Genomic DNA, 57,671 nt, shown 5'->3' on the forward strand with positions numbered 1-57,671 from the left:
CATAGTGTTTCGGTGGTCATAGCGGTTGGGGAACACCCGGTCCCATTCCGAACCCGGTAGTTAAGCCTTCCAGCGCCGATGGTACTGCACTCGTGAGGGTGTGGGAGAGTAGGACGCCGCCGAACATTCTTCCCTGAAAGGGCTTGTGGTGGGGGCACAGTGATATGTGCTCCAAACCGCAAGCCCTTTCGGCGTGTCCACAGTAGGAGGAGTTAGTGTCCAGGTTCGGGGATCGACCCGGCGACCGTCAGCGTGGCCAGGGAGACCGACCGCGCCGATCCGACGACGGTGGCCGTGCCCAGGGAAGCCGCAAGCCGAGCAGTGGTGGCCGTGACGCCCGAGGAACGGGTGAACGGTCGAGCGGCGGCTATCCGCGCCGGGACGACCGGCCGAGCTACGACAAGCCTCGTGGCGCTGACCGGCGTGACGACAGCCGAGGCGAGCGTCCCCGCTACGACAAGCCCCGTGACGACCGTGGCGCGGCGCCACGGCGGGATGACAGCCGAAGTGGTGGTTTCCGCCGGGATTCCGGCGACCGCCCCAGCTACCCCCGCCGCGACGACCGCGGTGGCGCACCTCGTCGCGACGACCGCACCGGTGACCGGGGCGGGTTCCGGCGCGACGACAACAGGCGTGACGACAGCCGCGGTGAGCGTCCCCGCTACGACCGTCGGGATGACCGCGGGTCCGACCGGGGCGGCGAGCGCAGCAGCTACCCGCGTCGTGATGACCGGCCGAGCGGCGACCGTGGCGGCTACCAGCGGCGCGATGACCGGCCCGGTGGCGACCGGCCGAGCTACCCCCGTCGGGATGACCGGCCCAGTGGCGACCGTGGCGGGTACCAGCGGCGCGACGATCGACCGAGCGGTGACCGTGGTGGGTACCAGCGGCGGGATGACCGGCCCAGCGGGGATCGCGGTGGCTATCAGCGTCGTGATGATCGCCCGAGCGGGGATCGCGGCGGTTACCAGCGTCGGGACGACCGTTCCGGCAGTGACCGCGGTGGGTACCAGAGGCGTGACGATCGGCCCAGCTACCCGCGACGCGACGACCGGGGTGGCAGCGACCGCGGCGGTTACCAGCGCAGGGACGATCGGCCGAGCGGCGACCGTGGTGGGTACCAGCGGCGGGATGACCGGCCCAGCGGTGACCGTGGCGGCTATCAGCGGCGCGATGACCGGCCCGGTGGCGACCGTGGCGGTTACCCGCGTCGTGATGACCGGCCCAGTGGTGACCGTGGCGGCTATCAGCGGCGCGACGATCGACCGAGCGGTGACCGGCCGAGCTACCCCCGTCGGGATGACCGGCCCAGTGGTGATCGCGGTGGGTACCAGCGGCGGGACGAGCGGCCCGGTGGGGACCGTCGTGGCGGTGACCGTGGCGGTTACCAGCGCAGGGACGACCGGCCGCAGTACGACAAGCCTCGGTACGAGAAGCCTGGGAACGATCGGCGCGACGAGCGCAGTCGGGAACGGGCCGCGCGGTTCCAGGAGCGGGTTGCCCAGGGCGATGAGCAGCCGGTCGTCGAGGACGCCACGGCTGACGTCGACGCGACCGACGTCGAAGTGGACGCGGTCGAAGTCGACGCCGTCGAGGTCGAAATCGAGCTTGCGGTCGAGCCGGTGGTCGCCGAGGAGTCGGTGACGGCCGAGACCGAAGAGCAGGATGACGAGCCCGAAGCTGTCGAGCCCGAAGCTGTCGAGTCCGGAGCTGCTGTCGAGTCCGAAGCCGTCGAGGCTGAGGCGGAAGAGCCCGCGGAGGCCGTCGAGGGTGAGTCGGACGAGCGGGTGTTCGTGCGGGCCCGCACGCCCGAGCTGCCCGAGGACGCCGACATCTCCATCCTCGACCCCGAGGTGAAGCAGGAGCTGCGCGGGCTGCCCAAGGGGCTGGCCGAGATCGTCGGCAGGCACCTGGCGGCGGCGGGCATGCTGATCGACAGCGAGCCGGAGCTGGCGCTGGAGCACGCGCGGTACGCGCGGTCGAAGGCGGCACGGGTCGCGGTGGTCCGGGAGGCCGCCGGGCTGGCTGCCTACCACGCCGGTGAGTGGGCCGAGGCGTTGTCCGAGCTGCGGGCCGCCCGGCGCATGTCGCACGGCACCGGGCACATCGCGGTGATGGCGGACTGCGAGCGGGCGCTGGGGCGTCCCGAGCGGGCCATCGAGCTGGCACGCGAGGCGCAGGTGTCGCAGCTGTCCCCGGACGAGGCGGTGGAGCTGCGGATCGTGGCGGCCGGTGCCCGGCGGGACATGGGGCAGCTGGACGCGGCCGTGGTGGCGTTGCAGGGCGACGACCTGGACGCCAAGCGGCGCGACCCGTGGAGCGCCCGCCTGTTCTACGCCTACGCCGACAACCTGGAGGCCGCCGGCCGCACCGAGGAAGCCGTGAAGTGGTTCCTCAACGCCGCCCAGGCCGACGACGACAACGAGACCGACGCCGCCGAGCGCGCGTTCGACCTCAGCCCGCAGGACTGAGCGGCACGGACCGAAGTCACACCTGAAGGCTCGGCACCACCCGGTGCCGAGCCTTCAGACTGTTCCCAGCCGGACCACCCTGAACGGAGAAGCCTGTGCTGCTCGACCGTTACGACGCCCTGCTGCTGGACCTCGACGGCACGGTCTACCGTGGCCAGGAGGTCGTGCCCGGTGCCGTGGAGGCGGTCGCCGCCGCCCGCGAGCACGGGACCGGCATCCGGTTCGTCACCAACAACGCGTCCCGGTCGCCGGAAACGGTCGCCGAGCACCTGACCGAGTTGGGCTTCCACGCCGCCCTGGACGAGGTCAGCACCAGCGCCCAGGCGGGCGCGGCGATGCTGCTGGACCTCGTGCCGCCGGGCGAGCACGTCCTGGTCCTCGGCACGGACGCGCTGGCCGAGCAGGTGCGGCTGCGCGGCTACCGGCCGACCCGTGACGCCGAGCACGCCCGCGCGGTCGTCCAGGGACTGTCGCAGGAGCTGGGCTGGCGCGAGCTGGCCGAGGCGTGCGTCGCGATCCGCCAGGGCGGCGCGCACTGGATCGCCTGCAACGTCGACGCCACCCTGCCCACCGAACGGGGCCTGCTGCCCGGCAACGGCGCGTTGGTCGCGGCGCTGCGCACGGCGACCGGCGTGGAACCTCTGGTGGCGGGCAAGCCGGCCACGCCGCTGCTGGAGCAGGCGGCGAAGTCGGCGGGCGCGCAACGGCCGCTGGTCGTGGGGGACCGGCTGGACACCGACATCGCGGGCGCGGTGAACGCGGGCATGGACTCGTTGCTGGTGCTCACCGGCGTGTCCACGGAGGCCGAGGCGAACGAGCTGCCCGAGGACCGCAGGCCGACCTACGTGGCTGCCGACCTGTCCGTGCTGCATCGGCTACCTTGAATCCTGTGAGCTTCGAGGTTCCCCTCCCCGGCCCGCCCCGCGACCCCGTGACCGGGATCGACGACGCCCTGGCCGGTTTCGACGGGCTGGACGGGCTGGACGTGGTCGAGCACGTGGCCCGGTTCGACGACGCGCACACCGCGTTGACGGCCGCGCTCTCCAGCATCGACAAGGTCTGACCGGTGCCTCGCAGGGCTCGGCTGGACGCCGAACTGGTCCGCCGCGGGCTGGCCAGGTCACGGGAGCACGCGAGCCAACTCGTCGCCGAGGGCCGGGTGACCGTGCGCGGCACCGTGGCCACGAAACCCGCCACCGCCGTCGAGCTGGACACCGCGTTGCTGGTCCGCGACACCGACGACCCGAACTACGCCTCACGGGGCGCGCACAAGCTCGTCGGCGCGCTGGAGGCGTTCGACGGGGTGGTGGTCGAGGGCAGGCGGTGCCTGGACGCGGGCGCGTCCACCGGTGGGTTCACCGACGTGCTGCTGCGCGCGGGCGCGCGGCAGGTCGTGGCGGCCGACGTCGGCCGGGGCCTGCTGGACTGGCGGCTGCGCACCGACGACCGGGTCGTGGTCAAGGACAAGACGAACGTGCGGTCGTTGACCCCGGAAGACATCGGCGGCCCGGTCGACCTGGTCGTGGCCGACCTGTCGTTCATCTCGTTGAGGCTCGTGCTGCCGGCGTTGGCCGCGTGCCTGGACGAGGGCGGCGACTTGGTGCCGATGGTGAAACCGCAGTTCGAGGTCGGGAAGGAACGCCTCGGCTCGGGTGGTGTGGTGCGCGACCCGCAGTTGCGGGCCGAGGCGGTGCTGGACGTCGTCGCGTCCGCCGCCGGGCTCGGCCTGCGCCTGCACGGCGCCACCGCCAGCCCGCTGCCCGGTCCGTCGGGCAACGTCGAGTTCTTCGTCTGGCTGCGCCGGGGCGAGCCCCTGGACGCGGCGGACGCCGCCGCGCTCGTGCGCGCCGCCGTGGCGCAAGGCCCCCAGTGAGGACGGGTCACGTGACGAGGGAGATCCTGCTGGTAGTCCACACCGGACGGCGCAGCAACGTGCTGGTGGCCCAGGAGGTCGCGGCCCGGTTCGCGGCCGGCGGGGTGAAGCTGCGGGTGCTGGAGGACGAAGCGCCCGACCTGGACCCGTCGTGCTTCACGCAGTGCGTGCCTGCCGACGAGAAGGCCGCCGAGGGCACGGAGCTGGTGTTCGTGCTCGGCGGCGACGGCACCCTGCTGCGGGCCGCCGAGCTGGCGCGGGCGGCGGGCGTGCCGGTGCTGGGGGTGAACCTGGGCCGGGTCGGGTTCCTGGCCGAGGCCGACTCCGACGCGCTGTACGAGGCGATCAGGCACGTCGTCGACCGGGACTACGACGTCGAGGAGCGGATGACGCTCGACATCACCGCGTCCATGGACGGCGAGGTGCTGGAGGGCACGTGGGCGCTCAACGAGGCCAGCGTGGAGAAGAGCACCCGCGAGCGGATCCTGGACGTCGTGGTGGAGGTGGACGGGCGGCCGGTGTCGGCGTTCGGCTGCGACGGCGTGCTGGTGGCCACCCCGACCGGGTCGACGGCGTACGCGTTCTCCGCGGGCGGGCCGGTGGTGTGGCCGGACGTGCAGGCGCTGCTGGTGGTGCCGAGCAACGCGCACGCCCTGTTCGCGCGGCCGCTGGTGGTGTCGCCCGCGTCGGTGGTGGCGCTGGAGGTCGACCCGGAGGGCCACCCGGCGGTGCTGTGCGCCGACGGTCGCCGCACGGTGAACCTGCCGCCGGGCGCGCGGGTCGAGGTGGTCGGCGGCAGCACGCCGTTGCGGCTGGTGCGGTTGCGGCCCGGTCCGTTCACCGATCGGCTGGTGGAGAAGTTCGGGCTGCCGGTGCAGGGGTGGCGCGGCCCGTGGGCCTGATGGGCGTGTGATCAACAGGGGGACACCCTCCCCCGAACACACGCTTTGTCCGCGTCGCCCAGTAGTGTTCCGTGCGTGCTGGCCGAGATGCGCATCCAGGGCCTCGGTGTGATCGACGAGGCCACCCTTGAGCTCGACGCCGGTTTCACCGTGGTGACGGGTGAGACCGGTGCGGGCAAGACCATGGTCGTGACCGGGCTCCACCTGCTGGGTGGTGGCCGGGCCGAGGCGTCCCGCGTGCGCAACGGCGCGGACAAGGCGGTGGTCGAAGGGCGGTTCGTCGCGCCCGCGGGCAGCCCGGCGGCGAAGGTCGCCGAGGAGGTGGGTGGCGAACCCGACGACGACGGCAGCGTGATCGCGATCCGCACCGTCGGCGCGGACGGGCGGTCGCGGGCGCACCTGGGCGGCCGGTCCGTGCCGGTGGGCGTGCTGTCCGAGCTGGCCGAGCAGTTGCTCGCGGTGCACGGGCAGAACGACCAGCTGCGGCTGCTGCGGCCCGCCGAGCAGCGGTCGGTGCTCGACAGGTTCGCCGGTGACGAGGTCGCCGAGCCGTTGCGCGCGTACCGGAAGATCCGCGACGAGTGGCTGCGGGTGGCGACGGAGCTGTCCGAGCGCACCGCCCGGTCGCACGAGCTGGCCCGCGAGGCCGAGCTGCTGCGGCACGGGCTGGCCGAGATCTCCGCGGTCGACCCGAAGCCCGGCGAGGACGAGGAGCTGGTCGCCGAGGCGCGCCGGCTGGCCGACGCCGACCAGTTGCGCGAGGCCGCGTCCGGCGCGCAGTACGCGGTGTCGGGCTCGCCCGACGGCGACCCGGACGTGCCCGGCGCGCTGGGGTTGATCGGCGAGGCGCGGCGGCGGCTGACCGCGTCGGACGACCCGAAGCTGCGCGAGCTGGAGCCCCGGCTGGTGGAGGCGGAGACGCTGCTGGCGGACGTGGGCGCGGAGATCGCGTCGTACCTGGAGCACCTCGACGCGGACCCGGCGCGGCTGGAGCAGGTGCTCGCCCGCCAGGCCGAGCTGAAGTCGTTGACCCGCAAGTACGCCGCCGACGTGGACGGCGTGATCGCGTGGGCGCAGGACGCGTCGTCCCGGCTGGCCGGGCTCGACACGTCCGACGAGGCGTTGGCGGCGCTGGCGGCCCGGCGCGACGAGCTGGCCGCGGAGCTGGCCACGTACGCGCAGCAGGTGACCGCCGAGCGGACCGCCGCGGCCGAGGAGCTGGGCCGGGCGGTGTCGGACGAGCTGACCGGCCTGGCCATGCCGCACGCCACGGTGGAGGTCGCGGTGCGGCCGAGGGTGGCCGAGGCGGGCGACCCGCAGGCGTTGCGGGTGGGCGGGCAGTTGCTGCACGCGGGCGCGAGCGGTGTGGACGACGTGGAGCTGCGGCTGATCGCGCACCCCGGCGCGCCCGCGCTGCCGGTGCACAAGGGCGCGTCCGGTGGCGAGCTGTCGCGGGTGATGCTGGCGTTGGAGGTCGTGCTGTCGCACTCCGACCCGGTGCCCACGCTGGTGTTCGACGAGGTCGACGCGGGCGTCGGCGGCCGGGCCGCGGTCGAGGTGGGCCGCAGGCTGGCCCGGTTGGCCCGCAGCCACCAGGTCATCGTGGTCACGCACCTGCCGCAGGTCGCCGCGTTCGCCGACCGGCACCTGGTGGTGGACAAGACCGCGGACGGCGTGCTGACCCGCAGCGGCGTGCGGAAGCTGGACGAGTCGCAGCGCGTGGTCGAGCTGGCGCGGATGCTCGCGGGCATGGACTCCACCGACACCGGGCGGGCGCACGCCGAGGAGCTGCTGGCGGCGGCGAAGGCCGACAAGGAGAGCGTGCCCGTGGTGCGGCGCAAGGCGAAGAAGAAGTGAGCAGACGGCTGCTCGGTGCGGCCATGCTCGTGGGGGCCGGGGTGACGGCCGTGGTGGGGACGTTCCTGCCGCTGTACGCGGAGGGCCCCGCGCGCGAGGACAGGTTGCCGTCGATCACCGTCACCTCGTGGGAGTACGTGTTCTCGAACCTGCCCGCGGGCATGGAGTTCGCCCCCGTGCGCAGCCCCCAGTACGGGGTGCCGATCGTGGTGTCGGCGGTGCTGCTGGCGGTCGCGGCGGCGCTGGTGTTCCTGCCGGAGTCGCAGCGCCTGGCTGCCCGGTACCTGGCGATCGGCGGGACGGGCGTGCTGGTGGGCTCGGTGTGGGCGGTGGTCGCGGTCGTCGTGTCGATGGTCGGCAACGCCGCGCGGCCGGAGGTGGGCGGCTTCGCCGTGCACGTCGGGGAAGGCGTCTCGGTGTTGGGCGCGTCGGTGCTGCTCGCGGTGGCCGGCGTCGTGCTGGTGCACGCCCGGCGGCGCGAGCCGCGGCCCGAAGGTCCCGTGGTCTACCGGGTGGACGGCGACGAGGTCGACGACGACACCGATACCCCGCCGTTCGGCATCCCCGTGGTCGAGGTGGCGCAACTGCCGGACTCGGGGTACGAGCGCCGCGCCGACGGCTCCTGAACGCGCCGACGCCCGAAACGGCACCCGGTCGGCCGATGGCGCGACCGCGCGGTGCGGCTTTGCTGGTGGTGACGCCGGTTCGCGGCACGTCACCGAGCAGTGAGGAGATCGCCACATGACCCGGCGCACGATCGCCGTCCTCACCATCGGCGCGGGTGCGCTCGTGGTGGTGTTGGGCTCGTTGTTCACCCTGTACGGGGTGGAGACCGAGTTGCGGCCGAGGCCGAACGGGGTGCCGCAGGAAATACCGCGCCTGGTCGCGCTCACCGGGTGGGAGTACGTGCAGGAACCCGCGCCGCCCGGCCGAACGGCCGGGGTCGCGTTCAACTACCCCGTCTACGGGTATGGCCTGGTCTTCGGCGCGGTCCTGGCCGCGGTCGGCGGGCTGCTGCAACTGCGATCGCCGCGGCTCGCGGCGATCGGCCGGTTCGGGGTGCTGGCCGCGTTCGGCGTGGTCGTCGGCGCGCTGTGGTCGGCGTTGGAGACGTTGCGGACGTTGTTCGGCGACGGCGACGTGCCCCCTTCGATCGGGACGTCGGAGGCGTTCTTCGGCGCGGGGACGTGGCTGGTCGGCGCGGGGGCGGTGGCGCTGCTCGCCGGCGCGGCGGTGGCGCACGACTGGCCGGCGCGCGTGCCGCGGCCCACCGGGGTGTCGGTGTACCAGGTGGACGACGACGACACGCCGCCGTTCGGCATCGCGATGCCCGTGTCCGAGCTGGACGTGCCGTCCGCCGGTCCGGTGGCCGAGCTGCCCGGTTCGCCGGCCGACGAACGACGTCACCCTACCGGGGGTAATGCGTCCACTGTGGATCAGTGACGTCACTGACCAGCCGAGATCGCCTCGGCGTGTTGGCGACCGGTCGCGCGCGAGGTGAGTCACCATCGGTTCATGAAGCTCTCCGGGTTGCTCGGCCGCACGCACCAGGAACTGCCGGGCGTCACCGGTGTGGCACGGGTCGATCGCCGCTCGGGTGACCTGCTGCGCCGGCTCGGCCCCGGTGACGTCGCCGTCCTCGACCACGTCGACATCGACCGCCGCACCGCCGAAGCCCTGGTCCACGCCGAGGTGGCGGGCGTGGTCAACGCCTCGCCGTCCATCTCCGGCCGGTTCCCCAACCTGGGCCCGGAGCTGCTCGTCGAGGCGGGCGTCCCGCTGGTCGACGGCGTCGGCACGGCGGCCCTGCGCGGGATCAGGGACGGCATGAAGCTGAGGCTGCACGAAGGCGGCGTGTTCGTCGGCGAGAAGGAGGTCGCGCGCGGCGTCCAGCAGACCGCCGAGTCGATCGCCGACGCGATGATCGAGGCCAAGGCGGGCATGGCCGCGCAGCTCGAGGCGTTCTCCGCGAACACCATCGAGTTCCTGCGCCGGGAACGGGCCCTGCTGCTCGACGGCGTCGGCGTGCCCGAGCTGCTCGTGCCGATCCGCGACCGGCAGGTGCTCGTCGTCGCGGGCGGGCCCCGGCACGCCGAGGAGCTGCGCAAGCTGCGCAAGTACATCCGCGAGCACCGGCCCGTGCTGATCGGCGTGGACGCGGGCGCGGACACCCTGCACCGAGCCGGGTTCGCCCCGGACGTCATCGTCGGCGACCCGGACGGCATCGGCACCGAGACGTTGCGCTCGGGCTCGGAGGTCGTGGTGCCCGCGCAGGTCGACGGCCACGCGCCCGGGCTGGAGCGCATCCAGGACCTGGGCATCGGCGCGGTGACGTTCCCCGCGACCGGCAACGCCGAGGACCTGGCGCTGCTGCTGGCCGAGGCGCACGGCGCGACCCTGGTGGTGACCGTGGGGTTGCAGGCCGGGCTGCGCGAGTTCCTGGACCGCGGCAACTCCGGTTCCACCCCGTCGACGTTCCTGACCAGGCTCAAGCTCGGCAACAAGCTCGTGGACGGCCACGCCGTCGCCACCCTGCACCGCGGCCGGGTGTCGCTGGGCCTGATCACGCTGCTGGTGCTGGCCGCGGTGGCGGCGATGACGGCGGCCCTCGCGGTGTCCGGGGTCGGCCAGGTCTACGTCGACCTCGCCGCCGACGCGTTCCGATCCGTCGTCGACTGGTTCAAGGGGTTGTTCGCGTGATCTCGCTGCGCTACCACGTCGTCTCCATCACCGCGGTGTTCCTGGCGCTGGCCGTCGGGGTGGTGCTCGGCTCGACCGCGATCAGCGGCCGGCTGCTGTCCGGGCTCAACGAGGACAACGGCGCGCTGGGCCGGGAGGTCGCCGCGCTGCAAGCCGAGCGCAACGGCCTGGACGCGCGGCTCGCCGACGCCGACCGGTTCGCGGCCTCCGTCGGCCCGCTGGCGGTGAAGGGGCAGTTGGCCGACCGGACCGTCGTGCTGGTCACCACCGCCGACGCCGCGCCGGACGACCGGGACGCGGTCACCGCGCTGCTGCGCTCGGCGGGCGCGACGGTCACCGGCGAGCTCCAGCTCACTGAGTCGTTCACCGACCCGGACAAGGCCGACCAACTGCTCGACCTGGTCGCCCGGTTGCAGCCCGCGGGCACCCGGCTGCCCACCGGGGCCGACCCCGGCACCAGGGCGGGCGGCCTGTTCGGCTCGGTGCTGCTGGTCGACAAGGACACCAACCAGCCGCGCGCCACGCCCGACGAGCTGGCGGCCGCGCTGGGCGGGCTGTCCAGCTCGGGTTTCGTCAAGCCGGGCCAGGGGTTGCGGCCGGCCCAGCTCGCGGTGGTGCTGACCGGCGGCGCGTCGACCGGTGACGCGGCGGCCGACCGGGCGGCGGTGGTGGCGCGGTTCGCCACCCAGCTCGACCGGTCCGGCGCGGGCGCGGTGCTGGCGGGCGGCTCCGGGTCGGCCGACGGCACGGGACCGATCGGCGTCGTGCGGGCGGACACGGCGGCGACGTCCGTGCTGTCCACCGTGGACCACGCGGGCACGGCCGCCGGGCGCGTGGTGGTGGTGCTCGCGCTGCGTGAGCAGTTGGACGGCAAGGCGGGCCGGTACGGGGTGGCGGGCAACGCCGAAGCTCCCGCGCCCGGCGCGGAGGGCTGACCAGCGGCTCCGGTGCCGTCCGGCGGGCGTGGCAGGCGACGGTGAACCGGGCGTTCCCGGGGTGTTCGCGGGTCGTTCGCGGGCCGGCGGTCGCCTGTTCGAACCGGCCTAGGCCATCCGAGTGATGTGCTCGGGTGCCCGCCGGCGCGCTGGGTGACCACCGGCGTGTTAGCGTTAGGGCCCGTGGACAGGGCGCTGAGCTGTGCGGGACCACCGCGGCCTGCCCCTAGCGGACATCCAGACCACGGGGAGCCTCCTTGGTGCAGCAGGCACGTACGACCAAGCACGTTTTCGTCACCGGGGGTGTGGCGTCGTCCCTCGGCAAGGGGTTGACCGCGTCGAGCCTCGGTCAGCTGCTCACCTCTCGTGGTCTCCGGGTGACCATGCAGAAGCTCGACCCCTACCTCAACGTCGACCCGGGCACGATGAACCCGTTCCAGCACGGCGAGGTGTTCGTCACCGACGACGGCGCGGAGACCGACCTCGACATCGGCCACTACGAGCGGTTCCTCGCCCGTGACCTGTCCGGTGACGCCAACGTCACCACCGGGCAGGTGTACTCCGAGGTCATCGCCAAGGAGCGGCGCGGCGAGTACCTGGGCGACACCGTCCAGGTGATCCCGCACATCACCGACGAGATCAAGCGCCGTATCCGGGCCATGGCCGAGCCGGGGCCGGACGGCGTCGTCCCGGACGTGGTGATCACCGAGGTCGGCGGCACGGTCGGCGACATCGAGTCGCTGCCGTTCCTGGAGGCGTGCCGGCAGGTGCGCCACGACGTGGGCCGCGACAACGTGTTCTTCCTGCACGTGTCGCTGGTGCCCTACCTCGCGCCGTCCGGCGAGCTGAAGACCAAGCCGACGCAGCACTCCGTGGCCGCGCTGCGCAACATCGGCATCCAGCCCGACGCCATCGTGTGCCGGGCCGACCGGGAGATCCCGGACGCGTTGAAGCGCAAGATCGGGCTGATGTGCGACGTGGACACCGAGGCCGTGGTGGCGGCGGTGGACGCGCGGTCCATCTACGACATCCCGAAGGTGCTGCACGGCGAGGGTCTGGACGCGTACGTGGTGCGGCGGCTGGACCTGCCGTTCCGCGACGTCGACTGGACCGTGTGGGGCGACCTGCTCGACCGGGTGCACAACCCGTCCGAGAAGGTCCGCATCGGGTTGGTCGGCAAGTACGTCGACCTGCCCGACGCGTACCTGTCGGTGACCGAGGCGCTGCGCGCGGGCGGGTTCGCGCACCGCACCAAGGTCGAGATCGTGTGGGTGCCCTCCGACGAGTGCCAGACGCCGTCCGGCGCGGCGCACGCCCTGGCCGGGCTCGACGCGATCCTCATCCCCGGCGGGTTCGGGGTGCGCGGCATCGAGGGCAAGATCGGCGCGATCACCTACGCGCGGACCCGCGGCATCCCGCTGCTGGGCCTGTGCCTGGGGTTGCAGTGCCTGGTCATCGAGGCGGCGCGGAACCTGGCGGGCATCGCCGACGCGAACTCCGCGGAGTTCGAGGACACCGGGTCGCCGGTGATCAGCACCATGGCCGACCAGGAGGACGTCGTCTCCGGGCAGCGCGACATGGGCGGCACGATGCGGCTCGGCGCGTACCCGGCGTCGCTGCTGCCGGGCTCGCAGGTGGCGGCGGCCTACGGGTCGCTGGAGGTGTCCGAGCGGCACCGGCACCGGTACGAGGTCAACAACGCCTACCGGGAGCGGTTGGCCTCGGCCGGGTTGGTGTTCTCCGGGACGTCGCCGGACGGGCGGCTGGTGGAGTTCGTCGAGCTGCCGGCCGACGTGCACCCGTTCTTCGTGGCCACGCAGGCGCACCCGGAGCTGAAGTCCCGTCCGACCCGCCCGCACCCGCTGTTCGCGGCGTTCGTGAAGGCGGCGTTGGACTACCGGCTGGCCGACCGGCTGCCGCTGCCCGAGCCCGCGGGGGCCGCGCAGTGACCGCCCGGCACGAGTTCGGAACTGTTTCGTCGCGGGACGTGCACGTCGGGCGCGTCGTCGCGTTGCGGGTGGACGAGGTCGCCATGCCTGGTGGCGGTACGGCGTCGCGCGAGGTGGTGGAACACCTCGGTGCGGTGGCGGTGGTGGCCTTGGACGATGCCGGTGCGGTGGTGCTCATCCACCAGTACCGGCACCCGCTCGGCAGGCGGCTCTGGGAGCTGCCCGCCGGGCTGTTGGACTCCGGTGACGAGACACCGCTGGACGCCGCGAAGCGGGAGCTGGCCGAAGAGGTCGGGCTGGCGGCGTCGGAGTGGACGACGTTGGTGGACGTCGCCGTGTCACCGGGGTTCACCGACGAGGTGGTGCGGGTGTTCCTGGCACGCGGGCTCACCGAGGTGGACCGCGACGTGCAAGGCGAGGAGGAGGCCGACCTGGAGGCGAAGCGCTTCCCGTTGGCCGAGGCGGTGGACAGGGCGCTGGCCGGGGAGATCGTCAACGGCCCCGCCGTGTCCGGGCTGCTCGCCGCGCACGTCGTGGTCACCGGCGGCGGGACGGGGCGCCCCTCCAACGCCCCGTTCGCCGACCGCCCGACCCGCTTCGCGGCCCGTTCGACCTGATCCGGGCGTTCAACTCACCGGTCCTGGACGTAGGACTCTCGCGACCTGAACGTAGGACTCTCGCGACCTGAACGTAGGACTCTCGCGCGAGTCCTACGTTCGGGACGGGTGTGTCCTACGTTCGGGACGGGTGAGTCGTACGTTCGGGACGGGTGAGTCCGGCGTTTGGGGCGCGTGGGTTCTGCGCAGACGGATAATGGGGGCGTGGGTGTGCGTGGGCCGTTGGCGGTGGTTGTGGCGGCGGTTGGTGGGTGTGGGGTGTTGTTGTTCGTGGACCCCAACCAGCCCGGGTCGCTGTTGCCGCCCTGTCCGCTCTACGCGTTGACCGGCATCCAGTGCCCCGCCTGCGGGTCGACGCGGATGGTGCACGCCCTGCTGCACGGAGACCTGGTCGGCGCGTGGCACTTCAACGCGGTGATGCTCGTGGCCGGGTTGCCGGTGCTGGCCTGGCTGTGGCTGAGGTGGTTCCGGGCGGCCAGGGACGGGCGGCCGACGCCTCCGGTGTCGCGGAAGGTCGGCGTGCCCGTGGTGGCCCTCGCCGTGACGTGGATGCTCGTGCGGAACCTAGTCGCGTAGCTTGCGGCCCTGGCCGTCGGTGCCGCCGTTCACCAGCAGGATGATCCCGTCGATCAACGACCAGATGCCGCACCCGCCGCACGTGAGCAACTGGGCGATGCCGATCGCCGTGTCACCGATGTAGAACCGGCCGATCCCGAACGGCAGCACGAGCTGGAGCACGCCCGCCGCGATGCGCGACTTGTCCGACAGCGGCTGGCCGGTCAGCGGGTCGACGCCGTACGGCGCGTTCGGGGAGAAGCCGGGCGGGTAGCCGTAGGCCGGGCCGTAGCCCTGGGACGGGTCCGCGTAGCCGGGTGGCGGGTAGCCGGGAGCGCCCTGACCGGGGTAGTCCTGGCCGGGGAAGCCTTGACCGGGGAAGCCTTGACCGGGAGTGCCCTGACCGGGAGTGCCGGGGAAGCCCTGGCCCGGGGTCGCGGTGTACCCGGGTGGGGGCGGGTAGGCGGCGGTCGGCGGGTAGCCGGGCGGCAGGAACACCGGGTGCGGCTGCGGCAGGTCGTGGAAGAGGGCGGCCAGCTCCTGCGCCGACTGGGCCGCGGACGCGTAGCCGACGCGCTGCTCGTACTCGCCGATCTCCAGGCGACCGGCCGCGAAGTGGTCGTTCAGGGCGCTGATCGCCTCTTCGCGCTGCTGGTCGCCGATGCGCACCTGGTGTGGTTCCGACACAGCGCAAACGCTAACAGCCCGTGGCCGTCGCGCCGGCCGGAACCCGCAGGTCGGCCGAGAGGTCAAAAGATCACAAGCTGTCCTCGCCGGACGGGCAGATCAGCAGGATGATCCCAACCGCCCATGGATGTTCCGGTTGGGTGGGTGGTCCGGGTTTCGTGTCATCCCACCGACCTCCACAAGGGCTACCACACGTATCAAGGGAGGCGCCCGCAGTGGACGTGTCAGGCAGAGGTGGACTACGCCCCCCTTGACACGTGCGGTAGGGCTGCGCCAGGTCGGCGGGATGACACGAAGCCCTGCTTTTGAGGCAAAGACGGCCAGTGGAGGGGATCGGGGGTCGCCGGCGGGTCCGGGGTTGGGTCGCGTCCGGCGCGGTGCGGCTGCGATGCCCTTCCTTGACAGGGGAGGGGGTCGTGTCATCCCGCCGACCTGGCTTTGCCCTACCGCACGTGTCAAGGGGGCGTAGTCCACTGCGGGCTACGGTGTTGACCGATGGCGCGGTAGCCCGGAGGGAGGTCGGTGGGATGACACGAGACCCGGCCCACGACGCAACAGGAGATGCAGGACATGAGCGTGGGACCCCGTCATCCTGCTGATCTGCCCGTCCGGCGAGGACATGTCCTGGACGCCACGCCCTTGGCGGGGACGCCGGCGGGACGTGCCATGAGGGCCTACCTGGACCACCTCGCCGTGGAACGGGGGACGGCTCGCAACACGCTCGACTCCTACGGCCGTGACCTGCGCCGTTACGCCGAGCACCTGGCGGGCAAGGGGGTCGACGACCTGGCTGGCGTCACCGAGGCGTTGGTCGGGGACTTCCTCGCCGCCTTGCGCGAGTCCGGGCTGGCGGCTTCCTCCGCCGCGCGCACGCTGGTCGCCGTGCGCGGCCTGCACCGGTTCGCGCACCTCGAAGGCATCACGGCGGACGACCCGGCCCGCGCGGTCCAGCCGCCGGTGCCGCCCCGGCGGTTGCCGAAGGCGCTGCCGGTGGACGACGTGCTGAAACTGCTCGACGGGCCGGCTGACACGCCCGCGCAGCTGCGTGACCGGGCCCTGCTGGAACTGCTGTACTCCACCGGCGCGCGGATCTCCGAGGTGGTCGGGTTGGACGTGGACGACGTGGACGCGGGCGAGCGGACCGCGTTGCTGGACGGCAAGGGCGGCAAGCAGCGGGTCGTGCCTGTCGGGCGGCCGGCGTTGCAGGCGTTGGAGGCGTACCTGGTGCGGGCTCGTCCGGTGTTGGCCAAGCGGGGTACGCCGGCCTTGTTCCTCAACGCGCGGGGTGGGAGGTTGTCGCGGCAGACGGCGTGGCACGTGCTGAAGGCGGCGGCCGAGCGGGCGGGGGTGGGGGGCGAGGTGTCGCCGCACACCCTGCGGCACTCGTTCGCGACCCACCTGCTCGAAGGTGGCGCGGACGTGCGCGTGGTGCAGGAGCTGCTCGGGCACGCCTCCGTGACGACGACGCAGGTGTACACGTTGGTCACCGTCAACACCTTGCGCGAGGTCTACGCGACCGCTCATCCTCGCGCAACGGGTGGAACGTGAGCGGCCCACGGGTACCGTGAGCGCTCGCCCGACCGCGTGACCACCCACGTTTCGACGAGCCGACGAGCTGGAGGTGCCGACCCGGTGCCGAACTTGGACGAGCCCGAGCGCGCCGCGATCGAGCTGGGCGCGGTGCTGCACGCGTTGAGCGACCCGACCCGGCTGGCGGTGGTGCGGCAGATCGACGCCGACGGCGAGCGCCTGTGCGGCGCGCTGATGGTGGACGTCGCCAAGTCCACGTTGTCGCAGCACCTGCGGGTGCTCCGGGAGGCGGGCATCACCCGCACCAGGGCGCGCGGCAACCAGCGGTGGGTGTCGCTGCGGCGGGACGACCTCGACGAGCTGTTCCCCGGCCTGCTCGACGTCGTGCTCGTCGCGGCCGAGCGGCACTGCCGCAAGACCGGTGACCCGGCCGCCTCCGGAACGCGCTGAGAACGATCGGTCGCGCTTCGGCGGGGCGCGTTGCTGGTGGACCTCGCTGTGCCTAGGCTGCGCCCAGGCAGAGGACTAGGAATCGGGAAGGGCGATGTCGACACCGGAGCACGCGGGCCACCCGTGGGGCGCACCCCCACCCCCGCCACCGTCCGGTGTGCCGCGCGCCTCGGTCGAGCTGAGCCTCGCCCCGCACGCCGCACCCGCGGACGAAGACGCGACCGAGCAGGTCGAGGGCGACATCGGGCCGACCGGCCGCCCCCTGCGCTACGTCGCCGAGCCGCCGCTGATCGCCCGGCACGGCCCGGCGAAGATCCTCGCGGTCTGCAACCAGAAGGGCGGGGTCGGCAAGACGACGTCCACGATCAACCTGGGCGCGGCCCTGACCGAGTACGGCAGGCGGGTACTGCTGGTCGACTTCGACCCGCAGGGCGCGCTGTCGGTGGGCCTCGGCGTGCACCCGCACCAGCTCGACCAGACGATCTACAACGTGATCATGGAGCGCGACGTCGGCGTCGACGACGTGATCATGCGCACCCCGGTCGAGGGCATGGACCTGCTGCCCAGCAACATCGACCTGTCGGCCGCGGAGATCCAGTTGGTGTCGGAGGTGGGCCGCGAGCACACGCTGGTCCGCACGTTGCGCCCGGTCATCGAGCACTACGACTACGTGCTGGTGGACTGCCAGCCCTCGCTCGGCCTGCTCACGGTCAACGCCCTCGCGGCGGCCGACGGCGTCCTCATCCCGCTGGAGTGCGAGTTCTTCAGCCTGCGCGGGGTCGCCCTGCTGATAGACACCATCGAGAAGGTCAGGGAGCGGTTGAACCCGAAGCTCGAGATCACCGGCATCCTCGCCACCATGTACGACCCGCGCACCCTGCACTCCCGCGAGGTGATGGCGCGCGTGGTCGAGGCGTTCGGCGACGTCGTGTTCGACACGGTGATCAACCGCACCGTCCGGTTCCCGGAGACGACGGTCGCCGGCGAGCCGATCACCCGCTGGGCGCCGCGCTCGGCGGGCGCGAAGGCCTACCGCGCGTTGGCGCGCGAGGTGATCGCCCGGTGACCCGACGCCCATCGCTGCCGGGCGCGTCCGAGCTGTTCCGCCTCACCACGGGTGCCGCCGCCGACGACGACGCGCCCGCCGCCGAGCCGCCGGCCCAGCGGCGCGGCACCGGTCGGCAGAAGCACTCGACCAAGATCACCGTGTACGTGTCCGACGAGGAGCTGCTGGCGCTGGAGCACGCCCGGCTGGCGTTGCGCGGCGAGCACGGCTTGGCGGTCGACCGGGGACGCGTGGTGCGCGAGGCGATCGCGATCGTGCTGGACGACCTCGAGGGGCACGGCGAGGACTCGTTGCTCGTGCGTAGGTTGCGCGAGCGGTGAGCGGTGAGGCACCCGGGACCGAACCGGACGTCGCCGCGCCGGTCGAGGTGGTCGAACCCGCGGTGGTCGCGGCCGAGGCGGTCGACGACGGCCGGTTCAAGGTCAAGCTGACCAACTTCGAGGGGCCGTTCGACCTGCTGCTGCAACTGATCTCGCAGCACACGCTGGACGTGACCGAGGTGGCGCTGCACACCGTCACCGACGACTTCATCGCCTACATCCGGGCGCTGGGCGACCGGTGGGACCTGGACGAGACGACCGAGTTCCTGGTCATCGCGGCGACCCTGCTGGACCTCAAGGCGGCCCGGCTGCTGCCCGCGGGTGACGTCGAGGACGAGGAGGACCTGGCGCTGCTGGAGGCGCGGGACCTGCTGTTCGCAAGGCTGTTGCAGTACCGGGCGTACAAGCAGGTCGCGGCGCTGTTCGGGGAGCTGGAGCGGGGCGCGTACCGGCGCTACCCGCGGTCGGTGGCGCTGGAGCAGCGGTACGAGGGGCTGTTGCCCGAGGTGATGCTGGGCGTGGACGCCCGGCGGTTCGCCGAGATCGCCGCGGTGGTGTTCCGGCCCAAGCCGCCGCCGACGGTGTCGACGTCGCACATCCACCAGCACCGTGTGTCGGTGCGCGAGCACGCCGACCTGCTGCGGACGCGGTTGGCCGAGCTGGGCACGGCGACGTTCGCCGAGCTGATCGCCGAGTGCACGGAGACGATGGAGGTCGTCGCCCGGTTCCTGGCGCTGCTGGAGCTGTACCGGGAGCAGGCGCTGGCCTTCGAGCAGCCCGACCCGCTGGGCGAGCTGCGCATCACGTGGGTCGGCGGCACGATCGAACAGGCGCAGGCGCAGGCCCGCGACGAGGACGAGGAGTACGGGTGAGCGACCAGCGGCCGACCGGCCAGGAGCCGGTCGGGGAGGGCGGGCCGGTCGAGCAGGGCCAGGAGCCGGTCGAGCGGGGCCTGCCGGTCGAGCCGGTCGAGGCGGGGTCCGAGCCGGGGGAGCCCGCGCCCGCGTTGTTCCCGGCACCGGAGGTCCCCGCCGACGAGGAAGCCGAGGCCGACGGCCTGCCCGACCTCTCCGACGACCGCGAGTTCGAGGGCGCGTTGGAGTCGATCCTGCTGGTCGTGGACAGCCCGATCGCCGAGGAGCAGCTCGCGGGCGTGCTCGGCCAGTCCGTGAAGCGCGTCACCGCCGCCCTCCGCCGGCTCGCCGCCCGGTACACCGAGCAGGGCAGCGGCATCGACCTGCGTAGAATCGGGGACGGCTGGCGGTTCTACACGAGGGACCGCTTCGCGCCATTCGTGGAGAAGCTGCTGCTCGACGGGCAGCGGGCCAAGCTCACCCGGGCCGCGTTGGAGACACTCGCGGTCATCGCCTACCGACAGCCCGTGACCAGGGCCCGGATCGCGGCGGTGCGCGGGGTGAACGTGGACGGCGTCATCCGCACGCTCGTCGCGCGCGGCCTGATCGCCGAGACGGGCACGGATTCCGACACGGGTGGCATCCTTTACCGCACGACCGAACTGTTCCTGGAGCGGTTGGGGCTGTCGTCGCTGAACGACCTGCCGCCGATCGCTCCCCTCCTGCCCGAAGTGGATGCGATCGACGATGTCTGACCAGGACCACAACCCCGAGGGGATCCGGCTCCAGAAGGTGCTCGCCAAGGCGGGCATCGCCTCGCGGCGGGTCGCCGAGGAGCTGATCGAACTCGGCCGCGTCCAGGTCGACGGCGAGGTGGTCCGCGAGCAGGGCCGCCGCATCGACCCGGACACCGCGGTCGTGCACGTCGACGGCGTGCGCGTGGTGCTCAAGGAGGACGTGGTCACCCTCGCGTTCAACAAGCCGCGCGGCGTGCTGTCCACCATGCACGACGACGCGCACCGGCCGTGCGTCGGTGACTACCTGCACCACCGCAAGGAACGCCTGTTCCACGTCGGCAGGCTCGACGCCGACACCGAGGGCCTGCTGCTGCTGACCAACGACGGCGACCTCGCGCACCGGCTGATGCACCCGTCCTACGAGATCACCAAGACCTACCTCGCCGAGGTGCCGGGCCCGATCCCGAAGGACCTGGGCAAGCGCCTGCGCGCGGGCGTCGAGCTGGAGGACGGCCCGATCGCGGTCGACTCGTTCAAGCTGATCTCGTCCATGCCGGGCAAGGCGCTGGTCGAGGTGGTCCTGCACGAGGGCCGCAAGCACATCGTGCGCCGCCTGCTCGACCACGTCGGCCACCCGGTGGAGCACCTGGTCCGCACCGCGGTCGGCGACGTGCGCCTGGGCAACCAGCGCCCCGGCTCGATGCGGGTGCTCAACCGGCAGGAAGTCGGCTCGCTCTACAAGGCCGTCGGGCTGTAGCCGGGGGCAGGCGCTTGGTGGCATCCCCCTTCACCACCAAGCGCCCCTCCCCCCTGGCGGAACCCCTACCGGTTCCACCGCCATTCCTACGGCAGACGGGTTGTTCAGTGTCAGCGCGTGGACGCTGAACAGGCTTTTCTGAACAATCGCCGTCGTCGAAGGGGAGGGCGACGATGGCCAGACGGGAGGGCCCGTTACGGGCCGACGACCGTGACCTGGGCGAGTTCGCCGCGGACCTGAGGGCGTTGCGGGAACGGGCGGGCAGCCCCACCTACCGGAGGTTGGCCCACGACGCGCACTACTCGGCGGCGGCGCTGTCGGAGGCGGCGAACGGGCGGCGGTTGCCGAGCCTCGCGGTCACGCTCGCGTACGTGCGGGCCTGCGGCGGTGACGTGGTGGCGTGGGAGGCGCGCTGGCGCGAGCTGGCCGAACGGGCCGCCGACGCGAACCCGCGCACCCCGCCGAAGGACACCGACGCCCCTTACACGGGGCTGGCGGCGTTCCAGGTGCGGGACGCGGACCGGTTCTTCGGCCGCGACCGCGTGGTGCGCGAGCTGGTGGGCCTGGTGGCGCGACGCCGGTTCGTCGGCGTGTTCGGCGCGTCGGGCTCGGGCAAGTCGTCGGTGCTGCGCGCGGGTCTGGTGGCCACGTGGGGTCGGCCCTCGATCGTGCTCACGCCCGGTCCGCGCCCGGTGGAGGAGCTGGCCGTGCGGGCCGCCGCGTGCACCGGCCGGGACGCCGCGGCGCTGACCGCCGAGTTCACCACCCACCCGGAGAACCTGCACCTGCGCGTGCGGCAGGCGCTCGTCGGTCGCGACGACGACCTGCTGATCGTGGTGGACCAGTTCGAAGAGGTCTTCACGCTGTGCCGGGAGCCCGCCGAACGGGCCGCGTTCATCACCGCGCTGACCACCGCCTGCGCCTCGCCGACCAGTCGCACGCGGGTCGTGCTGGGTGTGCGCGCCGACTTCCTCGGCCACTGCGGGCAGTACCCGGAGCTGGTGGAGGCGCTGCGCGGCGGGCACGTGCTGGTCGGCCCGATGTCGGCGGACGAGCTGCGCGAGGCGATCGTGTCGCCCGCCGTCGCGGTCGGCTGCAAGGTGGAGACGGCGCTGGTCACGCGGCTGGTCGCGGACGCGGCGGGCCAGCCCGGGGTGCTGCCGCTGGTGTCGCACGCGTTGCTGGAGACCTGGCGCAGGCGGCGCGGTGTGGCGTTGACCCTGGCCGGTTACGAGGAGGTCGGCGGGGTCGAGCACTCGATCGCGCGCAGCGCCGAGCAGGTCTACACGGCCATGAGCCCGGCCGGGCGGCTGGTGGCCAAGCAGGTGTTCCTGCGGCTGATCGCGGTCGGCGAGGGCACCGAGGACACCAAGCGCCGCGTGTCGCGGGCCGAGGTCGACCACCCCGGCAGCGACGCCCACGAGGTGCTGGCCGCGTTGGCGCGGGCCAGGCTGGTGGTGCTGGACCGGGACTCGGTGGAGCTCGCGCACGAGGCGTTGATCCGCAACTGGCCGCGGCTGCGGGACTGGATCGCGGAGGACCGGGCGGGCCTGCGGGTGCAGCGGATGCTGACCGAGGCCGCGCACACGTGGGAATCGCTGGACCGCGACCCGGGCGCGCTGTACCGGGGCACGCGGCTGGCGCTCGTGCGGGAGTGGGTCGACGGGACGCGCGGGCCCCGGCTCACGCCGGGTGAGATCCGGTTCCTGGAGGCCAGCATCGCCGCCGACGACGCGGTGCGCGCCATCGAGCACCGGCGCACCCGCAGGCTGCGGCAACTGGTGTCGGTGATGGCGGTGCTGCTGCTGTTGGCGGGCGGCGCGATCGTGCACGCGTTCCGCGCCGAGCGGTCCGCGACCGAGCAGCGCAACATCGCGTTGGCGCACAAGGTGATCACCCAGGCCGCGGCCCTGCGCGACACCGACCCGGCGCTGTCGTTGCAGCTCACCCTGGCCGCGCACCGGCTCGCGCCGCTGCCGCAGACGCGGGACGCGTTGTACGGCGCGTTCGCCGAGCCCTACGCGACCCGGATCGGGTCGGTGCGGACGATGGCGGTCAGCGCGGCCGGGTCGCTGCTCGCCGTCGCCGACGACACCACCGTCCAGGACGTGCGGCTGGTGGACATCGCCGACCCGCGCGGCCCGGAGCACCTCGGCCCGCTGACGGGGTTGACCGACCCGGAGGTGCTGGTGTTCAGCGACGACGGGGCGTGGCTGGCCGGGGTGTCCGCCGACGACATCGTGGTGTGGCGGGTGGCGGACCCGCGGCACCCGGAGGTCGTCCACCGGGTGAACGCCGGGTTGGCGTGGCCGGCGTCGGCGTTGGCGTTCTCGCCCGACGGCCGCTACCTCGTGGCGGGTTCCGCCGGCGCGGCGCGGGCGTGGGACCTGGTCGAGGGTGGGCGGCCGGTGCCGCTGCCGCCGTCCGGCGCGTCGTCGCCCGCGGTGGCCTTCCTCGCCGGGGCCGTGGTGGCGGTCGCGTCCGACGACCGGGTGCACGCGGTCGACCTGGCCACCGGCACGTCCTCCGTCCTGGTGAGCGGTGTCGGCGAGGTCACCGCGGTGGCGGTCGGCGACGACGGCCGGGTGCTCGCCACGGCGGGGGAGGACCGGGTGGTGCGGCTGTGGGAGGTCGCCGACCCGCACGGGGCCGCCCGGCAGACCGCCGCCCTCCGCCACGGCGGCGACGTGAGCGCCCTGGCGTTCAACGAGGACGCGCGGGTGCTCGCCACGGCCGGGGACGACCGCTCCGCCCGGCTCTGGGACGTCACCGCGCGGCGCGCGCCGGTCGAGGCCGCCGCGCTGGACGGGCACCTCGGCGCGATCACCGCGGTGGCCTTCGCCGCGGCCGGACGTGCCCTGGTCACCGCGGGCGGCGACCGGTCCGTCCGGCTCACCGACCTCACCGACCTGCCGGTCGCGCACCCGGCGACGCTGCGCTCGGTCACCGTCGCCGCCGACCGCGGCCTGGCCGCCACCATCGACGTCGAGGGCGAGCTCCGGCTCGTGGACATCTCCGAGCCGCGCGGCCCGCGCACCGCCTGGCCGCTGACCGCGCACCCCGGCCCGGTCCGCTCCGCCGCGCTCAGCCGCGACGGCGAGCACCTGGTCACCGTGGCCGAGGACGGGCCGGTGCGGGTGTGGCGCACCACCAACCCGGCCTCGCCCGACCTGGTCGGCGAGGCGGGCCGGGCGCACGTGGTCGCGTTCAGCCCCAAGGGCACGCACTTCGCCACCGGCGCGCTCGACGACGGCGCGACGCGGCTGTGGAACGTGGCCACGCTGACCCGGGTCGCCGAGCTCACCGACGAGCGCCGGCCCGACGCGGCGACCGCCGCGCTGGCGTTCGACGGCACGGGCGACCGGCTGGTCGTGGCCAAGCTCGGCGGCGCGGTCGAGGAGTGGGACACGACCGTGCCGATGTGGCCGAAACGGCGGCGGCACGACACGTTGGACGTGCAGTACCCGATCGGCATCGCGTCGGTGCCCGGCGGGTTGGTGACGGTGGGCTCCGACGGTGAGGCCGTGCGGTGGCGCGAACCCGAGCCGGGTCGTGAGGGCGAGCGCGGGCCGGACGGGTGGTTCGCCTCCTCCGAGCCGCTGGGGTCGGGGGTGCGCGCGGTCGCGGCGGCGGGTGGCCTCGTCGCGTTGGCGGGCACCGACGGCACGGTGCGGTTGCACGACGTGGCGGGCGGCGGGCCGGCCCGGCAGGCGGCGGTGTTCGCCGGGCACTCGTCGGCGGCGAACTCGGTGGCGTTCGCGCCCGACGGGCAAACGCTGGTCAGCGCGGGGGACTCGGTGCTGAGGTTCTGGGAGACCGACCTGGGCGCGGTGGTGGCACGGATCTGCGCCACCGCCCACCCCGGGATGACCCGGCAGCAGTGGGAGAGCTACTTCCCGGACCTGCCCCACAACCCGCCGTGCCGCTAGGGCCGGTGGCTGGTGGGCGGGTGTGTGCCGGGGGCAGGTGGGCGGGTGTGCGCTGGGTTGTGCGCAAGGCCCGGGTGGGCTGTGGTCCGCTGGGGCCGTTAGGCCCGGCGGGGTCGCGGTCCGCGGTCCGCAGTACGGCGGTTGGTGGTCCGTGACGCGCTCCACGGCCCGTGGTGCGGTGGTCGTCGGCCGACCCCGCCGGCCGGCGGGTGTTTCAGCGTCCGCTGACAGCAATTTGCAAGATCACATCGCGAAGTTTTACCGCCACTCATTGTGGCGGCGCACTTCACTCTCTAGATTGAGCCGGGTTGGCTGGGGTTGATCAACTGGGAAGAGGCGTTTGCGCGTGCGTGCGCTCACCCGAGGACTGCTCGGTGTGGCCGGGTTCCTCGTCATCTGGGAGCTGTTCGGCCGGTCCCGGCTGGTTCCGCCGGAGTACTTGCCACCGCCGTCCGTCGTAGCGGTGGAGCTCGTGAAGTTGTTGGGGGATGAGGCTTTCCTGAGGGACGTCGTCGCGACGGTCCTCGCCGTGCTCATCGCCATGGGGCTGTCGGCCGGGATCGCCGTCCCGCTCGGCCTCGTCCTGGGCAGCGTGGCGTCCGTCCGGCACGCCACCCGCGCCGTGGTCGAGTTCCTGCGCCCCATCCCGTCGGTCGCGCTGATCCCGCTGGCCGTCCTGCTGCTCGGCATCGGGCCGGAAACCAAGATCACCCTCGCGGTGTACGCGGCGATCTGGCCCATCCTGTTCAACACCATCTACGCGCTCGACGAGCTCGACCCCCTGCTGGTCGAGACCGCGCGCGCGTTCGGCGCCGGCCGGGTGCGCGTGCTGGCGTCGGTCGCGCTGCCGAGCGCGTTGCCGTTCGTGCTGACCGGCATCCGGCTCGCCGCCACGACGAGCCTGGTGGTGATCGTCAGCGTGGAGCTGCTGGAAGGCGGCTCCGGCGGCATCGGGCAGTACATCGCGCTCGCGCGCAGCGGCGCGGGCCGGATGGACATCGTCCTGGCCGGCACCGCGGTCGCGGGCGTGATCGGCTACCTGCTCAACGACGGGTTGGAACGCGCCCAGCGCCGCTGGGTCGGCTGGAGCTCGGTCACCGGAGGTCGGTCGTGACCCGATTCGTCCAGCGGTGGGCGGTGTTCGCGGGCCTCGTCGTGGTCTGGGAACTGCTCACCTGGTACGCCGACGACACGTTCTTCCCCCGTCCGACCGAGATCGCCGCGGCCGCGCACGAGTTGTGGTTCTCCGGCCCCGCCGGTGACCTGTTCCTCACCGACACGGTGTTCGAGCACGTGTTCCCGAGCATCGGCCGGCTGCTCGCCGGCTGGGGCATCGCGGCCGTGGTCGGCATCGCGCTCGGCGTGGCGCTCGGCCGTTCCGCGGCGGCCGCGGAGTACGCCGGGCCGCTGCTGACGTTCATGCGCTCGATCCCGCCGCCGCTGCTGGTGCCGGTGTTCCTGCTCGTGTTCAGCGTCGGCACCACCATGCAGCTCGCCACGATCATCTTCGGCGTGCTGTGGCCCATCCTGCTCAACAGCGTCGACGGCGCCCGCTCCGTCGACGCGACGAAGTTCGAGACCTCGGCGGTGTTCCGCATCCCCAAGCCTCAGTGGATCCTCGGTGTCGTCCTGCCCTCAGCGGCACCGAAGATCTTCGCCGGGTTGCGGGTCTCCCTGTCGCTGTCGCTGGTGCTCATGGTCGTGTCCGAACTCGTCGGCACCGACAACGGGATCGGGTCGCAACTCCTCGTCGCACAGCGGGAGTTCGACTTCCCCGACATGTGGGCCGGGATCACCCTGCTGGGTGTCCTCGGCTATGCCCTCAACACCGTGCTCCTCGTCTTCGAGCGCAAAGCCCTTGCGTGGCAACCGAAGCAGGAGCGCACCCCCGCGACGGTGGAGGAAAAAGCAGTATGACCGCGATGCTCGAAGTGGCCGACCTCGGCCACACCTACCAGGCGAAGGACGGCGCGCACACCGCGATCGCCGACCTGTCGTTCACCGTCGGCACCGGCGAGTTGGTCTGCGTCGTCGGCCCGTCCGGCTGCGGCAAGTCCACGCTGCTGCGCACCATCTCCGGCCTGATCCGCCCCACCCGCGGCGAGATCAGCCTGCACGGCAACGAGGTCCGCGGCGTGCCCGACGACCTCGCCGTGGTGTTCCAGGACTACAGCCGCTCGCTGTTCCCGTGGCTGTCGGTGCAGAAGAACGTCGAGTTCCCGCTGCGCCGCTCCCTGGGCCGCGCCGAGCGCCGTGCCCGCGCCGCCGAGGCGCTGGAGTGGGTCGGCCTGGGCGCGGCGGGCCGCAAGTACCCGTGGCAGCTCTCCGGCGGCATGCAGCAGCGCGTCGCCATCGCCCGGGCACTGGCCTACCGGCCCGCGCTGCTGCTGATGGACGAGCCGTTCGCCTCGGTGGACGCGCAGACCCGGTTCGAGCTGGAGGACCTGCTGCTGAAGGTCCGCACCGAGCAGGACACCACCGTGCTGGTGGTGACGCACGACATCGACGAGAGCGTCTACCTGGGCGACCGGATCCTGGTGCTGTCCACCTCGCCCGCGTCCGTGGTGGCCGACCTCAAGGTCGACCTGCCCGCGCAGCGCGACCAGATCACCACCCGCGAGTCCGAGGCGTTCGTCGCGCTGCGGGCCGAGGTGGCGCGGCTGCTCAACGTCGGCAAGACCTCGGAGGAGGTCCGCGCCCGGCGCGAGGCGAACGAGCAGCAGGCGGCGAAGTGGGCCGAGGCGGAGCGGGCGGAAGCCTCGCGCGCCGACGCCGAGGAGCGCGCCACGACGTGACGCGCCTGGTCTGAGACCAAGGACGCCTGACGGGCGATCCGCGGCTCGTCGGCCCTCTCAGGGCCGCGGCCGGGGGTCGCCCGTTGTCGTGCGCGGGGGTGTCCGACGCCGTTGTTCGCGTGGGTTTCGACGGCAGTCGTTCGCAACGATTCGACATCTTTCCCGCCGCGGGACGAGCCGCGCGGAGATCACCACGCCGTCGCCGCGCGATTACCGGCCGTGCCCGCCGGGGCCTTTTCCGGCTCGGCTCGGCGGACATTCCATCGGGAATTCCTATGGGTCCGGCGGTCCTCGGCGCGTATATCGGAACGCGGGCGCGGCCGTCCACCGGGTGGAATCGGTGGCGAATGCATCGGCGCGGCCCGGTTCGAATGCGGGGCCGAGTGGATTTCGAATGCGGCGGCAGTCGGGTCCGGCCATCGCCTTGTTCTCCGGGCCGGGCACCTGCGGTGGCGCGGCGGAGAACAAGGCGGCGGTAAACCGGCCTTATCGCGGGACGTGCTCGCGGACACCGCTCCCGCTAATCGCGAGGTGTTCTGCTCAAGGCCCCACGTAGTTTTGGGCGAAATAGCCCGCGGACGATCGCGAGGCGATGAGGTGTTCGAGCCTGGCTTGGCCCAAACGGCTCAGGAAGGGCTCCGGCGACCGGTGGATCATGAACACCATCCACTGCGAGAACTCCTGCGCACGCCACACCCGGCGCAGGCACACTTCGGAGTAGCTCCGCAGGCCCGTCTCATCACCCGTTCGGTGGTACCGGGTGAGGGCGTCGGCGAGCACCTCGGCGTCGTGCAACGCGAGGTTCATTCCCTTCGCGCCCACGGGGGTGATGATGTGGGCGGCGTCGCCGAGCAGGTACAGGTTGCCGTGGTTCATCGGTTCGACCACGTGGCTGCGCATGTCCAGGATGCGCTTCTCGACGATGCGCCCTTCGGTGAGCTTCCAGTCGGAGTCCCGAAGCGCCAGCCGCTTGTGCAGCTCGGCCCACACCCGCTCGTCCGGCCAGTTGTCCACGGTGTCGTCCACCGGTACTTGCAGGTAGTAGCGCGAGACCGTGGAACTGCGGAGCATATGACCCGCGAATCCATCCGGGTGAAGCGCGTAAATCACCTTGTGGGTGGATGGCGGGGCCTCGGCCAGGATGCTCAGCCACTCGATGCCGTGCTGGTGGCTGAACTCCTGCACCGCGCCCGGCGGGATGCTGCGCCGCGTCACGCCGTGGAACCCGTCCGCGCCCGCGATGAACGAGCAGTCGAGCCGCTCCCGCGTGCCGTCGGCGTTCGTCCAGGTCAGAGCCGGTTCAGCCGACTCGATGTCGTGCAGCTCGACGTCCGTGACCGACCACCGCACGTCGCCGCCGCGCTCGTCGACGTAGTGCCGCACGAGGTCCTGGACGACCTCCTGCTGCGGGTAGATGTAGTGCGTCTGGCCGTCGTACAGGGTGGCGTAGTCCACCTCGTACGCCTCGCCGTTCACCCGGAATTCGCACGCCCCATGCCTGTCCGCCTCTCGGAGCAACCGGTCCGCGAGCCCGTGCTCTGTCAACATTTGCACCGCGCGGTGCTCCAGCACCCCGGCGCGCGGCCGGGTCTCGATGTACTCGCGGGTGCCTTTTTCCAGCACCACGCAGGGGATTCCGGCCTCGCGGAGCAGGTTCCCCAAGGTCAATCCCGCGGGGCCCGCTCCGACGATGCCCACCGGGCGCCGGTTGCTCTGTACGGCCCATTCCGCGTCAAGATCGCTCACCGCATACCCCAACCTCTGGACAGCCTGTGCAAAGATGCTCACCGAAGGTAGTGGATCAGCCTTCGAGTGTCGGTCGACTGGGGTCTTGCCGAACCACTCGTGTCACTTTGAGTGGTTCCGCAGTGCCTCTGTCGCCCGTGCATCCTGCCCCCGCAAAGTCGTCACTCCAACAGGAGATGCCCCCCATGACTCGAAGAGTCGGCCTCTCGGCACGAAGGATCTTCGGCGTTGTCTCCGCGGTCGCGATGCTCGCCGTCGTCTCCGGCTGCGGTCTGCTCGGTGGCTCCGAGGAGAAGCCCACCGACGCCGCCGCGGCGCCGGGCAAGGTCGAGAAGGCCAAGATCACGCTCGGCCTGCTGCCCATCCTCGACGTCGCGTCGGTCCACGTCGCGATCAAGAAGGACTACTTCAAGGCGGAGGGCCTCGAGGTCGAGGTCAAGTACCTCCAGGGTGGCGCGCTGGCCATCCCGGGCCTGATCAACGGCGAGATCGACATCGCGTTCGGCAACTGGGTGTCGTTCTTCACCGCCGAGTCGAAGGAGGCCGCGAAGTCCGCCGACGGCTTGAAGCTGGTCAGCGACGGCTACCAGGCCAAGCCGGAGATGTTCCTGATCCTGGGCAAGGCCGACTCCCCGATCAAGTCGCCCAAGGACCTCGAGGGCAAGACGATCGCGATCAACACGTTCAAGAACATCGCCGAGCTGACCGCGAAGGCCACGCTGGAGGCCAACGACGTCGACCCCGCCAAGGTGACGTTCAAGGAGTACCCGTTCCCGGACATGGAGGCCGCCGTCCAGAGCGGCGCGGTCGACGCCGCGTTCATGGTCGAGCCGTTCATCAGCCGGGCGCAGCGCAACAGCGGCCAGATCACCGTGCTGGACGCGGCCTCGGGCCCGACCGCGGACATCCCGATCGCGGGCTACGCCGCCAGCGGCAAGTTCGTGAAGGAGAACCCGAACACCGTCGCCGCGTTCCAGCGCGCGATGGCGAAGGGCCAGCGCGACGCGGCGGACCGCCCCACGGTCGAGCCGCTGCTGGTCGAGTACGCGAAGGTCGACAAGGAAACCGCCAGCCTCGTGCACTTCGGCGAGTTCCCGACCACGCTCGACGCCACCCGCCTGCAGCGCGTGGCGCAACTGATGCGAACCTACGGCTTGCTCGAGAAGGACTTCGACGTCAAGCCGATGCTGGTCACCGCGTCGGGTAGCTGATCCCGGCGGGGGAGCCCGGCGACGGGCTCCCCCGCGGGTGTTTCCCGTTCGGGTCGAGGGCGTGAAATAACCATGACGGCCGGTTAGCGATCGTTTAGCGCGTCCACGTGTGGTCCGCGCGACAATGGTTGATTTGCAAAGTACCGGTCACCTCGTCCGAACGGCGGTATGACTCGGCGGGTTTTTCCACCAAGATCCACCGGGTTTGTAGGGATGTGTCGTTTCACCGGGCTGGGGAGTGTGCTGACGGTGCGCGGTCACGACGACCACGCCTCCGGGAGAGATCCGGAGCGGATTCAACTCGACGCGGGCGCCGCCGGCAGCGGCCCGCCCGACTCGGGACCGGGCACAGGCGCCGTGCCGACCGACCGGGGTATCTCCCGGTGGCGACTGCGGAACTGGCGCCTGCGCAGCAAGCTGGCCGTGGTGCTCCTGGTGCCCGCGCTGAGCACGCTGACCCTCGCCGGGCTGAGGTTGAACACCCAGCTCGACGACGTGGAGCTGTTCGGCCAGGTCCAGCGGGAGCTCCAGCTGTCGGCCCAGGTGGCGGCGGTGTCCGACGCCCTGCAGCTGGAACGCGACGCCGCGGTCTGGTTCGTGGCGGGCGGTCGGCGCGACAACGCCGCCGAGTTCCAGACGCGGTCGAGCAAGGTCGACGCCGAGGTCGGCAGGCTGCGCGACGTCGCGGCCGCCACGGCCGGCGTCGACGACTCGGTGCGCGAGTCGTTCCAGAAGTCGTTGCAGTCGCTGGACGGCCTCAACGCGCTGCGCAACACGGTGACCACCACCAAGTACCCGGACATCTCGGTGCACAGCGCCTACGGCCAGGTGCTGGCCGCGCTGGCCCAGGTGCACCGCGCGACCGCGAGCAGCCTCAGCAACGAGACCATCACCCCGCTGTCGGGCGCCAACCTCGCGCTGTACTCGGCGAAGGAGCAGCTGTCCCAGCAGAACTCGATCCTGCTGTCGACGGCCAAGCGGGGCGAGTTCGCGCCCGGCCAGGCCAACGCGCTGCGCGCCGCGCAGTCCCGGTTGGACGCCGCGCTCACCGACTTCGCCAACATCGCCAGCCAGGAGAACCGCCAGCTGCTGTCGGACACCGTGACCGGCGCGCCGGTCGACGCCCGCAACAGCCTGGTGCAGTTGGCGCTGGTGCAGCAGGACGAGGGCGGCGAGGTGTCCATCTCCGACACCGACGTGATGGCCGTCGGCGAGCAGACCGCGGCCCTGCTGCGCGAGGTGTCGCAGGACATCGAGCGGCAGGCCGACCAGGCGTCGATCGACCTGACCGAGGCGGCCCGCGCGTCCGCGTGGCGTGACGCGGCGCTGGTCGCCGTGGCGCTGGTGATCGCGTTCGCCCTCATGGCCTTCGTCGCCCGCTCGATGCTGACGCCGCTGCGCGTGCTGCGCCGCACCGCCCTGGACGTGGCCCGCAACCGCCTGCCGGACGCGATCAAGCGGATCCGGACGCACCGCGACCCGGCCCGCGCCGCGGAAGAGGCGCTGGTGCCCGTGCCGATCAACACGACCGAGGAGGTCGGCCAGGTGGCGCGGGCGTTCGACGCCGTGCAGCGCGAAGCCGTCCGACTCGCCGTCGAGCAGGTGGCGCTGCGCGCGAACGTCAACGACATGTTCATCAACCTGTCCCGGCGCTCGCAGGCGCTGGTCGAGCGGCAGATCACCGTCATCGACCGGCTGGAGCAGGACGAGCAGGACCCCGACCAGCTGGCCAGCCTGTTCGAGCTGGACCACCTGGCCACCCAGATGCGCCGCAACAGCGAGAACCTGCTGGTGCTCTCCGGCACCACGGTCAACCGCCGCGTCACCCGGCCGGTGCCGATCTCCGAGGTGCTCGGCGCCGCGGTGTCGGAGGTCGAGAAGTACGCCCGCATCCAGATCGCGCCCGCGCCGGAGCTGAAGGTCCAGGGCCGCGTGGTCAACGACCTCGCGCACCTCATCGCCGAGCTGCTGGACAACGCGACCGCGTTCTCCAAGCCCACCACCAAGGTGACCGTGCGGGCCATCGAGACCCGGCGCGGCGAGGTGTCCATCCGCATCCACGACCGCGGTGTCGGCATGCAGGAGCAGGACATCATCGAGGCCAACACCAAGCTCGCCGACCCGCCCGAGGTCGACGTGTCGGTGGCCCGCGAGATGGGCCTGTACGTGGTCGGCCAGCTCGCCAAGCGGCACAACATCCGGGTCACGTTGAACAACAACGACGACATAGAGGGTGGCGTCACGGCCCAGGTCGTGCTCCCGGTCGACCTGCTGCACCGCGGCCCCGAGCCGATCCAGCCCCGGCCGGTGCCGGCCGCGCTGCCCCAGCGCCAGGCCAACCCGCAGCTCGAGGACAGCGGTGTCGGCGTGCTGGCGGGCGTGCCCAAGTGGACGCCGGAGATCGCACCCGGCGGTTTCGCACCGCTGGAGCTGCCCGCCACGACCGGTCCGCAGGTCGTGCACACCCACGAGGCCGAGCCGGGCGGGTTCTTCCAGGTCGAGCAGACCCCGGTGGACGACCTGTTCACGGCCACCGTGACCGAGACCGTGCCGCCGCCGGCCGAGGAGCTGCCGGACTACTCCTACCCGCCGGCCGCCACGTCCGCCACATCCGCCGCGGCGCCCGTCGTGGTCGAGGACGAGGACGACGCCTCCACCCAGCGGCTGCCGATCTACGAGGACGTGCTGTCGCGCTGGTTCCAGGGCGGCGAGGCCGAGGGCGGCGCCGTGCGCGGCGAGCTGGGCGACCAGCCGCAGGCCGCCGCGCCGCCGGAGACCGCGTCGGAGAAGACGATGTTCGCCGACCGCGCCGAGCTGATGGGCCTGGACGGCTCGGGCGGGCACGAGGGCACCGCGTCGGAGCAGACCGCGTACACCGACCGGTCGGACCTGATCGCGCCGTCCGCGTCGCCCGTGTCCAAGCCGAAGCCGCCCGCGCCGCGCGGGTCCACCCCCGCGGGCCTGCCCAAGCGCGAGCCCGCGCCGTCGGCGATCCCGTCGTCGGGCGCGTCGTCGCCGGGCTGGGGTGCGGCGGCGGACGACAGCTGGACGGTGGCGTCCAGCGCGCTCAAGGCCCCCGTCGACGACACGACGACCGCGGGCCTGCCCAAGCGCGTCCCCAAGGCGCGGCTGATGCCGGGCTCGCTCTCCGCGCCCGCTCCGCGCGCCGGGGCCGCGTCACCGTCGTCGCAGCCGTCCGCGAACGGCGCCACGTCGGCAGGTGTGGCGACCGCCGCGCCGCCGCGCCGGTCCGCCGACCGGCTGCGCCAGCGCTTCGCCACCTACCAGCGAGGTGTGCAGCTCGGCCGTCAGGCGGGCGACGACGCCGGCCTGCCGTGGGAAGGCCTGTCGATCGGCAACGAGGACGACTCCACCGCCACCGGAGGCGGGAACCCGACCACCGCCGCCAGGGGCGGCAATCAGACCAAGGAGCAGAAGTGACCACCGCAACCGAGGAACTCGACAACTTCAGTTGGCTGGTCGATGACTTCGTCGCCCGGGTCGCGGGCGTCGCGCACGCGATCGTGGTCTCCGCGGACGGCCTGTTGCTCGCGTCCTCGGAGCGGTTGCCGATCGACCGCGCGGAGCAGCTCGCGGCCGTCGCGTCGGGTCTGGTCAGCCTGAACCTGGGCGCGGCCCGCTGCTTCGAGGCGGGTGACGTCAAGCAGACCGTGGTGGAGATGGAACGGGGCTACCTGTTCCTGATGTCCATCAGCGACGGTTCGTGCCTGGCCGTGCTCGCCGCGCCCAACTGCGACATCGGCCTGATCGGCTACGCCATGACGCGGCTGGTCGAGCGGGTCGGCGTCCAGCTCACCCCGGAGATCCGGTCGCAGCTGCACGTCGCCATGCGCGGCTGAGGTCCCACCACCCGGCGAAGTCCTACTACTAGGGAAAGCAGAGCAACATGAGCGGTGGCGCTCCCGGACGGCCGGGGTCACCCGCGGCGAGCCTGACGGTCACGTCGACGAAGATCGTGGTGGCCGGCGGGTTCGGTGTCGGCAAGACGACCTTCGTCGGGTCGGTCTCGGAAATCGTGCCGCTGACCACCGAGGCGGTGATGACCGAGGCCAGCGTCGGCGTGGACGACCTGTCGGCCACGCCGAACAAGATGACCACGACGGTGGCCATGGACTTCGGTCGGGTGTCGTTGGACAGCGACCTGATCCTCTACCTGTTCGGCACACCGGGCCAGCACCGGTTCTGGTTCATGTGGGACGACCTGGTGCGCGGCGCGATCGGCGCGGTCGTGCTGGTCGACACCCGCAGGCTGTCGGACGCGTTCGCCTCGATCGACTTCTTCGAGGACCGCGAGCTGCCGTACGTGGTGGGCGTGAACTGCTTCGACGGCCTGCTGCACCACCGCATCGAGGACATCCGGGAGGCGCTGACGATCGACCAGTCGGTGCCGATCGTGCCCTGCGACGCGCGCAACCGGCAGTCGACCAAGCAGACGTTGATCACGTTGGTGCAGCACGCGATGCGGCAGCCCACGTTCGCCTGACGCACGCCGAACGGGAGGCCGCGGCCGGAAAACCGGTCGCGGCCTCCCGTCGTCGCGGCCACACTCGGGCGGGTGGCAGACGCTTTCGAGGACGCCGACCTGGCCGCCTACTACGACCTGATCAACGGATTCGGCCCGGACACCGGGTTCTACCTGGGGCTGGTGCTGGCCGCGGACGCCGTGCTCGACGTCGGCTGCGGCACGGGCCTGCTGCTCAAGGCCGCCCGCGCGAGCGGGCACACCGGTCGGCTGGTCGGGCTCGACCCGGCCAAGGGCATGCTGGTGCAGGCGCGGCGCGAGCCGGACGTGGACTGGATCCGCGGCGACCTCGGCACGATTTCGTTCGACGGCGAGTTCGACCTGGTCGTGATGACCGGTCACGCGTTCCAGGTCTTCCTCACCGACGACGAGGTGCGCGCCCAGTTCACCGCGATCCGGCGGGCGCTGCGGCCCGACGGCCGGTTCGCGTTCGAGACCCGCAACCCCGGCGCGCGGGCGTGGGAGCGGTGGACGCCCGAGAACGCCACCGAGATCGTCGGCCACGACGGCGAGCACGTGCGCGTCGAGCACTTCGTGGAGCGCGTGGCGGACGGGCTGGTCACGATGACCGAGACGTTCAGCTGCCCGGACTGGCCGGAACCCCGCGTGGACCGCGCCACGCTGAGGTTCACCGAGGCCGACCACCTGGACTCGCTGCTGCGCGAGACCGGGTTCGAGGTGGCCGAGCGCTACGGCTCCTGGGACCGGACGCCGCTGACCGGCACGAGCCGCGAGATCATCACGATCGCACGACCAGGTCGGCTTCCGGCAACCGGCCGTCGCTGACCACCAGCGCGCCGGCCGCGCGCACCAGCGGCAGCACGGCGGCCAGCGCCTTGTGCGCCAGCGCCTCACCCAGCGGCACGTCCGGTTCCACGCCGTGCAGCCCGTGACGCTCCACGACGGACAGCTCGGGCAGGGCGAACGTGACGTCGTGCAGCAGGAGGCGGACACCCATGTCCCCCAACGCGGACAGGTTGTCGTCGACCGCGTCGAAGTCCTCGGCGAGCGCGCGCGCTGACAGGCTCAGCCACAGCTTCTCCGGCGCCACGCCACCGGCGCGCACCGCCTCGGCGACCAGCGCGGTGAGGTCCGGGTCGCGCGACTGGCCCGGGGACAGGTGCGCCAGCACCGGCAGGTCCTCGGCCGCGGCGAAGGCGCACGCCTCCTCCAGCACCCACTGGGCCAGCGGGCCGCTCAGCCCGAGCTCGTCGGCGAACCGCAGGCACTCCCGGTGCGTCACCGGCCCGTACTCCGCCTCGCACCACCGCAGCCTGGCCGCCATCGCGACCTGGTCGCCACCCCGCGCCACGGGCAGGTAGTCCAGCGCGATCTCGCCGTTCTGCAACGCGCCCGGCATGGTCGCGATCAACGACAGCCGGGCGCGGTCGCGGGCGTCCTGCCCGGCGTCGTAGATGCCCCACTGGCCCTTGCCGCCGCTCTCCGCGCGGCGCAGCGTGCTGTGCGCCTGGCGCAGCAACGCCATCGGGTCCGACCCGCGCGCCGACGTGCGCACGAAACCCATGCCCGCCGACACGCCGACGCCGTGCCCGGCCAGCCGCACCGGCTCGAGCAGCGCGGCCTCGATCGCCTCGGCCAGCGCGGAGATCCCCGGCGTGGTGGGGCAGTCCTCGATGAGCACGACGAACTCGTCGCCGCCGATGCGCGCCACGGTGGCGTTCTCGCCCGCCACCACCTCGGTCAGCCGCCGGGCCACGACCTTCAGCAGTTCGTCGCCCGCCTCGTAGCCCAGGCCGTCGTTGACGATGGCGACGCTGTCCACGTCCAGGTAGCACAACGTGATCGAGCCCGGTCGGCTCAGCGCCTGCTCCAGCCGCGGCAGGAAGCTCTGCCGGTTCGGCAGGCCGGTCAGCACGTCGTGCAGCGCCTGGTGGCGCAGGTAGTCGCGCAGCACCCGCTGCTCGGTGGTGTCCTCGACCACGGCGACGTGCCAGCGCGGACTGCCTTCGGCGTCGCGCACCACCGACAGCGCCACGGTGGTCCACAACGGGTCGCCGGCCGCGTCGGTGAACTGCCGCTGAGCCGTGGTCCCGTCACCGGTGAACGGCGTGGCGGTGACCAGGGTCGCGACGTCCGCGGGCGACAGCATCGCCTCCAGCGCGGGGTTGGCGCCCACCAGCGCGCCGCGGCCGTCGAAGATCGCGATGCCCGCCGTGGAGCCGACGAAGACCTGCCGGAACAGCTCCGGCAACGCCCACGCCTCGACCGCCGTGGGAGCGCTTCCCTCGGCGGGGGTGACGCGGGCGGGCTCGGTCATGTGGCGGTGTGCGGCGGTGGGTGAAGATCAGGTCAGTGCATCTTCCGGACCACCGGCCACCGCCGTCAAGGCTTCACCCGATCAGGTCACACGCACACCCAGTCCGTCATCACCGTCGTGCCGCCGACCTCGCAGCGGAACCGCACCGGGCCCGACGGCGGCGGGCCGAGCAGGAACATGCCCAGCTCGTCCAGCTCGGACTCCTCCACCGGCCCGGTCGGGGTGACCAGCTCGACCCGGCCCGGCCCCGCCGGCAGCACCTGGCCCGCGACACCCGCCTCGGTCACCTCCACCTGCACCGACACGCCCTCGGCGTCGAACACGAGCTGGCGCGCGGTCTGCGCGGCCCGCGCCCGCACCGCCAGCTCCTCGTCCAGCACGGAGTCGTAGCTGGTCAGCGCGAGCAGCTCGGCGTCGACCGTGCGCCACGTGAACGCGGCTCGGGCGGCCCGCACCAGATGCTCGGGCACGTCGCGCTCCTCGGCGAGCGCCGCGCCCAGCTCCCGCAGCAGGACCTCATCGCTTTCCCACCCCGGATCGTCCCTCAACACCGACCACACCTCCTCCGCCCACCGGCCGCGGCTCGACCAGCTTCAGCACCGCGGGAGTCTTGCGCAACTTCTCCAGGCACCTGATCCGGGTGGGCCCGATGCTGCCCACCGGGATCGACAGCTCCTCGCCGACCGCCGCGTAGCTCGGCGGCGGGTCGGCCATCAGCTTGGCCAGCAGCACCCGGCACTGCTCGGACAACGACCGGAAGCCCTCGCGCAGCGCGTGCCGCCGCTGCGCGGCCTCCAGCTCCTCGTCCAGGTCCGCGACGGCGTCGTCCGGGCTCACCGGCTCGTCCTGCGACTGCGGGTCGTAGGGCTGGGTCCGCTGTTGCAGGCGCAGCATCCGCAGGCACTCGTTGCGGGCGGTCGTGGCGATCCACCCCGGCAGCGCGTCCGCCTCGCGGAGCCTGCCCAGCTGCTCCACCAGCCGCAACCACACGGTCTGGTGCACGTCCGCCGCATCCGCGTGGCGCAACCGGTGCCGGTGCACCACCGCCAGCACCAGGGGCGTGAAGCGCGCGACGATCTCGTTCCACGCGCGCTGATCGCCCTCCGCCGCCGCGCTCACCAGCTCGGCGATGGGGGATGCAGGGGTCACGTCCCCTCCTCTGGTCCAGGGGATGCTGCGCCTCCGCCCCGACCTGCGCCGGCGCGGACCCCAGCCGGGTCACGGACTTCGGACTCTTCGCTGCCACACACTACGGAGACCTGACGCACCCCACAGATACACGCAAAGCGGAATTCCCGCGAGGGCCGCTCCGCTAGTCGACCAGGACGCCGTAGCCGGGGAAGAACTCCGGCTCGCCACCCAGCAGCGCGTCCCGCGCGGCGGTCGCCGACAGCCCGTGCTGGGTCATCGTCGCGGCGATCCGCCCGGCCACGTGCGGCGCGGCGAACGACGTGCCCAGCCAGTAGGCGAACCGGTCGTAGACCTCCACCGGCAGGCCGGGCAGCTCCCACCGGCCCTTGAGGTACGTGCTGGTCCGGTTGCCGACCGCGCACGCGTCGACCCAGTGGCCGTGGTTGGCGTAGCACGCGGGCGCGCGGCTGCCGTCGCGCTCCTGCGCCACCGCCGACACGGCGACCACGTCGTACAGCGCGGCGGGCCAGCTCGGGCGGGTGGTGCCCTGGTTGCCCGCGGAGGCGACCACGACGACCTCCTTGGACAGCGCCGCGATCGCCCGGCGGACCGGCTCGGACGCGGTGTCGTCCTGGGTGAAGCAGCCCATCGAGATGTTGACGATCTGCACCTTCTCGTCGAACGACGACAGCGCCCGGACGAACTCCTCCTCGGTGCCCATGCCGTTGGGGTCCAGCGCCTTCTCCGGGTCCAACCGCACGCCCGGCGCGGCCTGCCGCACCACGCCGGCCACGAACGTGCCGTGCCCGCCTTCGAGGGCGAACACGTCGGAGTAGCGGTAGGCGGCGTCGACCTCCTCGACCTTCGGCAGGAACGCGTCGCCCAGCCACCGCGGGTGGTCGGTCGCGGCCGTCTGCGAGATGCCCGTGTCGACGATGCCGACGACGACACCCCGACCGACCTCGGCGGTGCCCTTGTCCGGGTCCGCCAGCGGCTGCCCGACCCGCGGCGGCTGACCCGGGTTGCCGTGCATGTTGCCGCCGTGGCCGACCAGCACGTGGTGCGGCTGCACGAACGGCACGCGCTCGCCGGGCCACTGCGCCGGGTCGCGCAGCAGGCGCACGACCTCCGGGATGTCGTCGGCGTTGCGCGACAGCACCAGCCGCGCCATCCCGGCGAAGTCACGGCCCCGCACGGTGCCGATGTTGTTCTGCGCGAGCTTGCGGGCCACCCGGTCGACGTCCTCCGGAATGGTCAACAGCTCACCGGAGACGAAGAGGAACTCCCGCCCGCGCTCGGCGTACAACCGGTAGCTCTTGTGATCGCGGATGACCTGCTGGAAGGCTTCCTGGTACAGCCCGGAGCGGTTCGACGGTTCGGACACCGAGGCCTCACAGCAGCGTCGACGGGTGCTGAGCCTGAGCAAGCTACCACAGCCGTCCTGGTAATAAGGTGGGTTCGTGGCAGGGGTTTCCGCCGCCGCAGCGCTGGAAGCCCGGCAACGGGATCCGCGCGCGGCCATCGAGATGGGTCGGGCCGCGCTGCGGGCGGCGCGGGCGTCGGGGGACGGCGAAGAAGCCTCCGCCGCCGAACGCGCGATCGGTCTCGCGTGGCGCGAACTGCACGACTTCGACGCGGCGCTGCGCCACCTGCGGCGGTCCGTGCGCCTCGCCGAACGGGCGGGCTCGACCCGGGCCGCGGCACTGGCCCGGATGAGCCTGGCGTTCGTGCTGTCCACCACCGGGCGGCACGCCCAGGCGTTGCGCGCGATCAACGAAGCCCTGCCGCACCTGCGCGGCGCGGACGCGGGCAGCGGCCGGATGCAGCGGGGCCTGGTGCTGCACTACCTGTGCCGGTACGACGAGGCGTTGCGCGAGTACAACGGCGCGATCGAGATCGTGCGCCGGTTCGGCGAACGGCTCGTGGAGGCGCGGGCGCTGAACAACCGCGGCCTGCTGCGCGCCTACACCGGCGGCCTGCGCGCGGCGGACGAGGACTTCGACCGGGCCGCCGTGCTCTACCGCGACCTGGACCAGGCGCTGGCCGTGGCCGACGTGCGGTGGAACGCGGGCATCTCCGCGTCCCGCGCGGGCGACGTGCCGCGGGCGTTGACGATGTTCGCCGAGGCCGAGCGCGAGTACCGGCGGCTGGCCGTGCCGCGGCCCGCGCTGCTGATCAACCGGCTGGAGCTGCTGGTGTCCGTGCCGCTGCTGGAGGAGGCGCGGGCGGCGGCCGACCGGGCGGTGGAGGAGCTGGGCGGCGACCTCGTGCTGGCCCGGTCGGAGGCGTTGTTCTACCGGGCCCGCGTCGCGTTGCTGGAAGGCGACCTGGACCGGGCCGTGACCATGGCGGTGGCCGCGCGCAAGGGCTTCCGCCGCGAGAAGCGCGACGTGTGGGCGGAGGGCGCGCGGCACGTGGAGCTGCGCGCGGCCTACCTCAGCGGGCAGCGGACCAGGGCGCTGGTGACGGCGTTGACCAAGGTGGCGTCCCGGCTGGACGCGCTCGGCTGGCGGATGGCCGGGCTGGAGGCGCGGGTCGACGCGGCGCTGGTCGCCCGCGACCTCGGCGACCGCTCGCGCGCGGTCGCGGAGCTGACCACGGCGGGCGCGGCCCGGCGCGGCGGCCCGGCGGCGCACCGGGTGCAGGGCTGGTACGCCGAGGCGTTGCGCCGCGACCTGCTCGGCAACGCCCGCGGCGCGCAGATCGCGTTGCGGCGCGGCCTCGCGCTGCTGGACGAGTACCGGGTGTCGCTCGGCGCGACGGAGCTGCGGGCGTTGAGCGGCGCGCAGGGCGCGGCGCTGGCGGCGGAAGGACTGCGCACGGCCGTCGCGGGCGGCCGGGCGGGACGGGTGCTGAGCTGGGCGGAGGCGTGGCGGGCGGGCGCGCTGCGGATGACACCGGCCCGGCCGCCCGAGGACTCCGGGCTCGCCGACGCGCTGGCCGAGCTGCGCGCGGTGACCGCGGACCTGGAGGCGGCCTCCACGGCGGGGCGGCCGACGGCGGCGCTGCGGCAGCGGCAGGTGCGCGGCGAGCAGCGGGTCCGCGAGCTGACCCGGCGCACCGGCGGCGGCGGCGCGGTGTTCAAGCCGCCCGCGGTGGACGAGTTGGCGCACGCGCTGGGCACGTCGGCGTTGGTGGAGTACGTCGACCACGAAGGCGCGTTGCTGGCCGTGGTCGTGGCGGGCGGTCGGGCCTCGCTGCACCGGCTCGGCCCGCTCGACGGCGCGCTGCGCGAGCTGCGGCTGCTGCGGTTCGCGCTGCACCGGCTCGTGACGCTGCCCGAGCACCTCGACCGGACCTCGGTGCGCGCCGGAGCCGAGCACGCGGCCCGGCTGCTGCAGAACCGGCTGCTGGAACCGCTGCGCCGACGGCTCGACGACCGGCCGCTCGTGCTCGCGCCGACCGGGCGGCTGGGCGGCCTGCCGTGGTCGGCGCTGCCCGCCTGCCGCGGCCGCGCGGTCACCGTGGTGCCGTCGGCGACGGTGTGGCTGCGCGCGGCGAACTCCACCGTGACGTCACACGACCGGGCGGTCCTGGCGGCGGGTCCGCGGTTGCCGGCCGCGCCGACGGAGATCACCGCCATCGCGTCCCTGACCCGGTCCGCGTCGGTGCTGGTCGGCAGTGCGGCCACGGTGGACGCGGTGGCGTCCGCGATGGACGGCGCACCCCTGGCGCACGTGGCCGCCCACGGCTCGTTCCGCGCGGACAACCCGCTGTTCTCGGCGCTGGAACTGGCCGACGGCCCGCTGACCGTCTACGACCTCGAACGGCTCCGCACCCCACCCGCCCGGGTCGTGCTGTCGGCGTGCGACTCCGGCCTGTCGGCGGTGCGGCCCGGCGACGAGCTGATGGGGTTCACCGCGGCGCTGCTCGGGCTCGGCACCCGAACCCTCGTCGCGCCCGTCATCCCCGTGCCGGCCGAGGTCACCACGCCGCTGATGGTCGACCTGCACCGCAGGCTGGGCGACGGCCAGCCGCCCTCGGTGGCACTGGCCGGCGCGCAGCGGGCCCACCACGAGGACGGTGACGCCGCGTTCGCCGCGAGCGCCGGGTTCCTGTGCTTCGGGGCTTGAGCACCCGGCTAGGTTGGCAGGCGTGGACGAACGCGACATGTTGGCCGTGGCGGTGGCCGAGGCCCGCGCCGGGCTCGCCGAGGGCGGCATCCCGATCGGCGCGGCGCTGTTCGCCGACGACGGCACGCTGCTCGGCCGCGGCCACAACCGGCGGGTCCAGGACGGTGACGCCTCCACCCACGCCGAGACGGCCGCGTTCCGCGCCGCCGGCCGCCGGGCGAGCTACCGCGGCACCGTCATGGTGACCACGCTGTCACCGTGCTGGTACTGCAGCGGACTCGTTCGCCAGTTCGGGATCCCCCGCGTGGTGATCGGCGAGGCGCGGACGTTCCACGGCGGTCACGACTGGCTCGCCGAGCACGGCGTCGGAATCACGCTGCTGGATGACGACGCGTGCGTCCGGATGATGACCGACTTCATCGCCGCCAAGCCGGAGCTGTGGTTCGAGGACATCGGCCAGGATTAACGCGCCGCGCCGCACGGCGACACAATCCCGACACGGGCCGCCGCCACCATCAGCGGGCATGGAACCGTGGCACGTCGACGAATCACTGGACTCCCTGGTGCTGGCCGAGGGCGCGGTCGCCGTGGAGGTGCCCGCCAGCTGGGGCGCCGAGGTCAGCACCCAACTGCGCTCGGCCGGGCCCCTCGGGCCGATCCTCGCCATCCCCGGACCCCGGCTGCGCTGGCTGTTCCTGGCCAGGCCGGACCCCGACCCCGCACCGCGCCACGTGCCGCCGCCCGACGTCCGCTACTGGCACGGGCCGCGCCGCATCCCGGCGGCCGCGTCGCGCTGGGTGGTGCCCCCGGCGGGCGCACTGCCCCCGGTGGGGGCCGTGCGCTGCGCCATCAGGACGGTCCGCCGGTCCCTGTAGTGCTCTCCAACCGGCTCAGGGCCTCTTCCACGGAGCCCACGACGGTGAACACCGAGCTCAGCCCGGTCGCCTCGATCGGCCGCTGCGTCGCCCGGCTCGTCGCCACCAGCACCAACGGGATGGCGAGCGCGCTCGCCCGCTGGTTGCCGACCACCAACGACTCCAACCCGGCCGAGCCGAGGAAGCGAACCCCACCGAGGTCCACCACCACACCCCGCACGTTCTCGACCAGGTGCTCCGTGAGCGGCCTGGTCAACTCGTCCGCGCTGCTCGTGTCCAACTCGCCCGACACGTGCAGCACCACCACGCCGTCCGAAGGTCTGTCGACCCGCACGGAAGCGAGCGTCGCCGCGGGTTCTGGCACGCCGGTACTCCTCTCACTCAGCGACGCCGGCGCGGCGTCGACGTCTTCACGGTAGACCCCGGTCGGCGTCTCAGTCGGCATCGCGGACCGTTTCGGCCAGCACCAGGTCCACCAGCCCGCGCGCGTCGGGCGAGCCGCCGAACGCCCGCCGCTGCCGCGCCGCGCCGCTGCCGTGCGCCTCGAGCCACGTGAGGTGATCCTCCACAGTGGACAAGGCCGAGGCGTCGGCCAGCGCGCCCGAGCACCAGGACACCAGCTCGCCCAACAGATCCCGCGCCGGCCGCAGGCCGCCCGTGCGCGGATCGACGGCCAAGCCGTCCACGCCGTCGCGCGCGGCACGCCAGTAGGCGGCGCGCAACACCGTGTCGTCCACCCGACCAGGGTCACCCGACTCGGCGGCCGTGCGGGCGAACGCCCGGATGATCTCGGCGATGACGACCGCGTCACGGGCCGTCATCGGGATGTCCGAGACCCGCACCTCGACCGTCGGGTGCTGCGCGGACGGCCGCACGTCCCAGTAGACCATCCCGCGGTCCAGCAGCACCTCGGTCCCTTCGAGGGTGCTGACCAGCCGGTGGTAGGCCTCGGCGGAGTCCAGGTGCGGCGGCGGCCCGCTGATCGGCCACCGCGACCACACGACCGAGCGCCAACTCGCGTACCCGGTGTCCTCGGCGTGCTCGATCGGGGAGTTCGCGCTCAGCCCCAGCAACGTCGGCAGCCACGGCCGCAGCGCGTTCGACACGCGGATCGCGACGTCCTCGCCCGGCACGCCCACGTGGACGTGCATCCCGCAGACGCCCTGCCCGCCGATGACCTTGCGGTGCGAGTGCTCCATCATGCGGTAGCGGCGGTCGTCCGTGCCCGGCGGCGGCCCCAGCGTGCCGATCGGCGGGATCGCCGAGGCCAGCAGTCGGCAGCCCGCGGCGTGCGCGGCCTTCGCCAGGTGCACGCGGCCGGCCAGCACGCGCTCGGCCAGCTCCTCGGCGGTCTCGCACACCGGCGTGGCCACCTCGATCTGGAACGGCGTGAGTTCGCGTTGCACGTCGTGGCCCGCGCCGGCGTGCTGCGCGACCGACTCGGCGAGGGGCACGGGTCGGCGCGAATCCGGGTCGACCAGGAGGAACTCCTGCTCGACGCCCACGGTCCACGGCTCTGCCATGCCGGTCCCATACCCACTCGGCGGCTGATTCAACCACGGTGTTGAGAGTTGTCCGGTGAACGGCGTTTCGCCGCGTCGCGGCCGGGAACCTCGCCGGGGTGAGATTGCGCCGCAGTGACCCGTCCGGCCCCGGCTGGCGCCGCCGTGCGCGCGGCCGGGGCTTCAGCTACACCGACGCCGACGGCGGCCCGCTGCCACCCGAGGCGGTGGCCCGGATCAAGTCCCTGGTCATCCCGCCCGCGTGGCGCGACGTGTGGGTGTGCCCCCACCCGAACGGCCACATCCAGGCGGTGGGCACGGACGCGGCCGGGCGACGCCAGTACCTGTACCACGAGCGGTGGCGGCAGGACCGGGACGAGGAGAAGCACGAGCGGGTGCTCGCGCTCGCGCCGTTGCTGCCGGGGTTCCGGGCGGAGGTGGCGCGGGAGCTGAGCGGGCGGGGCCGGTCGCGGCAACGGGTGCTCGCGGTGGCGTTGGCGGTGCTGGAGCGCGGCGTGTTCCGGGTAGGGGGCGAGACCTACGCGGCGGACAACGGCACGCACGGGGTGGCGACGCTGCTGTGCTCGCACGTGGCCGTGCGACGGTCCACTGTGGACTTCTGCTACCCGGCGAAGGGTGGGATCCAGTTCGTGACGGAGGTGGAGGACGAGGCGTTGGCGCGGGCGGTGCGCGGGTTGTTGCGGGGCAGAGAGGGGGAGGAGCGGCTGTTCGTCGACGAGCGGGGGTGCTCGGTGGGGTCGGATGACGTGAACGAGCGGTTCAAGGAGATGGTCGGGTCGGAGTTCTCGGTGAAGGACTTGAGGACGTGGCACGCGACGGTGCTCGCGGCGGCGGCGTTCGCGCGGGAGGGTCGGCCGGAGTCCAAGCGGGGCCGGAAGCGGGTGGAGGCGGCGGTGATGAGGGAGGTGTCGGAGCACCTGGGCAACACCCCGGCCGTCGCCCGGAAGTCCTACGTCGACCCCCGAGTGGTGCGGCTGTACCACGACGGGGTGATGATCAAGCCGAAGTCGGCGGACCGTGAGACAGTGGAACGTGCCGTCCTGCGGCTGCTGCGCAAGTGAGGCGGGCACCGTTTTCGCAGGTCGACGGGCCGTCCGGTAACACTTTCGGGTGATCAACGGCCGAAAATGTACGGAAACACCGTTCCCGATCCTCGGTTGAAACATGAGGAGCCCCGCCAACCACACTCACGCCCAACCCGCCCCCAACCACCTCACCACCCACACCGCACCCCACCACCAGCCACCGACCACCAGCCACCACCGCAGCTCCCGCCCCCCACCGCCACCACTGCCACACCCGGCCGCCACCGCGGCGACCGCCGGCCACCGGCCCGGCCGTCACCACCGCACCGGCCACCGCCACGCCCGGCAGCCGTCAGGTGTCGCCGGTCGCCGCCACCCGCCGGCCGGGCCCGGTCGGCACCACCGCTGACACCACCGCCACCACGACCCACCGCCACCACGACTCACCGCCACCGCACCGGGCCACCACCCTGCCGCACCCGGCCACCACCACTGCCGTACCCGGCCGCCAGTCCGGCCTTCACCACCGCCGGCACCACCGCACCGGCCACCGCCACGCGCGGCCGCCATCGGGTGCCGCCGGTCGCCGCCACCCGCCGGCCGAACCCGGCCGTCACCACCGCCGGCACCCACCCCCGTCGAGATCAACGGGCGCTGCGGTCAGCTGGCTCACCCGGCTTGCCGGCTCGGCGGGTCACTGGCGGAGGAGGGCTCCGACGTCCTCGTGCAGCCGGACGGCACCGCCGACGAGCACGATCTCGGCCCCGCACTGGACTGCCCGCAACGGCAGGAGTTCGTCGGCGCGGCTGCCGTCGACTTCACGCGACCCCACGAGCGCGTCGGTGAGCAGCAGGGTCTCGACCCGGCCTTCCGCCAACGCCTTGCTGACCGCCTCCAGGCCGTGGGCCGCGCGTCCGGTCATCCGGGACGACTCGTCGCGGAACCGTTCGACGACGGCTCGGCGGGCGTCCTGGTTCGCTCGCCCCGCCAGGTGCAGCACCGCGCGATCGGGGGAGCCCTCGACCTCCACCACCAGGTGGTGGTAGCGGGTGGGGAGGGCGACTCGCAGTGAGCGTCGGCCGGCCAGTGGGCCGGCCAGGACCAGCAGCGGTGCGCCCAGGCGGTCCACCAGGGAGGTCGCTTCGTCGGCAACGTCGGCCAGTTCGTCGGCCTCCAGGCGGCGTCCCGGGCGGCGCGCACCGACCGAGGCGACGGCCACCGGGCGGCCGGTCGGGTCGACGCCGCGCAGGTCCGCGCCGTGCTCGCCGACCTGCACGACCACGTGCGGCAGGAGGGGTTCGGACAGGTCGGCCAGCGGCAGGACGTAGGGCAGCGGGCCGTAGCGGGCGGTGTAGCCGGAGGGTGGGACGGGGACGTACTCGTCGACCAGGACGCGCCCGTCGCCGACGACGAGGCCGCGGCCGGCGAGGCCGCGCGGGGTCTCGCCGGACATGATCGCGTTGTGGGCCAACGCCACGAGGTACGGGTCGGCGGACATCGCCTGGAGTTGGTCGCGCATCGCCCGCCACCGCAGGTCCACGTGATCGCCGACGTCCAGGAACACGGAGACGAACGGCCCTTCGACATCCACCAGGTTTTGCAGACTCGCCGTGTGCATCGGTCCTCCCCGTTCGGTCACCCGGGTGGTACCCGAAAGGGGGGTGGTGCAACCGCCTTCGCCGGCAGCTGAACGACGTCCCGAACCCCGTCCCGAACCCCGTGCTCACGGTCGGGTGACGCCCACGGCAAGTCCGTCGAACGGTGCGCCGAGGTGAGGGGGAAAAGGATCAAGGGAAGCGGAGCGCGCCCGACGGGTGACGGGGCAAGAGGATCAGCGGGCGGTGCGGCGGGCGCGTTGTTCGCACCACGCGCAGCTCTCGGCGACGGCCACGGACGCGAAACCGATCAGCAGGTGCACGGCGTTGCCGACGATGCCGGCGTCCATCGCGCCACCCGGCTCGCCCACCCCGAACGCGAACACGACCAGGAACACCACGCCCATCAGCGTGCCGACCAGCCGCGCCACCCGGGTCCGCACCGCCGCCGCCCCGATCACCGCACCGGTCACCACGTGCAGCACGCCCGACCGCGGCTCGGCGCGGGCGAAGTCGAGCAGGCCCCACGCGACCAGCAGCACGCCCAGCACCAGGGCCGTCCGCTGCGGCCACGTCAGCCTGACCAGGCCTGTCACCACGGCGACCACCCCTTCCGTCCGACCCGCGTCCGAGGGACGCCCGGTTACCGACCGCTACTCGTCATCATCGAGCAGCGACCGCAGCCGGGCCAGCGACCGGCTCAGCAGCCGCGACACGTGCATCTGCGACACGCCGACCGAGTCCGCGATCTGGCTCTGCGTCATGCCCCGGAAGAACCGCAGCACGACGATCCGCCTCTCCCGCTTGGGCAGCCCGCGCAGCATCGGGTCCAGCGCGTGGTGCAGCTCGACCACTTCCAGCGCCGGGTCGTCGCTGATCAGCCGGTCGGCGTAGTTCAGCTCCTCGCTGATCGACTGCTCGTCCAACGACAGCAGGTGGTACGCGGAGGTCGCGTGCAGGCCTTCGTACACTTGGTCCACGCCGATGCCGAGGTGCCGGGCGACCTCGCTGGGCGTCGGCGTGCGCCCGGACACGCGCGACAGCTCCACCCTGGCCGTGTCGATCGCGACGCACAGCTCCTTCAACCGCCGCGGCACGCGCACCGCCCACCCCTGGTCGCGCAGGTACCGCCGCACCTCGCCGGTGATCGTCGGCACGGCGAACGCCAGGAAGTCGATCCCGCGCGTCACGTCGAACCGGTCGACGGCGTTGATCAACCCGACCGCCGCCACCTGGCGCAGGTCCTCCACCGACTCGCCGCGCTCGGCGAACCGGTCGGCGATGTGCCTGGCCATGGGCAGGTGCTCGGTCACCAGGCGGTCGCGCAGCCGCTGGTAGCGCTCGCCGTCCCGCTCGGCTTCCGCCAGCTCGTGGAACAGCGGTTGGTAGTCCACCGCGTTCATGCCCGACACCTCAACTCGACCCGCAACCGGCCCTCCCCGTCGACCCAGGTGGCCACCGCATCGGTCACGGAACTGACAACCCGCCAGTACAACGAGTCATGATCGGGCACGGTGACGGCCGATGACCGGACCTCCGCCCGGAACCGCACGGAATCACCTTCCCGGGCGAACCGGCACCGCAGGATGGCGGAGGGGTCCAGCGTCCGGGCGATCAACGCGCTGCACGCCTCGTCGACGGCGATGACCAGGTCGACGGCCAGCTCGGGCGTGCGCTTCGCGATGGCTGCGGCGACCGCGCGAACGGTCGAGAGGTGAGCGGGTCTCGCCGCCAACCTGAGCTCCACCTCCGAGCCGTCCATGTGCGGCGAACGCTCCTCACACCGTCGTCGTGGTCGACCGGGGCATACCCCCGGACCCCTGCCGCTACACCAGTCCACACAGGACTGAGCAACAGAATCGTGAAAGCCGAACATGCCGTGGGCTGGTTCGTCACGGTTTGCGAACAGTGGTAGGTAATCCTGTGATCGGGGCCATACTGATCGCCTCCCCCACATCCCCCCGGAGGCGCCTGGTGCTGGAGGCGAACAACCTTGAGGTGGTCTACGACGACGTGATGTTGGTGCTGCGCGGCGTGAGCCTGAGGGTTCCCGAAGGGCGGATCGTCGCGTTGCTCGGCGCCAACGGAGCGGGCAAGACGACCTTGCTGCGCGCCCTGTCCGGCCTGCTCGACGTGCACGACGGCAAGATCACCCGTGGCCGCGTCACGCTCGACGGCGACCCGATCCACCGCACGTCACCGACGCGCATCGCGGCGCTGGGCGTGAAGCAGGCGCTGGAGGGCAGGCGCATCCTGGCCGAGCTGACGGTCGAGGAGAACCTGCGCATCGGCGGGCACAGCAAACCGCGCGGCATCAAGCGGAACCTGGACCGGATGTACGAGTTGTTCCCCCGGTTGCGCGAACGGCGGCGGCAGAGCGCCGGCTACCTGTCCGGCGGCGAGCAGCAGATGCTGTCCATCGGCCGGGCGCTGATGTCCGAGCCGCGCTACCTGCTGCTGGACGAGCCGAGCCTGGGCCTGGCCCCGCTCATGGTGGGGCAGATCCGCGACCTCATCGTGAAGATCAACGCGGCGGGCACGACCGTGCTGCTGGTCGAGCAGAACGCCACCATGGCGCTGTCCATCGCCGACCACGGCTACGTGCTGGAGACCGGCAAGGTCGTGATGGACAAGCCCGCGGCCGCGCTGCTGGCCGACGAGGACGTGCGCGAGTTCTACCTGGGCCTGCGCGGCGAGGCCACCGCGCAGTCGTTCCGCGACGTGAAGCACTACAAGCGGCGGAAGCGGTGGTTGTCGTGAACGAGGGCAACGTGCTGGAGGTGCGGGACGTGACGCTGGCGTTCGACGGCGTCACGGCCGTGGACGGCGTGTCGTTCCGGGTCGGCGCGGGCGAGCTGTTCGCGATCATCGGGCCCAACGGCGCGGGCAAGACGTCGATCTTCAACGTGCTCTCGGGCGTGTACCGGCCGCAGAAGGGCTCGGTGCGGTTCCTGGGCGAGGAGGTGCTGGGCAGGCGCCCGCACCGGATCGCCGCCCTGGGCATCGCCCGGACGTTCCAGAACATCGAGCTGTTCGCGCACCTCACCGTGGTGGAGAACCTGATGCTGGGCCGCCACAACCACATGCGGTACGGGGCGCTGGCCGCGTTCGCGTGGGTCGGCCGGGCCCGGCGCGAGGAGCTGGCCAACCGGGCGGCCGTCGAAGAGGTGATCGACTTCCTCGAACTGGAGCAGTGGCGACGGCTGCCGGTGGGCCTGCTGCCTTACGGCGTGCAGAAGCGCGTGGAACTCGGGCGGGCGCTGGCGATGGAGCCGAAGCTGCTGCTGCTGGACGAGCCGGTCGCGGGCATGAACGTCGAGGAGACCGAGGACATGGCGCGGTTCGTGCTCGACATCCGCGACGAGCTCGGCATCGCGATGATCATGGTCGAGCACGACATGGGCCTGGTCATGGACCTCGCGGACCGGGTGATGGTGCTGGACTTCGGCAAGCCGATCCGCACCGGCACACCCGCCGAGGTGCAGCGCGACCCCGACGTCGTGCGGGCCTACCTCGGCGAGGCCCACCAGGGCGTGGGAGGTGCGGCATGACCGCGGCGACCGCCACCGGGCTCACCACCGTCGTGACCCGCGTGCGCGACCGGGCCCTCAGGACGCCGGACGCGGTGGCCCTGCGCGCCAAGGAGTTCGGCATCTGGCGCGAGGTCACCTGGGCGGGGTACTGGGCTCAGGCCGAACTGGTCGGGCACGCCCTGCTGGCGCTCGGCGTCGACGTGGGCGACCGGGTCGCCATCCACTCCGAGAACCGCCGCGAGTGGCTCTACGCCGACATCGGCGCGGTGGCCGTGCGGGCGATCACCGTCGGCCTGTACCCGACCAACCCGGCCAGTGAGGTCGCCTACCTGCTGTCGCACTCCGGGGCGCGCGTGCTCATCGCCGAGGACCAGGAGCAGGTCGACAAGGCGCTGGCCGTGCTGGACGCCCTGCCGGAGCTGGAGCGCATCGTCTACCTCGAACCGCGCGGCATCCGGCACCGCTACGACCACCCGAAGCTGCTGTCGTGGGACGACTTCCTGGCCCTGGGGCAGGAGCACCGCGCCGCGAACCCGGACGCCGTCGCGCGCCGGATGCGCGAGGTCGAGCCGGACGACGTGCTGACGTTGATCTACACCTCGGGCACGACCGGCCCGCCGAAGGGCGCGATGCTGACCGTGGCGAACGTCGAGTTCGCGGTGCGGTCCTTGATCGAGGGCGGCGGCTTCACCGACCCGCCGCCGTCACCCCAGGACGTCACGTTGTCCTACCTGCCGCTGTGCCACGTCGCCGAACGCATCTTCACCACCTGGTTCAGCGCGTCGGCCGGGGTGCGGGTGCACTTCGCCGAGTCCATCGAGACCGTGCAGGCGAACCTGCGCGAGGTGCAGCCGACGATCCTGTTCGGCGTGCCGCGCATCTGGGAGAAGGTGCTGGCGGCCATCACGATCAGCGCGTCCAGCGCCACCTGGCTCAAGCGGGCGACGACCCGGTTCTGGTTGCGCGTGGCCGACGGGCTGGGCGAGCAGCTCGTCCGCAACGGCGGCAACCACACGGTCGCCACGCGGCTGAAGTACGGCGTGGGCTGGCTGTTCTGCTTCCGCGCGTTGAAGACGCGGATCGGGATGCGGCACGTCCGGTACGCGTCGTCGGGGGCCGCGCCGATCTCGCCGCAGGTGCTGCGGTTCTTCATGGGCATCGGCGTGCCCATGCACGAGGTGTACGGGATGACCGAGAACACCGCCGTGGCCACCGGCAACCGGCCCGGCCGGGTGAAGGTGGGCACGGTCGGCGAGCCCCACCCCGGCGTGGAGCTGCGCGTCGCCGACGACGGCGAGATCCAGACCAGGCACCCGGGCGTGTTCGCGGGCTACTGGCGCGACGAGGACGCCACCCGGCGGGCGATGACCCCGGACGGCTGGCTGCGCACCGGCGACGTCGGCGAGTGGGTCGACGGCACGCACGTGCGGATCACCGACCGGATGAAGGACATCATCATCACCGCGGGCGGCAAGAACGTCGCGCCGTCGGAGATCGAGAACGCGCTGAAGAGCTCGCCGTACATCAAGGAAGCGATCGTGCTCGGCGACCAGCGCCCGTACCTGGTGGCGTTGATCGGCATCGAGCAGGACACCGTCGGCCACTGGGCCAGGCAGCGCCGGATCACCTACACCACCTACCGCGACCTGGCGGAGAAGGACGAGGTGCGCGAGTTGGTGCAGGGCATCGTGACGGAGGTCAACGAGCGGTTCGCGACCGTGGAGCAGGTCAAGAAGTTCCGGATGCTGCCCAAGGAGCTGGACCACGAGGACGGCGAGCTGACCGCGACGCAGAAGGTGAAGCGGTCGGCGCTGGCCAAGGTCTTCGGCGACCTCGTGGACGACATGTACCTCGGGGGGCGCGGATGACCGAGTTCCTGCAATCGCTGATCCGCGGGCTGGGCTCCGGGTCGATCTACGCGCTGCTGGCGCTGGGCTTCGTGATCATCTACAAGTCCACCAGGGTGATCAGCTTCGCGCAGCCGGCGTTCATGCTGGCGGGCGCGGTGCTGGTCAGCTACCTCGCCGCGGACGTCGGGTTCTTCGCCGCCGTGCCCATCGCGGCGGTGCTGATCGCGGTGCTGGCGCTGGGCGTGGAGCGGACCGTGCTGCGGCCGATGATCGGCAAGCCGGTGTTCGTGGTCGCGATCATCACCATCGGCGTGGACGTGGTGGTGCGCGTGGTGACCAACGCCTTCATCGGACTGGACGTGCGGCAGGTCGGCGACCCGTGGGGCCTGTCCACGGTGACGCTGCTCGGCGTCGAGGTGCAGCAGCGGTACCTGGTCATGTTCGGCACGACGGTGGCGGTGGTCGCGGTGCTGTTCGCGTTCTTCCGGTTCTCCCGGGTGGGTCTCGCGATGCGCGCGGTGGCCCACGACCAGGAGGTGGCGCTGGCGCAGGGCATCTCGGTCGGCTCGGTGTTCGCGCTGTCGTGGGCGATCGCGGGCGGCCTGGCGGCGTTGGCCGGGGTGTTCGTGGCCACCGGCGCGGGCGTGGACCAGCAGCTGTGGGTGATCGCGCTGAAGGCGTTGCCGGCGATCATCCTGGGCGGGCTGGACTCGTTGGGCGGCGCGGTGGTGGGCGGGCTGGCGGTCGGGGTCGTGGAGTCCCTCGTCGGCACCTACCAGGGTGACGTGGCGCCGTGGCTCGGACCGAACTTCGCGCTGGTCGCGCCGTACGTGCTGATGCTGGTCGTGCTGCTGCTGAAGCCCTACGGGCTGTTCGGCGCCAAGGAGGTGGAGCGGCTGTGAAGGGTCGTCCGGATCTGTACACCTCCTATGCGCAGGACATGGCGTTCCTCAACACGCGCCCCAAGCGGGCGTGGACCGGGGCGTTGGTGGTGGTGGCGCTGCTGGTGCCGTTCGCCATCACCGACGACCTGCTGATGCTGCTGGCCACGGGGTTCGTGGCGGCGATCGGCGCGATCGGGCTGAACATCGTGACCGGGTACGCGGGGCAGGTGTCGTTGGGGCACGCGTTCTTCCTCGCCATCGGCGCGTACACCGGCGCGGCGCTCTCCGGTGACCCGGACGGGCGGGTGCTCGGGTTCGGCGTGACGTCGCTGCCCGTGTGGCTGCTGGCGTCCGGGCTGGTGGCGGGGCTGGCCGGGTTGGTCGTCGCGCCCATCGCGGTCCGGTTGCGCGGGCTGTACCTGGCGATCGTGACGCTGGGGCTGGTGTTCCTCGGCGAGCACGTGTTCCGCGAGTGGACGTCGTTGACCGGCGGTCCGGGCGTGGGGCGGCCGGCGGCGGTGCCGGAGCTGTTCGGCGTGCGGCTGGACCGGCCCTCGGAGTTCTTCAGCGGGCCGCAGCAGCTCTACCTGCTGATGTTCGTGCTGCTGGTGATCTTCGCGGTGCTCGCGCGCAACCTCGTGCGGTCACGGATCGGGCGGGCGTTCGCGGCGGTGCGCGACCGGGACCTGGCGGCGGCCGTGATCGGCGTCGACCTCACCCGGTACAAGGCGCTGGCGTTCGCCGTGTCGTCGTTCTACGCCGGTGTGGCGGGTTCGTTGTTGTTCGTGGTCAACGGGTTCTTCGACCCCGGCTCGTTCGGGCTGCTGCTGTCGGTGCAGTACATCGCCATGGTGCTCATCGGCGGCGCGGGCACCATCTCCGGCGCGATCATGGGCGCGCTGTTCATCACGCTGCTGCCGCGCATCACCCGGGAGCTCCCGGCGGTGTTGCCGTTCATCAGCGCGGACGCGACCGGTGCGGTCACGGTGTTCCAGGTCGAGGCGGTCCTGTACGGGCTGCTGATCGTGGTGTTCCTGATCGTGGAGCCACGGGGCCTGTTCGGTATCTGGGTGCGCGTCCGCAACTACTGGCGCACTTGGCCTTTCTCGTACTGAAAGGGTGGATGGGATGGCAAGTCACAGAGCGGTGCTCGCGGTGCTCTCCGCGGTGGCGCTGGCGGCGGTCGCGTGCCGCGGCGGCGACGGCGCGGCGCCGCAGGAGGGCAAGGGCGGCATCAAGGTCGACTTCGGCGTGACCGCCGAGCCGTGCCCGGACACCGGTCACAGTGACCGGGGCTGCATCTACCTCGGGTCGATCTCGGACCTGACCGAAGGGCCGTTCAAGACGCTCGCGGTGCCGATCACGGAGTCGCAGAAGGCGTTCTGGAAGCGCGTCAACGACCAGGGAGGCATCGGCGGCTACGACGTCGACGTCACCACCCACGTCAAGGACAACAAGTACAACCCGCAGATCCACAACCAGGTGTACCAGGAGATGAAGGGCAAGGTCCTGGCGCTGGCGCAGACCCTGGGTTCGCCGACGACCGCGGCGATCCTGCCCGACCTGGAGAGCACGCAGATGGTGAGCGTGCCCGCGTCGTGGACGTCGCTGTGGGGCGTGGAGGAGGTCGTGCTGGAGTCCGGCGCGAACTACTGCATCGAGTCGATGAACTCCGTCGACTACGCGGTGGACGAGCTGGGCGCGAAGAGCGTGATGGCCGTGCACCTTCCGGGTGACTACGGCGACGACGCGGCGGCGGGCGCGAAGATCGCGGCGCAGAAGCGCGGGGTGACGTTCACCAGCGCGGTCACCCAGACCGGCCAGGACAACCAGGGCGGCGCGATCGACGCGGTGCTGGCGAACAAGCCGGACGTGGTCGTGCTGACCACCGGGCCGACCGACGCGGCGGTGATCATCGGCCAGACGGCGGCCCGCGGGTTCAAGGGCAAGTTCATCGGCACGTCGCCGACGTGGAACCAGGGCCTGATGCAGAGCCCGGCCGCGCCCGCGATCAAGGCGCTGTACCTGCAGTCCGCGCCGTGGAAGTCGTGGGCCACGGACTCGCCGGGCCACAAGGCGCTGCGCGAAGCGCTGCCGAGCGTGACGCCGAACGACGGCTACACGGCCGGCTGGGTGTGGTCGTACCCCTTGAAGGCGGCGTTGCAGAAGGCGGCCGAGAACAAGGACCTGACCCGGGCCGGGGTGCTGGCGGCCGTGCGCGAGCTCAAGTCCGTCGACTACGAGGGCATGCTGCCCGAGGGCGCGGGCAACTTCGCGGGCAACGCCAACGACGCCGCGTTCCGGCAGACGTTGATCTACAAGCCGGACGAGCAGGCGGCGACGGGCGTCGGCCTGGTGGAGGACTTCTTCACCGGTCCGACGGCGAAGGACTTCAAGTTCGAGAAGCCCTGCTACGCCTGACCCACCCGGTCGGCCCGACGGCACGCCACCGCCGGGCCGACCGTTCAACGGGTGGTGAGGGCGGGGATGGTGTTCGATGCTCCCCATGTCCACACCGTCCGCCGCGTTACCGGATCCCGCCGCGTCGAGGGCAGTGCTGATCGCTGCCCGGTACCGGCTCCAGCGGGGGCAGCCGAAGATCGCCGCAGGCGCGCGCGAGCTGGCTCTGCTGCTGCGTGACGGGAGGCTGTGGGGACTTCCCGCGGCGAACTGCACGCTGCTGGAGGATCCCGGCACCGCGGCCGAGGTCGTGCGGGCGATCGAGTCGGCCGCGGCCGCGGTGGGCGACGCCGGTCGCCTGCTGGTCTACTTCACCGGCCACGGTTACCGGGACGACCACGGGGTGCTCTACCTAGGCATGAGGGACACCGACCCCGGTGACCTGCGATCATCGGCTCTGCGGTTCGACTCGACGGGGCTGCCGATGTCCGACGACGACATCGTCATCCTCGACTGCTCCTACGCGGTGCCCGCACGGCGGCCGGCGACCCGCAGTGGCGGGACGATCCTGGGCGCGACGGGTCACGACCGCCGGGTGGCGACCTTCACCGACGGCTCCCCCGACACGGCTTTCACCGACGCCCTGCTCGACGTGCTGCGCCGTGGTGTCGTCGGTGGAGGCAGGTTCCTCGACATCGGGACGATCCACCTCGCGATCCGCGAGAAGTTGGCCAACCGCCCGGTCCCGTCGCCGAGCCTGCACGTGGGGAGCGACCGGGGCGTGCGCCCGGTCGTGCGCAACCTCGCCGCCACCAGGCCGGACCCGACGTCCGACGACGCCTTCCGGCGCTTCGACGAGCTGGATCCCTTCGAACTCGGCGTGCGCCACGGGAGCCCCGGTGAGGTGCTGTCGCAGTACATGCCGCGTGAGTCGGACAAGCGACTGCGAGACCTCTTCGAGCGATCGCGTGCCGCGGTGGTCGTCGGCGACAGCGGGACCGGGAAGACCCGTGCCGCCTGGGAGGCCATCCACGTCCGCAGGCCGGACTGGCGGTTGTGGAGGCCCGGATCGCTGTCGGAGCTGCTCGACCGGGGCGGCAAGTCGATGCCGGCGCGCACGGTGGTCTGGCTCGACGACCTCGACCGCTTCCTGGGGGACCTCGGTGACGCGACGGTGCTCGCCCGCGCTCTGGCCGACCTGGTGTCCGGCGTCGGCTCCGAAGAGGTCATGGTCGTCGCCACAGCGGACACGACGACCTGGCATCGCGTGCTGGAGGCGGCTCCCCCGGCGACGAAGGAGCTCCTGCGCGAAGTCGGCGTCCTGCGCTTAGGGCCCTTTCCCGCCGGCGTCGAGGCCGGAACCGGACCGCTGGTGGACTGGCAGGTCGAGATCCGCGGGTACGGTGACCGGCCGCCCGTGACGGACCTGTTGCGGCGGCACGCCGTGATCGGGGCGCTGGCCGACCTGATCGCCCCGTCGGCGCCCATGGGCGACCACGACCGGTCCGGGCCCACGGTGATCGCGCTGGACGGGCCGTGGGGCATCGGCAAGACCTCCCTGGTGGACCTGGTCGGCCAGGAGTTGGACCGGACGCCACGCCCCGCGATCCCCGCCGACCCGGTGCGACGGCTGCGCGCACGCGAAGCCGACCGCGCGTTGAGCGGCCGGCGTGGTGCGCTGTGGGAGCCGACCCACATGGCGCGGGCCGACCCGGAGCAGGACCCACCGTTGATCAAGGCTCACTTCGAGCCCTGGGCGCACCAGACGAGCGAGCAGGTGTGGGCGGGGCTCACCACGACCATCCTGGACGCCGTCGAGAAGACGCTGCTGCCGCGTCCGGAGCCGGCCACGGAGCGGTACTGGTTCCAGCGCAACCTCGACCGGGTGGACCGGATGCGGGTGCGGCGCGCGTTGCGCAAGGGTGTGCTGTCCCCGCTGCTGGCGGTGGCCGTGCTCGCCCTCGCGGTCCCGATCGTCGCCCAACTGGCCCGGTCGGCCGACACCTACCGGTTGGCCTGG

At 72.5% G+C, this 57,671-nt stretch carries 54 protein-coding genes and 1 rRNA gene (1 of these 55 running past the window's edge); 41 read left to right on the forward strand and 14 right to left on the reverse strand.

Annotated elements, in window-relative coordinates; genetic code table 11:
* Positions 1–8 precede the first annotated feature (8 nt).
* Positions 9–125, forward strand: a 5S ribosomal RNA gene (rrf, locus tag LZG04_RS07090).
* An 87-nt stretch (positions 126–212) separates the two neighbouring features.
* On the opposite strand, the gene LZG04_RS07095 is transcribed toward rrf, so the two are convergent.
* Entirely contained in the window at positions 213–1,910 is a 1,698-nt protein-coding gene (locus tag LZG04_RS07095; protein WP_233814440.1) for a hypothetical protein, read from the reverse strand.
* Between LZG04_RS07095 and LZG04_RS07100 the strand changes: the two genes are divergently transcribed.
* The 13 genes from LZG04_RS07100 to LZG04_RS07160 all read left to right on the forward strand — a co-directional run bounded on the left by LZG04_RS07100 (position 1,854) and on the right by LZG04_RS07160 (position 13,880).
* Positions 1,854–2,471 carry a hypothetical protein gene (locus tag LZG04_RS07100; protein ID WP_233814442.1) on the forward strand — a complete coding sequence of 206 codons (618 nt, stop codon included), beginning with the start codon at positions 1,854–1,856 and terminating at the stop codon, positions 2,469–2,471. The genes LZG04_RS07095 and LZG04_RS07100 overlap by 57 nt on opposite strands.
* A 95-nt stretch (positions 2,472–2,566) precedes the next feature.
* Complete coding sequence (locus tag LZG04_RS07105; RefSeq protein WP_233814445.1) at positions 2,567–3,355, forward strand: HAD-IIA family hydrolase; 789 nt, start codon at positions 2,567–2,569, stop codon at positions 3,353–3,355.
* Between the two features lie 5 nt (positions 3,356–3,360).
* Positions 3,361–3,534 carry a hypothetical protein gene (locus LZG04_RS07110; RefSeq protein ID WP_233814446.1) on the forward strand — a complete coding sequence of 58 codons (174 nt, stop codon included), beginning with the start codon at positions 3,361–3,363 and terminating at the stop codon, positions 3,532–3,534.
* A gap of 3 nt (positions 3,535–3,537) precedes the next feature.
* On the forward strand, positions 3,538–4,344 hold the full coding sequence (locus LZG04_RS07115) for a TlyA family RNA methyltransferase (RefSeq protein ID WP_233814449.1): 807 nt from the start codon (positions 3,538–3,540) through the stop codon (positions 4,342–4,344).
* A gap of 11 nt (positions 4,345–4,355) precedes the next feature.
* Positions 4,356–5,246 carry an NAD kinase gene (locus LZG04_RS07120; protein WP_233814451.1) on the forward strand — a complete coding sequence of 297 codons (891 nt, stop codon included), beginning with the start codon at positions 4,356–4,358 and terminating at the stop codon, positions 5,244–5,246.
* A gap of 75 nt (positions 5,247–5,321) precedes the next feature.
* A complete protein-coding gene (gene recN, locus LZG04_RS07125) occupies positions 5,322–7,103 on the forward strand; it encodes a DNA repair protein RecN (protein ID WP_233814453.1) in 1,782 nt (593 codons plus the stop codon).
* Entirely contained in the window at positions 7,100–7,729 is a 630-nt protein-coding gene (locus tag LZG04_RS07130; protein WP_233814455.1) for a hypothetical protein, read from the forward strand. Before recN ends, LZG04_RS07130 begins: the two co-directional genes overlap by 4 nt.
* A gap of 115 nt (positions 7,730–7,844) precedes the next feature.
* Positions 7,845–8,546 carry a hypothetical protein gene (locus tag LZG04_RS07135; protein ID WP_233814457.1) on the forward strand — a complete coding sequence of 234 codons (702 nt, stop codon included), beginning with the start codon at positions 7,845–7,847 and terminating at the stop codon, positions 8,544–8,546.
* Between the two features lie 72 nt (positions 8,547–8,618).
* Complete coding sequence (steA, locus tag LZG04_RS07140) at positions 8,619–9,803, forward strand: putative cytokinetic ring protein SteA (protein WP_233814459.1); 1,185 nt, start codon at positions 8,619–8,621, stop codon at positions 9,801–9,803.
* Positions 9,800–10,738: a copper transporter gene (locus LZG04_RS07145; protein ID WP_233814461.1), complete on the forward strand. Its 939-nt coding sequence runs from the start codon at positions 9,800–9,802 to the stop codon at positions 10,736–10,738. The genes steA and LZG04_RS07145 overlap by 4 nt, the downstream gene beginning before the upstream one ends.
* 260 nt (positions 10,739–10,998) lie before the next feature.
* Positions 10,999–12,687 carry a CTP synthase gene (locus LZG04_RS07150; RefSeq protein ID WP_374202793.1) on the forward strand — a complete coding sequence of 563 codons (1,689 nt, stop codon included), beginning with the start codon at positions 10,999–11,001 and terminating at the stop codon, positions 12,685–12,687.
* A gap of 38 nt (positions 12,688–12,725) precedes the next feature.
* Complete coding sequence (locus tag LZG04_RS07155; RefSeq protein WP_308198987.1) at positions 12,726–13,304, forward strand: NUDIX hydrolase; 579 nt, start codon at positions 12,726–12,728, stop codon at positions 13,302–13,304.
* Positions 13,305–13,562: 258 nt separating this feature from the next.
* On the forward strand, positions 13,563–13,880 hold the full coding sequence (locus LZG04_RS07160) for a DUF2752 domain-containing protein (RefSeq protein ID WP_233814467.1): 318 nt from the start codon (positions 13,563–13,565) through the stop codon (positions 13,878–13,880).
* Here the strand turns inward: LZG04_RS07160 and LZG04_RS07165 are convergent.
* On the reverse strand, positions 13,869–14,546 hold the full coding sequence (locus tag LZG04_RS07165) for a DUF1707 domain-containing protein (RefSeq protein WP_233814469.1): 678 nt from the start codon (positions 14,544–14,546) through the stop codon (positions 13,869–13,871). The genes LZG04_RS07160 and LZG04_RS07165 overlap by 12 nt on opposite strands.
* A gap of 666 nt (positions 14,547–15,212) precedes the next feature.
* Between LZG04_RS07165 and xerD the strand changes: the two genes are divergently transcribed.
* The 11 genes from xerD to LZG04_RS07220 all read left to right on the forward strand — a co-directional run bounded on the left by xerD (position 15,213) and on the right by LZG04_RS07220 (position 26,984).
* Positions 15,213–16,094, forward strand: a complete 882-nt coding sequence (xerD, locus tag LZG04_RS07170) for a site-specific tyrosine recombinase XerD (protein WP_233814471.1) — start codon at positions 15,213–15,215, stop codon at positions 16,092–16,094.
* A gap of 84 nt (positions 16,095–16,178) precedes the next feature.
* Positions 16,179–16,526 carry a helix-turn-helix transcriptional regulator gene (locus LZG04_RS07175; RefSeq protein ID WP_233814473.1) on the forward strand — a complete coding sequence of 116 codons (348 nt, stop codon included), beginning with the start codon at positions 16,179–16,181 and terminating at the stop codon, positions 16,524–16,526.
* A 94-nt stretch (positions 16,527–16,620) separates the two neighbouring features.
* Positions 16,621–17,592, forward strand: coding sequence for a ParA family protein (locus LZG04_RS07180; RefSeq protein ID WP_233814475.1), 972 nt, complete (start codon positions 16,621–16,623; stop codon positions 17,590–17,592).
* Positions 17,589–17,912, forward strand: a complete 324-nt coding sequence (locus tag LZG04_RS07185; protein WP_233814477.1) for a hypothetical protein — start codon at positions 17,589–17,591, stop codon at positions 17,910–17,912. The genes LZG04_RS07180 and LZG04_RS07185 overlap by 4 nt, the downstream gene beginning before the upstream one ends.
* Positions 17,913–17,959: 47 nt before the next feature.
* Positions 17,960–18,784 (forward strand): ScpA family protein, encoded by an 825-nt coding sequence (locus LZG04_RS07190; protein ID WP_233815148.1) that lies wholly within the window; start codon positions 17,960–17,962, stop codon positions 18,782–18,784.
* Complete coding sequence (gene scpB, locus LZG04_RS07195) at positions 18,781–19,521, forward strand: SMC-Scp complex subunit ScpB (RefSeq protein WP_233814479.1); 741 nt, start codon at positions 18,781–18,783, stop codon at positions 19,519–19,521. The genes LZG04_RS07190 and scpB overlap by 4 nt, the downstream gene beginning before the upstream one ends.
* Positions 19,514–20,260: a pseudouridine synthase gene (locus LZG04_RS07200; RefSeq protein WP_233814481.1), complete on the forward strand. Its 747-nt coding sequence runs from the start codon at positions 19,514–19,516 to the stop codon at positions 20,258–20,260. The genes scpB and LZG04_RS07200 overlap by 8 nt, the downstream gene beginning before the upstream one ends.
* 173 nt (positions 20,261–20,433) lie before the next feature.
* Positions 20,434–24,189 carry a hypothetical protein gene (locus LZG04_RS07205; RefSeq protein ID WP_233814483.1) on the forward strand — a complete coding sequence of 1,252 codons (3,756 nt, stop codon included), beginning with the start codon at positions 20,434–20,436 and terminating at the stop codon, positions 24,187–24,189.
* A 346-nt stretch (positions 24,190–24,535) separates the two neighbouring features.
* Positions 24,536–25,303 (forward strand): ABC transporter permease, encoded by a 768-nt coding sequence (locus LZG04_RS07210; RefSeq protein ID WP_233814485.1) that lies wholly within the window; start codon positions 24,536–24,538, stop codon positions 25,301–25,303.
* Positions 25,300–26,106, forward strand: a complete 807-nt coding sequence (locus LZG04_RS07215; protein ID WP_233814487.1) for an ABC transporter permease — start codon at positions 25,300–25,302, stop codon at positions 26,104–26,106. The genes LZG04_RS07210 and LZG04_RS07215 overlap by 4 nt, the downstream gene beginning before the upstream one ends.
* Positions 26,103–26,984, forward strand: coding sequence for an ABC transporter ATP-binding protein (locus LZG04_RS07220; RefSeq protein ID WP_233814489.1), 882 nt, complete (start codon positions 26,103–26,105; stop codon positions 26,982–26,984). The genes LZG04_RS07215 and LZG04_RS07220 overlap by 4 nt, the downstream gene beginning before the upstream one ends.
* 540 nt (positions 26,985–27,524) lie before the next feature.
* On the opposite strand, the gene LZG04_RS07225 is transcribed toward LZG04_RS07220, so the two are convergent.
* Complete coding sequence (locus LZG04_RS07225) at positions 27,525–28,772, reverse strand: 4-hydroxybenzoate 3-monooxygenase (RefSeq protein WP_233814491.1); 1,248 nt, start codon at positions 28,770–28,772, stop codon at positions 27,525–27,527.
* 143 nt (positions 28,773–28,915) lie between these two features.
* On the opposite strand from LZG04_RS07225, the gene LZG04_RS07230 reads away from it, so the two are divergent.
* The 5 genes from LZG04_RS07230 to LZG04_RS07250 all read left to right on the forward strand — a co-directional run bounded on the left by LZG04_RS07230 (position 28,916) and on the right by LZG04_RS07250 (position 35,270).
* The gene (locus tag LZG04_RS07230) at positions 28,916–29,941 is read left to right on the forward strand and encodes an ABC transporter substrate-binding protein (protein ID WP_233814494.1); all 1,026 of its coding nucleotides are present in this window, start codon (positions 28,916–28,918) and stop codon (positions 29,939–29,941) included.
* A 249-nt stretch (positions 29,942–30,190) separates the two neighbouring features.
* Complete coding sequence (locus tag LZG04_RS07235) at positions 30,191–33,382, forward strand: nitrate- and nitrite sensing domain-containing protein (protein ID WP_233814496.1); 3,192 nt, start codon at positions 30,191–30,193, stop codon at positions 33,380–33,382.
* A complete protein-coding gene (locus LZG04_RS07240) occupies positions 33,379–33,801 on the forward strand; it encodes a roadblock/LC7 domain-containing protein (protein WP_073890506.1) in 423 nt (140 codons plus the stop codon). Before LZG04_RS07235 ends, LZG04_RS07240 begins: the two co-directional genes overlap by 4 nt.
* A 47-nt stretch (positions 33,802–33,848) precedes the next feature.
* A complete protein-coding gene (locus tag LZG04_RS07245) occupies positions 33,849–34,445 on the forward strand; it encodes an ATP/GTP-binding protein (protein ID WP_053721146.1) in 597 nt (198 codons plus the stop codon).
* Between the two features lie 72 nt (positions 34,446–34,517).
* Positions 34,518–35,270, forward strand: coding sequence for a trans-aconitate 2-methyltransferase (locus tag LZG04_RS07250; protein WP_233814498.1), 753 nt, complete (start codon positions 34,518–34,520; stop codon positions 35,268–35,270).
* Here LZG04_RS07250 and LZG04_RS07255 read toward each other — a convergent pair.
* The 4 genes from LZG04_RS07255 to LZG04_RS07270 all read right to left on the reverse strand — a co-directional run bounded on the left by LZG04_RS07255 (position 35,224) and on the right by LZG04_RS07270 (position 39,277).
* Positions 35,224–36,762, reverse strand: coding sequence for a diguanylate cyclase domain-containing protein (locus LZG04_RS07255; protein ID WP_233814500.1), 1,539 nt, complete (start codon positions 36,760–36,762; stop codon positions 35,224–35,226). The two genes, LZG04_RS07250 and LZG04_RS07255, sit on opposite strands and share 47 nt — an antisense overlap.
* Positions 36,763–36,848: 86 nt before the next feature.
* Positions 36,849–37,313, reverse strand: coding sequence for a hypothetical protein (locus LZG04_RS07260; RefSeq protein WP_233814502.1), 465 nt, complete (start codon positions 37,311–37,313; stop codon positions 36,849–36,851).
* Positions 37,279–37,911, reverse strand: coding sequence for an RNA polymerase sigma factor (locus LZG04_RS07265; protein WP_233814504.1), 633 nt, complete (start codon positions 37,909–37,911; stop codon positions 37,279–37,281). The genes LZG04_RS07260 and LZG04_RS07265 overlap by 35 nt, the downstream gene beginning before the upstream one ends.
* A gap of 163 nt (positions 37,912–38,074) precedes the next feature.
* Entirely contained in the window at positions 38,075–39,277 is a 1,203-nt protein-coding gene (locus LZG04_RS07270) for a S8 family serine peptidase (protein ID WP_233814506.1), read from the reverse strand.
* Between the two features lie 76 nt (positions 39,278–39,353).
* Here LZG04_RS07270 and LZG04_RS07275 point away from each other — a divergent pair, with 76 nt between their 5' ends.
* Genes LZG04_RS07275 through LZG04_RS07285 form a run of 3 tightly spaced genes read left to right on the forward strand, consistent with a single transcriptional unit; the run spans position 39,354 to position 42,841 of the window.
* Entirely contained in the window at positions 39,354–41,966 is a 2,613-nt protein-coding gene (locus LZG04_RS07275) for a CHAT domain-containing tetratricopeptide repeat protein (RefSeq protein WP_233814508.1), read from the forward strand.
* A 37-nt stretch (positions 41,967–42,003) separates the two neighbouring features.
* The gene (locus LZG04_RS07280) at positions 42,004–42,432 is read left to right on the forward strand and encodes a nucleoside deaminase (RefSeq protein ID WP_233815150.1); all 429 of its coding nucleotides are present in this window, start codon (positions 42,004–42,006) and stop codon (positions 42,430–42,432) included.
* A 58-nt stretch (positions 42,433–42,490) separates the two neighbouring features.
* Positions 42,491–42,841, forward strand: a complete 351-nt coding sequence (locus LZG04_RS07285; protein ID WP_233814510.1) for a hypothetical protein — start codon at positions 42,491–42,493, stop codon at positions 42,839–42,841.
* On the opposite strand, the gene LZG04_RS07290 is transcribed toward LZG04_RS07285, so the two are convergent.
* On the reverse strand, positions 42,816–43,205 hold the full coding sequence (locus tag LZG04_RS07290; protein WP_233814512.1) for an STAS domain-containing protein: 390 nt from the start codon (positions 43,203–43,205) through the stop codon (positions 42,816–42,818). The genes LZG04_RS07285 and LZG04_RS07290 overlap by 26 nt on opposite strands.
* 70 nt (positions 43,206–43,275) lie before the next feature.
* Positions 43,276–44,364 (reverse strand): glutamate--cysteine ligase, encoded by a 1,089-nt coding sequence (locus LZG04_RS07295; protein WP_233814514.1) that lies wholly within the window; start codon positions 44,362–44,364, stop codon positions 43,276–43,278.
* A gap of 98 nt (positions 44,365–44,462) precedes the next feature.
* On the opposite strand from LZG04_RS07295, the gene LZG04_RS07300 reads away from it, so the two are divergent.
* Positions 44,463–45,425 (forward strand): DNA topoisomerase IB, encoded by a 963-nt coding sequence (locus LZG04_RS07300; RefSeq protein ID WP_233814516.1) that lies wholly within the window; start codon positions 44,463–44,465, stop codon positions 45,423–45,425.
* Between the two features lie 407 nt (positions 45,426–45,832).
* Here LZG04_RS07300 and LZG04_RS07305 read toward each other — a convergent pair whose 3' ends face one another.
* The 5 genes from LZG04_RS07305 to LZG04_RS07325 all read right to left on the reverse strand — a co-directional run bounded on the left by LZG04_RS07305 (position 45,833) and on the right by LZG04_RS07325 (position 48,746).
* Positions 45,833–46,009, reverse strand: a complete 177-nt coding sequence (locus LZG04_RS07305) for a hypothetical protein (RefSeq protein WP_233814518.1) — start codon at positions 46,007–46,009, stop codon at positions 45,833–45,835.
* Between the two features lie 74 nt (positions 46,010–46,083).
* Positions 46,084–47,007 (reverse strand): hypothetical protein, encoded by a 924-nt coding sequence (locus tag LZG04_RS07310; RefSeq protein ID WP_233814520.1) that lies wholly within the window; start codon positions 47,005–47,007, stop codon positions 46,084–46,086.
* A 213-nt stretch (positions 47,008–47,220) separates the two neighbouring features.
* On the reverse strand, positions 47,221–47,583 hold the full coding sequence (locus tag LZG04_RS07315) for a hypothetical protein (protein ID WP_233814522.1): 363 nt from the start codon (positions 47,581–47,583) through the stop codon (positions 47,221–47,223).
* 54 nt (positions 47,584–47,637) lie between these two features.
* The gene (locus tag LZG04_RS07320) at positions 47,638–48,387 is read right to left on the reverse strand and encodes a SigB/SigF/SigG family RNA polymerase sigma factor (RefSeq protein ID WP_233814524.1); all 750 of its coding nucleotides are present in this window, start codon (positions 48,385–48,387) and stop codon (positions 47,638–47,640) included.
* Positions 48,384–48,746 (reverse strand): ATP-binding protein, encoded by a 363-nt coding sequence (locus LZG04_RS07325; RefSeq protein WP_233814526.1) that lies wholly within the window; start codon positions 48,744–48,746, stop codon positions 48,384–48,386. The genes LZG04_RS07320 and LZG04_RS07325 overlap by 4 nt, the downstream gene beginning before the upstream one ends.
* 212 nt (positions 48,747–48,958) lie before the next feature.
* Between LZG04_RS07325 and LZG04_RS07330 the strand changes: the two genes are divergently transcribed.
* The 7 genes from LZG04_RS07330 to LZG04_RS07360 all read left to right on the forward strand — a co-directional run.
* Positions 48,959–49,744, forward strand: a complete 786-nt coding sequence (locus tag LZG04_RS07330; protein WP_233814528.1) for an ABC transporter ATP-binding protein — start codon at positions 48,959–48,961, stop codon at positions 49,742–49,744.
* Positions 49,741–50,535: an ABC transporter ATP-binding protein gene (locus LZG04_RS07335; protein WP_233814530.1), complete on the forward strand. Its 795-nt coding sequence runs from the start codon at positions 49,741–49,743 to the stop codon at positions 50,533–50,535. Before LZG04_RS07330 ends, LZG04_RS07335 begins: the two co-directional genes overlap by 4 nt.
* Positions 50,532–52,385, forward strand: coding sequence for a long-chain fatty acid--CoA ligase (locus LZG04_RS07340; protein ID WP_233814532.1), 1,854 nt, complete (start codon positions 50,532–50,534; stop codon positions 52,383–52,385). Before LZG04_RS07335 ends, LZG04_RS07340 begins: the two co-directional genes overlap by 4 nt.
* Positions 52,382–53,269, forward strand: a complete 888-nt coding sequence (locus LZG04_RS07345; RefSeq protein ID WP_233814534.1) for a branched-chain amino acid ABC transporter permease — start codon at positions 52,382–52,384, stop codon at positions 53,267–53,269. Before LZG04_RS07340 ends, LZG04_RS07345 begins: the two co-directional genes overlap by 4 nt.
* Complete coding sequence (locus LZG04_RS07350; RefSeq protein WP_233814536.1) at positions 53,266–54,366, forward strand: branched-chain amino acid ABC transporter permease; 1,101 nt, start codon at positions 53,266–53,268, stop codon at positions 54,364–54,366. Before LZG04_RS07345 ends, LZG04_RS07350 begins: the two co-directional genes overlap by 4 nt.
* Before the next feature lie 13 nt (positions 54,367–54,379).
* Complete coding sequence (locus tag LZG04_RS07355; RefSeq protein ID WP_233814538.1) at positions 54,380–55,672, forward strand: ABC transporter substrate-binding protein; 1,293 nt, start codon at positions 54,380–54,382, stop codon at positions 55,670–55,672.
* An 85-nt stretch (positions 55,673–55,757) separates the two neighbouring features.
* On the forward strand, positions 55,758–57,671 hold the 5' portion of the coding sequence (locus LZG04_RS07360; RefSeq protein WP_233814540.1) for a P-loop NTPase fold protein. The gene runs 1,125 nt beyond the window's last position; the window shows 1,914 of its 3,039 coding nt (coding positions 1–1,914); the start codon lies at positions 55,758–55,760; its stop codon lies beyond the right edge, outside the window.

Source organism: Saccharothrix sp. S26 (assembly GCF_021390395.1).
GTDB lineage: Bacteria > Actinomycetota > Actinomycetes > Mycobacteriales > Pseudonocardiaceae > Actinosynnema.

Bases quoted from the DNA above. Each gene is read 5' to 3' on its own strand.
- LZG04_RS07135 (WP_233814457.1), top strand. From the start codon at position 7,845: ATGACCCGGCGCACGATCGCCGTCCTCACCATCGGCGCGGGTGCGCTC.
- steA (WP_233814459.1), top strand. From the start codon at position 8,619: ATGAAGCTCTCCGGGTTGCTCGGCCGCACGCACCAGGAACTGCCGGGC.
- xerD (WP_233814471.1), top strand. From the start codon at position 15,213: ATGAGGGCCTACCTGGACCACCTCGCCGTGGAACGGGGGACGGCTCGC.
- LZG04_RS07180 (WP_233814475.1), top strand. From the start codon at position 16,621: ATGTCGACACCGGAGCACGCGGGCCACCCGTGGGGCGCACCCCCACCC.
- LZG04_RS07200 (WP_233814481.1), top strand. From the start codon at position 19,514: ATGTCTGACCAGGACCACAACCCCGAGGGGATCCGGCTCCAGAAGGTG.
- LZG04_RS07205 (WP_233814483.1), top strand. From the start codon at position 20,434: ATGGCCAGACGGGAGGGCCCGTTACGGGCCGACGACCGTGACCTGGGC.
- LZG04_RS07220 (WP_233814489.1), top strand. From the start codon at position 26,103: ATGACCGCGATGCTCGAAGTGGCCGACCTCGGCCACACCTACCAGGCG.
- LZG04_RS07230 (WP_233814494.1), top strand. From the start codon at position 28,916: ATGACTCGAAGAGTCGGCCTCTCGGCACGAAGGATCTTCGGCGTTGTC.
- LZG04_RS07245 (WP_053721146.1), top strand. From the start codon at position 33,849: ATGAGCGGTGGCGCTCCCGGACGGCCGGGGTCACCCGCGGCGAGCCTG.
- LZG04_RS07255 (WP_233814500.1), bottom strand. From the start codon at position 36,762: ATGACCGAGCCCGCCCGCGTCACCCCCGCCGAGGGAAGCGCTCCCACG.
- LZG04_RS07280 (WP_233815150.1), top strand. From the start codon at position 42,004: ATGTTGGCCGTGGCGGTGGCCGAGGCCCGCGCCGGGCTCGCCGAGGGC.
- LZG04_RS07285 (WP_233814510.1), top strand. From the start codon at position 42,491: ATGGAACCGTGGCACGTCGACGAATCACTGGACTCCCTGGTGCTGGCC.
- LZG04_RS07295 (WP_233814514.1), bottom strand. From the start codon at position 44,364: ATGGCAGAGCCGTGGACCGTGGGCGTCGAGCAGGAGTTCCTCCTGGTC.
- LZG04_RS07310 (WP_233814520.1), bottom strand. From the start codon at position 47,007: ATGCACACGGCGAGTCTGCAAAACCTGGTGGATGTCGAAGGGCCGTTC.
- LZG04_RS07320 (WP_233814524.1), bottom strand. From the start codon at position 48,387: ATGAACGCGGTGGACTACCAACCGCTGTTCCACGAGCTGGCGGAAGCC.
- LZG04_RS07325 (WP_233814526.1), bottom strand. From the start codon at position 48,746: ATGGACGGCTCGGAGGTGGAGCTCAGGTTGGCGGCGAGACCCGCTCAC.
- LZG04_RS07340 (WP_233814532.1), top strand. From the start codon at position 50,532: ATGACCGCGGCGACCGCCACCGGGCTCACCACCGTCGTGACCCGCGTG.
- LZG04_RS07345 (WP_233814534.1), top strand. From the start codon at position 52,382: ATGACCGAGTTCCTGCAATCGCTGATCCGCGGGCTGGGCTCCGGGTCG.
- LZG04_RS07355 (WP_233814538.1), top strand. From the start codon at position 54,380: ATGGCAAGTCACAGAGCGGTGCTCGCGGTGCTCTCCGCGGTGGCGCTG.